This is a genomic window from Streptomyces sp. NPDC038213, from assembly GCF_055600495.1.
Genome location: NZ_JBVJYM010000022.1, coordinates 1 through 56827, shown reverse-complemented (window position 1 = coordinate 56827; position 56827 = coordinate 1). Strand labels below are relative to the sequence as shown.

At 74.6% G+C, this 56827-nt stretch carries 46 protein-coding genes, 1 pseudogene and 1 riboswitch (1 of these 48 cut by a window edge); of the genes and pseudogenes, 32 read left to right on the top strand and 15 right to left on the bottom strand.

Annotated features, from left to right (window positions below; genetic code table 11):
• Together ACZ7JZ_RS25760 and ACZ7JZ_RS25755 are read right to left on the bottom strand one after the other, a co-directional pair.
• Positions 1–135, bottom strand: partial view of a hypothetical protein gene (locus tag ACZ7JZ_RS25760; RefSeq protein ID WP_470943233.1) — the 5' end (the start) only. The gene continues 498 nt to the left of window position 1, outside the view; only the first 135 of its 633 coding nucleotides appear in the window; its start codon is at positions 133–135; the stop codon falls past the left edge of the window.
• Positions 136–490: 355 nt separating this feature from the next.
• The gene (locus tag ACZ7JZ_RS25755; RefSeq protein ID WP_470943232.1) at positions 491–2659 is read right to left on the bottom strand and encodes a RecQ family ATP-dependent DNA helicase; all 2169 of its coding nucleotides are present in this window, start codon (positions 2657–2659) and stop codon (positions 491–493) included.
• A 226-nt stretch (positions 2660–2885) separates the two neighbouring features.
• On the opposite strand from ACZ7JZ_RS25755, the gene ACZ7JZ_RS25750 reads away from it, so the two are divergent.
• From ACZ7JZ_RS25750 to ACZ7JZ_RS25720, 7 genes are all read left to right on the top strand, one after another.
• The gene (locus tag ACZ7JZ_RS25750) at positions 2886–4196 is read left to right on the top strand and encodes a DUF4192 domain-containing protein (protein ID WP_470943231.1); all 1311 of its coding nucleotides are present in this window, start codon (positions 2886–2888) and stop codon (positions 4194–4196) included.
• 328 nt (positions 4197–4524) lie between these two features.
• Positions 4525–6558 carry a glycogen debranching N-terminal domain-containing protein gene (locus ACZ7JZ_RS25745; protein ID WP_470943229.1) on the top strand — a complete coding sequence of 678 codons (2034 nt, stop codon included), beginning with the start codon at positions 4525–4527 and terminating at the stop codon, positions 6556–6558.
• Between the two features lie 119 nt (positions 6559–6677).
• Positions 6678–7439 (top strand): NUDIX hydrolase, encoded by a 762-nt coding sequence (locus ACZ7JZ_RS25740; protein ID WP_470943227.1) that lies wholly within the window; start codon positions 6678–6680, stop codon positions 7437–7439.
• A gap of 127 nt (positions 7440–7566) precedes the next feature.
• Positions 7567–9366 carry an ATP-binding cassette domain-containing protein gene (locus ACZ7JZ_RS25735; RefSeq protein ID WP_470943225.1) on the top strand — a complete coding sequence of 600 codons (1800 nt, stop codon included), beginning with the start codon at positions 7567–7569 and terminating at the stop codon, positions 9364–9366.
• Between the two features lie 170 nt (positions 9367–9536).
• Positions 9537–10424 carry a FadR/GntR family transcriptional regulator gene (locus tag ACZ7JZ_RS25730; protein WP_470943224.1) on the top strand — a complete coding sequence of 296 codons (888 nt, stop codon included), beginning with the start codon at positions 9537–9539 and terminating at the stop codon, positions 10422–10424.
• A 363-nt stretch (positions 10425–10787) separates the two neighbouring features.
• On the top strand, positions 10788–12386 hold the full coding sequence (locus ACZ7JZ_RS25725) for an RNA polymerase sigma factor (protein WP_470943223.1): 1599 nt from the start codon (positions 10788–10790) through the stop codon (positions 12384–12386).
• A gap of 143 nt (positions 12387–12529) precedes the next feature.
• Positions 12530–13354: a S1 family peptidase gene (locus ACZ7JZ_RS25720; protein ID WP_470943222.1), complete on the top strand. Its 825-nt coding sequence runs from the start codon at positions 12530–12532 to the stop codon at positions 13352–13354.
• 132 nt (positions 13355–13486) lie between these two features.
• On the opposite strand, the gene ACZ7JZ_RS25715 is transcribed toward ACZ7JZ_RS25720, so the two are convergent.
• Entirely contained in the window at positions 13487–13717 is a 231-nt protein-coding gene (locus ACZ7JZ_RS25715) for a DUF7455 domain-containing protein (RefSeq protein WP_470943221.1), read from the bottom strand.
• Between the two features lie 446 nt (positions 13718–14163).
• Between ACZ7JZ_RS25715 and ACZ7JZ_RS25710 the strand changes: the two genes are divergently transcribed.
• The 3 genes from ACZ7JZ_RS25710 (at position 14164) to ACZ7JZ_RS25700 (ending at position 18624) form a co-directional block, all read left to right on the top strand.
• Positions 14164–16284 (top strand): DNA gyrase/topoisomerase IV subunit B, encoded by a 2121-nt coding sequence (locus tag ACZ7JZ_RS25710; RefSeq protein WP_470943220.1) that lies wholly within the window; start codon positions 14164–14166, stop codon positions 16282–16284.
• 151 nt (positions 16285–16435) lie between these two features.
• Positions 16436–16984 (top strand): DUF485 domain-containing protein, encoded by a 549-nt coding sequence (locus ACZ7JZ_RS25705; RefSeq protein WP_470943219.1) that lies wholly within the window; start codon positions 16436–16438, stop codon positions 16982–16984.
• Between the two features lie 47 nt (positions 16985–17031).
• A complete protein-coding gene (locus ACZ7JZ_RS25700) occupies positions 17032–18624 on the top strand; it encodes a solute symporter family protein (protein WP_470943321.1) in 1593 nt (530 codons plus the stop codon).
• 88 nt (positions 18625–18712) lie between these two features.
• Here ACZ7JZ_RS25700 and ACZ7JZ_RS25695 read toward each other — a convergent pair whose 3' ends face one another.
• Entirely contained in the window at positions 18713–19576 is an 864-nt protein-coding gene (locus tag ACZ7JZ_RS25695; RefSeq protein WP_470943217.1) for a DMT family transporter, read from the bottom strand.
• A gap of 163 nt (positions 19577–19739) precedes the next feature.
• Between ACZ7JZ_RS25695 and ACZ7JZ_RS25690 the strand changes: the two genes are divergently transcribed.
• Positions 19740–20861, top strand: coding sequence for an AI-2E family transporter (locus tag ACZ7JZ_RS25690; RefSeq protein WP_470943215.1), 1122 nt, complete (start codon positions 19740–19742; stop codon positions 20859–20861).
• Between the two features lie 40 nt (positions 20862–20901).
• Here ACZ7JZ_RS25690 and ACZ7JZ_RS25685 read toward each other — a convergent pair whose 3' ends face one another.
• Both ACZ7JZ_RS25685 and ACZ7JZ_RS25680 read right to left on the bottom strand, forming a co-directional pair.
• Positions 20902–21588 (bottom strand): response regulator, encoded by a 687-nt coding sequence (locus tag ACZ7JZ_RS25685; protein ID WP_470943320.1) that lies wholly within the window; start codon positions 21586–21588, stop codon positions 20902–20904.
• A 41-nt stretch (positions 21589–21629) separates the two neighbouring features.
• Positions 21630–23282 (bottom strand): sensor histidine kinase, encoded by a 1653-nt coding sequence (locus tag ACZ7JZ_RS25680; protein ID WP_470943213.1) that lies wholly within the window; start codon positions 23280–23282, stop codon positions 21630–21632.
• 93 nt (positions 23283–23375) lie between these two features.
• Between ACZ7JZ_RS25680 and ACZ7JZ_RS25675 the strand changes: the two genes are divergently transcribed.
• Entirely contained in the window at positions 23376–24560 is a 1185-nt protein-coding gene (locus ACZ7JZ_RS25675) for a CobW family GTP-binding protein (RefSeq protein ID WP_470943211.1), read from the top strand.
• Here the strand turns inward: ACZ7JZ_RS25675 and ACZ7JZ_RS25670 are convergent.
• Together ACZ7JZ_RS25670 and ACZ7JZ_RS25665 are read right to left on the bottom strand one after the other, a co-directional pair.
• Positions 24539–26656 (bottom strand): restriction endonuclease, encoded by a 2118-nt coding sequence (locus tag ACZ7JZ_RS25670; protein ID WP_470943210.1) that lies wholly within the window; start codon positions 26654–26656, stop codon positions 24539–24541. The genes ACZ7JZ_RS25675 and ACZ7JZ_RS25670 overlap by 22 nt on opposite strands.
• A gap of 188 nt (positions 26657–26844) precedes the next feature.
• The gene (locus ACZ7JZ_RS25665) at positions 26845–29298 is read right to left on the bottom strand and encodes a DNA gyrase/topoisomerase IV subunit A (protein ID WP_470943209.1); all 2454 of its coding nucleotides are present in this window, start codon (positions 29296–29298) and stop codon (positions 26845–26847) included.
• 182 nt (positions 29299–29480) lie between these two features.
• On the opposite strand from ACZ7JZ_RS25665, the gene ACZ7JZ_RS25660 reads away from it, so the two are divergent.
• From ACZ7JZ_RS25660 to ACZ7JZ_RS25645, 4 genes are all read left to right on the top strand, one after another.
• The gene (locus ACZ7JZ_RS25660; protein WP_470943318.1) at positions 29481–30854 is read left to right on the top strand and encodes a M16 family metallopeptidase; all 1374 of its coding nucleotides are present in this window, start codon (positions 29481–29483) and stop codon (positions 30852–30854) included.
• Positions 30855–30871: 17 nt separating this feature from the next.
• The gene (locus ACZ7JZ_RS25655) at positions 30872–32239 is read left to right on the top strand and encodes a M16 family metallopeptidase (RefSeq protein ID WP_470943316.1); all 1368 of its coding nucleotides are present in this window, start codon (positions 30872–30874) and stop codon (positions 32237–32239) included.
• Positions 32240–32454: 215 nt separating this feature from the next.
• Positions 32455–32612, top strand: a riboswitch (cyclic di-AMP (ydaO/yuaA leader).
• A gap of 12 nt (positions 32613–32624) precedes the next feature.
• The gene (locus ACZ7JZ_RS25650) at positions 32625–33416 is read left to right on the top strand and encodes a M23 family metallopeptidase (RefSeq protein ID WP_470943208.1); all 792 of its coding nucleotides are present in this window, start codon (positions 32625–32627) and stop codon (positions 33414–33416) included.
• A 253-nt stretch (positions 33417–33669) separates the two neighbouring features.
• On the top strand, positions 33670–34353 hold the full coding sequence (locus ACZ7JZ_RS25645; protein WP_470943206.1) for a GntR family transcriptional regulator: 684 nt from the start codon (positions 33670–33672) through the stop codon (positions 34351–34353).
• 208 nt (positions 34354–34561) lie between these two features.
• Here ACZ7JZ_RS25645 and ACZ7JZ_RS25640 read toward each other — a convergent pair whose 3' ends face one another.
• Positions 34562–34843, bottom strand: coding sequence for an HPr family phosphocarrier protein (locus ACZ7JZ_RS25640; RefSeq protein WP_470789198.1), 282 nt, complete (start codon positions 34841–34843; stop codon positions 34562–34564).
• A gap of 172 nt (positions 34844–35015) precedes the next feature.
• On the opposite strand from ACZ7JZ_RS25640, the gene ACZ7JZ_RS25635 reads away from it, so the two are divergent.
• From ACZ7JZ_RS25635 to ACZ7JZ_RS25620, 4 genes are all read left to right on the top strand, one after another.
• Positions 35016–37898: a bifunctional acetate--CoA ligase family protein/GNAT family N-acetyltransferase gene (locus tag ACZ7JZ_RS25635; protein WP_470943204.1), complete on the top strand. Its 2883-nt coding sequence runs from the start codon at positions 35016–35018 to the stop codon at positions 37896–37898.
• 31 nt (positions 37899–37929) lie between these two features.
• Positions 37930–38562 carry a DUF5998 family protein gene (locus ACZ7JZ_RS25630; RefSeq protein WP_470943203.1) on the top strand — a complete coding sequence of 211 codons (633 nt, stop codon included), beginning with the start codon at positions 37930–37932 and terminating at the stop codon, positions 38560–38562.
• Entirely contained in the window at positions 38562–39755 is a 1194-nt protein-coding gene (locus ACZ7JZ_RS25625; protein ID WP_470943202.1) for an alkaline phosphatase family protein, read from the top strand. The genes ACZ7JZ_RS25630 and ACZ7JZ_RS25625 overlap by 1 nt, the downstream gene beginning before the upstream one ends.
• Positions 39756–39834: 79 nt before the next feature.
• Entirely contained in the window at positions 39835–40485 is a 651-nt protein-coding gene (locus tag ACZ7JZ_RS25620; RefSeq protein ID WP_470943200.1) for a thymidine kinase, read from the top strand.
• Positions 40486–40603: 118 nt separating this feature from the next.
• On the opposite strand, the gene ACZ7JZ_RS25615 is transcribed toward ACZ7JZ_RS25620, so the two are convergent.
• Positions 40604–41389, bottom strand: coding sequence for a VOC family protein (locus ACZ7JZ_RS25615; RefSeq protein ID WP_470943198.1), 786 nt, complete (start codon positions 41387–41389; stop codon positions 40604–40606).
• Between the two features lie 154 nt (positions 41390–41543).
• On the opposite strand from ACZ7JZ_RS25615, the gene ACZ7JZ_RS25610 reads away from it, so the two are divergent.
• A complete protein-coding gene (locus ACZ7JZ_RS25610; protein WP_470943197.1) occupies positions 41544–42434 on the top strand; it encodes a sulfurtransferase in 891 nt (296 codons plus the stop codon).
• Positions 42435–42506: 72 nt separating this feature from the next.
• Here the strand turns inward: ACZ7JZ_RS25610 and sepH are convergent, their stop codons facing one another.
• Complete coding sequence (gene sepH, locus ACZ7JZ_RS25605) at positions 42507–43568, bottom strand: septation protein SepH (RefSeq protein WP_470943196.1); 1062 nt, start codon at positions 43566–43568, stop codon at positions 42507–42509.
• A 496-nt stretch (positions 43569–44064) separates the two neighbouring features.
• Between sepH and ACZ7JZ_RS25600 the strand changes: the two genes are divergently transcribed.
• Entirely contained in the window at positions 44065–45105 is a 1041-nt protein-coding gene (locus tag ACZ7JZ_RS25600) for a hypothetical protein (protein WP_470943195.1), read from the top strand.
• A 24-nt stretch (positions 45106–45129) separates the two neighbouring features.
• Here ACZ7JZ_RS25600 and ACZ7JZ_RS25595 read toward each other — a convergent pair whose 3' ends face one another.
• Both ACZ7JZ_RS25595 and ACZ7JZ_RS25590 read right to left on the bottom strand, forming a co-directional pair.
• Positions 45130–46500, bottom strand: a complete 1371-nt coding sequence (locus ACZ7JZ_RS25595; RefSeq protein WP_470943194.1) for a D-arabinono-1,4-lactone oxidase — start codon at positions 46498–46500, stop codon at positions 45130–45132.
• Positions 46409–47701, bottom strand: a complete 1293-nt coding sequence (locus tag ACZ7JZ_RS25590; protein WP_470943193.1) for an MFS transporter — start codon at positions 47699–47701, stop codon at positions 46409–46411. The genes ACZ7JZ_RS25595 and ACZ7JZ_RS25590 overlap by 92 nt, the downstream gene beginning before the upstream one ends.
• A gap of 157 nt (positions 47702–47858) precedes the next feature.
• Between ACZ7JZ_RS25590 and ACZ7JZ_RS25585 the strand changes: the two genes are divergently transcribed.
• Both ACZ7JZ_RS25585 and ACZ7JZ_RS25580 read left to right on the top strand, forming a co-directional pair.
• Positions 47859–49013: a ferrochelatase gene (locus ACZ7JZ_RS25585; RefSeq protein WP_470943191.1), complete on the top strand. Its 1155-nt coding sequence runs from the start codon at positions 47859–47861 to the stop codon at positions 49011–49013.
• A gap of 115 nt (positions 49014–49128) precedes the next feature.
• Entirely contained in the window at positions 49129–49932 is an 804-nt protein-coding gene (locus tag ACZ7JZ_RS25580) for an inositol monophosphatase family protein (protein WP_470943190.1), read from the top strand.
• A 75-nt stretch (positions 49933–50007) separates the two neighbouring features.
• Here ACZ7JZ_RS25580 and ACZ7JZ_RS25575 read toward each other — a convergent pair whose 3' ends face one another.
• Complete coding sequence (locus tag ACZ7JZ_RS25575; protein ID WP_470943189.1) at positions 50008–50175, bottom strand: hypothetical protein; 168 nt, start codon at positions 50173–50175, stop codon at positions 50008–50010.
• A 248-nt stretch (positions 50176–50423) separates the two neighbouring features.
• Between ACZ7JZ_RS25575 and ACZ7JZ_RS25570 the strand changes: the two genes are divergently transcribed.
• The 4 genes from ACZ7JZ_RS25570 to ACZ7JZ_RS25555 all read left to right on the top strand — a co-directional run bounded on the left by ACZ7JZ_RS25570 (position 50424) and on the right by ACZ7JZ_RS25555 (position 53924).
• Positions 50424–51077 (top strand): response regulator transcription factor, encoded by a 654-nt coding sequence (locus ACZ7JZ_RS25570; RefSeq protein WP_470943188.1) that lies wholly within the window; start codon positions 50424–50426, stop codon positions 51075–51077.
• Between the two features lie 3 nt (positions 51078–51080).
• Entirely contained in the window at positions 51081–52331 is a 1251-nt protein-coding gene (locus ACZ7JZ_RS25565) for a sensor histidine kinase (protein ID WP_470943186.1), read from the top strand.
• Positions 52332–52725: 394 nt separating this feature from the next.
• Positions 52726–53022: a DUF4193 domain-containing protein gene (locus tag ACZ7JZ_RS25560; protein ID WP_470943185.1), complete on the top strand. Its 297-nt coding sequence runs from the start codon at positions 52726–52728 to the stop codon at positions 53020–53022.
• A gap of 8 nt (positions 53023–53030) precedes the next feature.
• Positions 53031–53924 carry a hypothetical protein gene (locus ACZ7JZ_RS25555; RefSeq protein WP_470943184.1) on the top strand — a complete coding sequence of 298 codons (894 nt, stop codon included), beginning with the start codon at positions 53031–53033 and terminating at the stop codon, positions 53922–53924.
• A gap of 154 nt (positions 53925–54078) precedes the next feature.
• On the opposite strand, the gene ACZ7JZ_RS25550 is transcribed toward ACZ7JZ_RS25555, so the two are convergent.
• Positions 54079–54549 carry a DUF3093 domain-containing protein gene (locus ACZ7JZ_RS25550; protein ID WP_470943182.1) on the bottom strand — a complete coding sequence of 157 codons (471 nt, stop codon included), beginning with the start codon at positions 54547–54549 and terminating at the stop codon, positions 54079–54081.
• Positions 54550–54607: 58 nt separating this feature from the next.
• On the opposite strand from ACZ7JZ_RS25550, the gene ACZ7JZ_RS25545 reads away from it, so the two are divergent.
• The 4 genes and pseudogenes from ACZ7JZ_RS25545 to ACZ7JZ_RS25530 form a co-directional block, all read left to right on the top strand.
• Positions 54608–55192, top strand: a complete 585-nt coding sequence (locus ACZ7JZ_RS25545; protein ID WP_470943180.1) for a PaaI family thioesterase — start codon at positions 54608–54610, stop codon at positions 55190–55192.
• The gene (gene dut / locus ACZ7JZ_RS25540) at positions 55192–55728 is read left to right on the top strand and encodes a dUTP diphosphatase (RefSeq protein WP_470943179.1); all 537 of its coding nucleotides are present in this window, start codon (positions 55192–55194) and stop codon (positions 55726–55728) included. Before ACZ7JZ_RS25545 ends, dut begins: the two co-directional genes overlap by 1 nt.
• Before the next feature lies 1 nt (position 55729).
• Entirely contained in the window at positions 55730–56512 is a 783-nt protein-coding gene (locus ACZ7JZ_RS25535; RefSeq protein ID WP_470943178.1) for a DUF3710 domain-containing protein, read from the top strand.
• 127 nt (positions 56513–56639) lie between these two features.
• Positions 56640–56827: pseudogene (locus tag ACZ7JZ_RS25530) on the top strand (sensor histidine kinase KdpD); the annotation flags it as partial.

The following is a 56827-nucleotide window of genomic DNA, read 5'->3' as shown; positions in this document are numbered from 1 at the left end:
GCGTGGATTGCGCAGCAGTGGGATGCCTGCCGCGGTCCACTCGGAGGGTTCCAGCAGGCGTCCGTGCCGGCTGGCTGCGGCCCCGGCGGTTCCGGGTGTCGAGGAGACGGCGGGCGGGGCGAATCCGAAGGTCACGGTCCTCCCTTCGGCTGCACGCCCGGCGACGGGCAGGGCTGGGTTACGGCGCGCCGCGGCGCGGCCCTGTGACAGTGCCGAGGAGCCGTGCGGGAGCTCTCCCAATTCTTGCGTGGCCCGTCAGGGCGCGGCAACGAGCAATTGGTCCGGCCGACCGGATTCGGACGGTATGCCGTTCATATCCTTGCCCAGCTGCAACGCTGCTGACGCATCCGGCTCTGCGGCAACCGTCGGGACCAGCGGAAACACCCCTGCGGCCGGGTGCCCGCGCCGGGCCGGGGAACCCCTCGGGGGCGGTGGCCACAACGGCCGGAATCCGCTGACGGCTCCTCACTGCGCCGCGGGGCCCGCCGGTTCAGCCCTGGACGGCGAGGACGAGCGGGAGCACCCCGGCCGCCCCCGCCTGCCGCAGCAGCCGCGCGGCCACCGCGAGGGTCCACCCGGTCTCCGTGAAATCGTCCACGAGCAGCACCGGCCCGTCCGCCTCCTTGACCGCCTGTGCCAGCTCCGGGGACACGAGGAGCGAGCCGCTGAGGGCGCGCAGGCGCTGGGCGCTGTTGGAGCGCGGCACGCGGGCCCCGTACTCCTCCGCGTACTCCACCGATCCGAGCAGCGGCAGCCGCCCGACCCGCGCCACGTGCTCGCCCAGCGAGCCGATCAGCCGGGGCCGGCTGCGGGAGGCGACCGTGACCACCCCGGCGGGCCGCGCCGGGGCGCCGGGTCCGCCCGAGGCCCAGCCGCCGGGCCCCTTCGCCCAGTCGGCGAGCACACCGACCACGGCGTCGGCCACATCGCCGGGCACCGGCTCGTCGGGCGCCTGCGCGGCGAACAGCGGGCGCAGCCGGTTGCCCCAGCCGATGTCCGACAGCCTGCCCAGCGCCCGACCCGTCAGGGCCTGCTCGTCCTCCGGGATGCGCCCCTTGAGGGAGACGCCGATCGCGGGCAGCCCCGTCGGCCACATCCGGCGGGGATCCACCTCCACGCCCGCACGGACCAGATCGCCGCGGGCCGCGTCCAGGGCGGCACCGGACACGTCGGCCGTGAAGCGGGCCCCGGAGCAGTTGTCGCAGCGGCCGCAGGGGGCCGCCTCCTCGTCGTCCAGCTGACGCCGCAGGAACTCCATCCGGCAGCCGGTCGAGGCGGCGTAGTCCCGCATCGCCTGCTGCTCGGCGGCCCGCTGCCGGGCCACCCAGGCGTACCGCTCGGTGTCGTAGGCCCAGGGCGCGCCCGTGGCCGTCCAGCCACCCTTGACGCGGTGCACCGCGCCGTCCACGTCGAGGACCTTGAGCATGGTCTCCAGCCGCGAGCGCCGCAGCTCCACGAGGGGCTCCAGCGCGGGCAGCGACATCGGCTTCTCCGCGCGCGCCAGCACCTCGAGGGTGCGGCGGACGAGCTCCTCCGGGGGGAAGGCCAGCGAGGCGAAGTACTCCCAGATCGCGGAGTCCTCCCGGCCCGGCAGGAGCAGCACCTCCGCGTGCTCCACCCCGCGGCCGGCGCGGCCGACCTGCTGGTAGTACGCGATGGGCGAGGCGGGCGAGCCGAGGTGGATCACGAAGCCGAGGTCGGGCTTGTCGAAGCCCATGCCGAGCGCCGAGGTGGCGACCAGGGCCTTGACCCTGTTGGCCAGCAGGTCCTCCTCCGCCTGCTGGCGCTCGGCGTTCTCCGTCTTGCCGGTGTACGAGGCGACGGTGTGCCCGCGCTGCCGCAGGAACGCCGTGACCTCCTCGGCCGCCGCGACCGTGAGCGTGTACACGATCCCGGAGCCGGGCAGCTCGTCGAGGTGGTCGGCGAGCCAGGCCAGGCGGCGGGCGGCGTCGGGCAGGTGCAGCACGCTCAGGCTCAGGCTCTCGCGGTCCAGCGGGCCGCGCAGCACCAGCGCGTCCGAGCCGCCGCCCGTACCCAGCTGCTCGGCTACGTCCGCCGTCACGCGGGCGTTGGCCGTGGCGGTGGTGGCGAGCACCGGGACCCCCGCCGGGAGCTCGGCGAGCATCGTGCGCAGGCGCCGGTAGTCCGGCCGGAAGTCGTGCCCCCAGTCGGAGATGCAGTGGGCCTCGTCGACCACCAGGAGACCGGTCGCGGCCGCGAGCGTGGGCAGGACGTTGTCCCTGAAGTCGGGGTTGTTGAGGCGCTCGGGGGACACCAGCAGCACGTCGACGGTCCCCTCGGCCATCTCGGCCCGGACGTCCTCCCACTCCTCCGTGTTGGACGAGTTGATCGTCCGGGCGCGGATTCCGGCCCGGGCCGCGGCGTCGACCTGGTTGCGCATCAGCGCCAGAAGCGGGCTGACGATCACGGTCGGGCCGCTGCCGCGCTCGCGCAGCAGGGCGGTCGCCACGAAGTACACGGCGGACTTGCCCCAGCCCGTGCGCTGCACCACCAGGGCGCGGCGCCGGTCGGCGACGAGCGCCTCGATGGCCAGCCACTGGTCCTCGCGCAGCCGGGCCCGGCCGGTCGCGTCCCCGACGAGGCGGGCGAGGACGGTGTCGGCGGCGGTGCGCAGCTCCGTGCTGTTCGTGTGCTCCATGGGCCCATCCAACAGGACGGGTCGGACATCCGCGGCCCCGAGCGCGCGTGAGCCGCCCGGGCCGGGCGGTGGCGGTGGTGCCCCGGGGAGGGGAGGAGGGGGAGGAGGGGGGAGCGTTCCGGCGGCGGGGCAGGATACGCCGTGCCGCGGAACGGTGCACCGGCCTGTGGACGGCCGCTGTCCACAGGGGTCGCGGGACCGGCGGGGTCCGCGGGACCGTCGTGGCATGACGAACCACAGCGAATCGGCGGGGTCCTGCTCCGTCGGCCAGATCACCCTGCGCAGCCCCGGCGAGCTCGCCGACGCCCTGCCCTACATGGTCGGCTTCCACCCGACCGACTCCCTCGTGATGATCGCGGTGCACGGCGAGGCCGGCCGTTTCGGCGGCCGCCTGCGCGTCGGGATCCCGCGCGCGCCCGCCGAATGGGACGAGCTGGCCGCGGAAGTGGCCCAGTGCCTGGTGTCGGGCAGCGAGCGCCGCTCGGGCCGCCCCGACGCCATCGTGGTCTTCCTGTGCCGCGATCCCGAGGAGGGCGAGAGCGCGCACCGCGTCAGCGAGCTGCTGCGGCCGCTGGCCCAGAAGCTCCGGCTGGCCTGCGGGGCGCTCGACGTCCCGGTCATGGAGGCGCTGTGCATCTCCGGCGGCCGGTACTGGTCCTACTGCTGCCCCGATCCGCGCTGCTGCCCTCCGGAGGGCACCGCCCTCGCCCTCCCCGGCACCTCGGTCGCCGCCGCGACCGCCGCGTACGCGGGCATCCGGGTGCGCGGGTCCCTGCGCGAACTGGAGGGCAGGCTGGCCCCGTTGCAGGGGGCCGCGGCCCGCGCCCAGGGCCGGGCCCTCGACGAGGCCGCCGCCGACCTCCTGCCCCGCATGCTCGACGGCGCCACCCGGGCCGAGGTCGGAGCCGACACCCTCGCCCTGGCGCGGGCGGTACGGCACCGGTTCGCCCAGGCGCCGCCCGCCGACACGGGCCCGGCCGCCGACGACTGGGACGACGCCCTGATCGGGGACGCCGAGGCGGCCTCCCTGCTCCTCGGGCTCCAGGACCGCGAGATCCGCGATATCGCGGCCGAGTGGATGGAGGGGGAGGAGGCGCCGCCCGCCCTGCGGCTGTGGCGGGCCCTCGCCCGCCGCTGCGTGGAGGGGTACGCCGAGCACGCCGCGCCCCCGCTGACCCTGGCCGGCTGGGTGGCCTGGTCCACGGGCGACGAGCCGTACGCCCGCATCGCGCTGTCCCTGGCCCTGCGCGCCGATCCCGAATACCGCTTCGCCGAACTCCTCCACCACGCCTGCAACGAGGAGCTGGACCCGGAGACCCTCCGCGCCTGCCTGCGCGAGGAGCGGCGGCGGCGCGAGCGGCCGGCCCGGCACCGGCGCGCCGCGCCGTCCCCCGTGCGCGGCGGCAGCCCGTCGGGGCGGGCGGCCCGCTCCGGCTCCCCGAAGTCGCGCCGGCCCGCACCTGCCGCGGCCCGCGGCCGGCGGGAGGGGTCCGCTGCAGGGCACCCGGCCGGGCCGGGCCCGGCGCCGGCGCCGTGAGCACGGACCCGGCCGCCCGCGCGGGCGGTCTCAGGAGGGCGCGGCGGGGCGGCGGAGCGCAGGGCGTGCCTGACCCGCCCCGGGTGGCGGCCTGCCTGGTCCGCACCCGGGCCGCCCTGGTCCGGTCCTGGGCGGGAGGTGCCGCGTCAGTGCCCCTGCGCGGCCGGAGGCTGCTGCGCGGGGCCGTCGGGGCGGTGCTCCGGGCGGTGGTGCGGGTGCGCGGGCGGCGGCCGGGCCGTGACCCGGTGCGGCATCGGCGCGTTCAGGTGGTTGGTGGAGGGGGCCCTCCCGCGCCGCCGCACCATCCGGCACGCAGACAAGGCGAGACATGCCCCACCCCGTTCCCCCCGCGCGCAGACCCGCCTCCGGAGCCGTTCCGGGCGGCCGCCCGGCCCCCGGCGCCGCCGCCGGGGCCGACCGCCGCACCGCCGAACTCCCGCCCGTCCACGGGGCCGTGGTCTGCGTCCTCGCCCCCTGCCTGGCCATCTCCCCGGAGCACGGCCAGCTCACCGGCCGGGGGCTCGACGGGGTCTACCGCTCCGGCCGCAGGCTCCTGTCCCGGTGCCTGCTCCGGATCGCCGGCCGGGACCCTGTGGCCCTCCGCAGCCGCAGGCTCGGCGCCGACCGGGCCGGGTTCACCTCCACCGTCCGCACCGGCGCCGGGCCGGGGCCCGACCCCGACGTCACCGTCGACCGCGTCCGCCATGCCGACGGCACCGAGCGGATCACCGTCCGCAGCCACGCCGCCCGCCCGCTGCGGCTGCCCGTCGAGCTCTCCCTCGGAACGGACCTCGCCGACCTCGGGGCCGTGGCCGCCGGCAGGCCCGGACCCGAGCTGCCCGCCGCGGTGCACGCGGCCGGACTGCGCTGGAGCCAGGACGGTGCGCAGAGCGTCACCACGGCCGACCCCCCGCCCGACGACGTGCTCGCCGCCCTCGGACTGCTGCGCTGGGAGCTCGCCCTGGCCCCGGGCGAGTCCCGGACCATCGAACTGCGCACGGGGCAGGAGCGGGCCCCCCGGATCCCCGCCGGGCTGCTGGCCGGAACCCTCGCCGAAGCCGCTGCGGAAGGAGACGACCCGCGCGCCGGGGCCCTGTTCCGCACCAGCCTCGAAGACCTGCGGGCCCTCCTCCTGCGCGATCCGGCAGAGCCCGCCGACTCGTTCGCCGCGGCCGGGGTCCCCTGGCGCTGCGGACTCGCCCCCGCCGAGGCCCTCTGGGCCGCCCGGATGGCCCTCCCGCTCGGCACCGCCCTGGCTGCTGCCACCCTGCGCATCCTGGCGCGCACGCAGACCGCCGGCCGGGGGCCCGGGGCCGGGCACATCCCGGGCCCCCGGCGCGGCGCGGGCCCCGGGCTGCCCCCCGGGTGCACGGGCACCGAGGCCACCCTCGGCTTCCCCGTCCTCCTCGCGGAGGCCCGGCGCTGGGGCCTGGCCGAGAAGGAGGTGGACGCCCTCCTCCCCGCCGCGGAGCGCTGCCTCGCATGGCTGCGGAGCAGCACCGCCGACGACCTGCTCCCCGAGCCCGCGGACGGGCCCCGGCGCTGCGAGACCCAGGCCCACGCGCACCGGGCCGCCCTCCTCGGCGCGGACCTCCTCGACGCCTGCAACCGCCCGGGGGCCGCGGAGCTGCGGGACCTGGCCGCCGCCCAGCGCGAGCGCTTCCGCGAGCGCTTCTGGACCGAGGGCCCCTCGGGGGGCTCCCCGGCCGCCGCCGTCTGGGCCGACGGCCGTCCGCTGCCCTACCTGCCGGGGGCCGCCGCGCACCTGCTCGACACCGGGCTGCTCGGCGGCGGGCGGCTCGCCCCGGGGCTCCTGGACCCCGTACGCGCCGAGCAGCTGGCGCGGCTGCTCGGAGCCCCGGCCATGGACTCGGGCTGGGGGCTGCGCAGCCTGGGGGCCAAGGAGCCGGGGCACAACCCCTTCGGGCACCGGTCGGGGGCGGTGCGCGTCCACGAGACGGCGGTCGCCGTGGCCGGGCTCGCCGCGGCCGGCTTCGAGAAGGAGGCCGGGACCCTGCTGCGCGGGTTCATGGACGCCGCCGAGTCCTTCGGCCACCGGCTGCCCGAGATGTACGCGGCCGAGCAGCGCACGGCGGGCAGCGCCCCGCTGCCGCACCCGGCGGCCTGCCGCCCGGCCGCGGTCGCGGCCGCCTCGGGGCTGCACGTGCTCGTCTCCCTCGCGGGCATCCGCCCGGACGCGCCCGCGGGCACGGTGGCCCTGGCCCCGCTGGCCGGTGCACCCCTGGGGGCCCTCCGGCTGTCGGGGCTCCGGGTGGCGGGGGAGCCGTTCGCGGTCCGGGTGAGCCGGCTCGGGCTGGCGATGGTCGAGGAGGCCGCCGAATCCCTCCAGCTCGGGGTCTGACGCGCAGGAACCGGCGGATCCCGGCCGGATCGGTCCGGATCCCGCCGGTTCCGGCCGGGGTCGTTGAAGGAGATCACGAAAGGACTGTTTATCGTCAGGAAGACGACTATGATCGCGGCATGCCCTACGACCCGTCGGCCTTTCCGCCCTTCGCCGTCACCGTCGACCTGGTCGTGCTCACCGTGCGGCGCCATGCGCTCTGCGCGCTGGTGGTCCGCCGGGGCGAGCAGCCGTACCAGGGCCGCTGGGCGCTCCCCGGCGGCTTCGTCCGGGGGGACGAGGACCTGAACGCCGCCGCCGCCCGGGAGCTCGCCGAGGAGACCGGCCTGTGCGCCCACGACCCCGCCGAGCCCGGCGCGGGCAACGGCGCCCACCTGGAACAGCTCGCGACCTACGGGGACCCCGGGCGCGACCCCCGCATGCGCGTGGTCAGCGTGGCCCACCTCGTCCTCGCCCCCGACCTGCCCGCCCCGCGGGCGGGCGGCGACGCCAACAGCGCCCGCTGGGCCCCCGTCGGCGAGGTCCTCGGCACCGACGGCGGGGCCGCGCGGGAGGGCGACGGGCCCGGCGCCCTCGCCTTCGACCACGCGCTGATCCTCGCCGACGGGATCGAGCGCGCCCGTTCGAAGATCGAGTACTCCTCGCTGGCCACCGCCTTCTGCCCGCCCGAGTTCACCGTGGGCGAGCTGCGCCGGGTGTACGAGGCGGTCTGGGGGGTCGCGCTGGACCCGCGCAACTTCCACCGGAAGGTGACGGGGACCCCCGGCTTCCTGGTGCCGGCGGGCGGGACGACGACCCGTCAGGGCGGCCGCCCCGCGCAGCTGTTCCGGGCCGGCGGCGCCACCCTGCTCAACCCGCCCATGCTCCGGCCGGAGGTCTGAGGGCGGCCGGAGGAGCACAGTTCCGGATGCGCCGGGCCGCGTTACGTTGTAAAGCGGACATATCGGGTTATCTTCCGGTGGTATTCGCCGCCCCGCAGAGCGGTCTTCACCACCCGCGAGAGAAGCGATGCTCCAGGCCATCGGACTGACCAGTGCCCCCCGCAGAGACCTCCCGCCCGCCGTGGACGACCTCACGTTCGAGGCCCGGCCCGGCCGGGTGACCGCCCTGCTCGGTGAACCGGGTGCGGGCAAGACGACCGCCCTCCGGCTGATGCTCGAGCTGGAACAGGGCCGCGGAGTCACGTACTTCCGCGGACGCCCCCTGCACCGCATCGCCCACCCCTCCCGCGAGGTGGGCGCCCTCCTCGGAGACGTGCCCGGCCACCCCGCCCGCACGGTCCGCGGCCAGCTGCGGATGCTCTGCGCCGCAGTCGGGGTGCAGGCCTCCCGCGCCGACGAGATGCTCGACGTCGTCGGCATGGCCGGGCTGCGCGACCAGCGCCTCGGCACCCTCTCGGCCGGGATGGACCGCCGGCTCGGGCTGGCCGCCGCCCTGCTGGCCGACCCCTGCACCCTGCTGCTCGACGAGCCCGCCGCGGACCTCTCCGCCCGCGAACAGGCCTGGCTCCACGGCCTGCTGCGCAGCCACGCCGAACTCGGCGGCGCCGTGCTCTTCACCACCGCCGACCCCAAGGAGGCCGCGCGCAGCGCCGACCGGGTCGTCAGCATCGACGGCGGACGCCTCGTGGCCGACCAGGAGGCGGCCGACTTCGCCCGCACCCGCCTGCGCCCCCGCGTCGCCGTCCGCACCCCGCACGCCCCCCGCCTCGCCGCCCTGCTCGGCCGCGAGGCCCGCGCCGCCAAGAAGTCCGTCGAGGTGGTCGAGGAGGGCGGCAACCGCCTCTCCGTCTACGGCAGCACCTGCGCCGAGATCGGCGAGACGGCCTTCCTCCACGGGGTCCTGGTCCACCAGCTCGCCGACGAGACCGGCGACTCCGGCCCCTCGGTGCCCCGTCCGGCCGCCGCTCCGGACGGCGCCGCAGCCACCGCGGCGGCCTCGGCGCCGCCCGCCGCGACCACCGCCGAGGCGGGCGGCGGCCCGGTGCAGCGCCCGTACGCGGAGAGCACCGCCCCCGTGTCCGCGGTGCGGCGCGTCGGCGGCCCGCTGCGGCCCTTCCGCTACGAACTGCGCCGCACCTTCGGCACCCGCACCGCCGCCGTTGTGGCCGCGGCCTCCGTCCTCGCCTCCGCCCTCCTGACCCTCTTCCTCGCCCGCTCCGGCGGGCTGCCGCAGCCCCGGCTGCTGGCGGCCTGGCCCGCGCTGCTGCCGCTGCCGCCTGCCGCCCTGGGCGCCGGCCTGCTGGGCGCCCTGGCCTTCGGCGAGGAGTACCGCTACCCCGCCCTCGCGGCCGACCGCGGCACCGTCCCGCGCCGCCTGGGCCTGCTGAGCGCCAAGCTCGCCGTCACCGCCGCGCTCGCCCTGCTGATCGGCGCCCTCGCCGTCGTGGCCGACGGGGCCGCGCTGCGGCTCGTCTTCGACACCGACCTGGTGCGCGTCCCCCGCGAGTGGCTCTCCCCGGCCGCCAGCTGGGCGGGACTGCTGGTCGGCTGCGCCTGGGCCGGCGTGCTCGCCTCGGGCGTGTTCCGCTCGGCCGCGGCGGGGCTGGCCGCCGTACTCGCCGTGCCGGTGCTGGTGGTGCCGCTCGTGCGGAAGGCGTTCGCGGGACCGTCGGCGTACGACATGTCGGGGATCGCCGAGCGGCTGCGCGGGACGGCGTGGGCCCAGTGGCCCCCGGAGGCGGACCGGTTGCTCCTCGGGGCCTTCCGGGTACTGGCCCAACCCGTGGGTGCGGCACTGGCGTTGTCGCTCGTGGTCCTGTTGTGCGCGTATGGGTTCACGGGGCTTCGGAGCCGGGTCCGTTGGTGACCGGTTCCGCATCCAAGGTGCCAAGATCCACCCCGACGGACCACAACTCCCCGTAAAAGGCCCGGTTCTTTACGATAAGTCGTCAATTGCGCAGGTGGCACCGATCACCCTTTCGTGTGCTTTTCACCAAAGACCTCAAGGGCCGCCGGACCGCGGCCGACAAAGGATGCGTGAGTACCCTTGCGCACACCATGATGACCGCCGCCCGCCACGCCGACTCCGGCCTCGCCGGCCCGGGCGAACTCGACCGCTACCCCTACGCGGAGGCCGCTGCGCCCGACCGCGTCGGTGCGCCCCGCTGGGACGGCCCCGACGTCGAGTTGAGCCGGGTCGGCCGCCGCGCCGCGGGCAGCCGCGGCCGCGGACTGCACGGCCAACTCGTCCAGCAGCTCGGCCAGATGATCGTCTCCGGCGACCTCGGCGCCGACCGCCCGCTCGTGCCCGAGGAGATCGGCCAGCGCTTCGAGGTCTCCCGCACCGTCGTCCGCGAGTCCCTGCGCGTCCTGGAAGCCAAGGGGCTCGTCAGCGCGCGCCCGAACGTCGGCACGCGGGTCCGCCCGGTCAGCGACTGGAACCTCCTCGACCCGGACATCATCGAGTGGCGCGCCTTCGGGCCGCAGCGCGACGACCAGCGCCGCGAGCTCAACGAGCTCCGCTGGACCATCGAGCCCCTCGCCGCCCGGCTCGCCGCGGGCCACGGCCGCCCCGACGTCCAGCAGCGCCTGTCGGACATGGTCGAGATCATGGGCCACGCCCTCGCCCAGGGGGACGCGATCACCTTCTCGCGGGCGGACAACGAGTTCCACGCCCTCCTGATCCAGGTCGCGGGCAACCGGATGCTGGAGCACCTCTCCGGCATCGTCTCCTCGGCCCTCCACGTCTCCGGCGGCCCCGTCACCTCCTGCGACCGCCCCAGCGAGTCCTCCGTGGCCCACCACGGGCGCATCGTCGAGGCCCTCGCCGCCGGCGACTCCCAGGGCGCCGAGAACGCCATGCGCCAGCTGCTGACCGTCCACCCTGAGGTGGAGCGCGTGGTCCCGGCACCGCGCGAGCACTGACGCATGGGCCGGGCCTCCCGCCCGGCGGGCGGAACGTGTGTCGCCGGACCCCGCGGGGTCCGGCGACACGGGTCCGGACGGCGCGCCGGGCCGCCGTTACCGCGCCTCGGTACGACCGTATGAGAGGTTTCCGCATGAAGAGGGTGTGACTCGGGCCACGAAGATTGGGCGTAACGCTCCGCGAGGTCTCGCGATGACCTAAGAGGTGATGGTCGACGGAGGGAACACAGCAGCCGTTGCGGGCGCTGTGCAGCTCCCCGGCCCCTGCCCGCGCCTCCGGCCCATCCCCGTCGGTGGTCGTCGGCTCCGGTCCAGCACCAGGCCGGGGTCGGAAGCCGTTCCCATCGTTCCGAGAGGTTGTTCGTGTCGGCCAGCACTTCCCGTACGCTCCCGCCGGAGATCGCCGAGTCCGAGTCTGTGATGGCGCTCATCGAGCGAGGCAAGGCCGAGGGTCAGATCGCCGGCGACGATGTGCGTCGGGCCTTCGAGGCTGACCAGATTCCGCCGACCCAGTGGAAGAATGTTCTGCGCAGCCTCAATCAGATCCTCGAGGAAGAGGGTGTGACGCTGATGGTCAGTGCCGCGGAATCCCCCAAGCGGGCCCGCAAGAGCGTCGCAGCCAAGGCCCCCGTCAAGCGGACGGCCACGAAGACCGTGACCGCGAAGGCGGCGGCCGACAGGCCCGCGGCGCCGGCGGCCGGTCCCGCGGACGCGCCCGCCGGGGCGGTGCAGGCCCAGGGTGCGGCGGACACCGGAGCGGAGAGCGCCGCGGACGGTGCGGACGAGACCGCGCCCGCCCCCAGGGCGGCGAAGAAGGCGGCCGCGAAGAAGGCCGCACCCGCCCGGAAGACCGCCGCGAAGAAGACGGCCGCGAAGAAGACCGCGGGCAAGAAGGACTCCGACGAGCCGGGCGAGGAGCAGGGCGAGGAGGGCCCCGGCGCGGGCAAGGGCGACGAGCCCGAGGAGGAGGGCGGCAGCGGCGAGGCCAAGGGGTTTGTGCTCTCCGACGACGACGAGGACGACGCCCCGGCCCAGCAGGTCGCCGTGGCCGGCGCCACCGCCGACCCCGTCAAGGACTACCTCAAGCAGATCGGCAAGGTGCCCCTCCTCAACGCCGAGCAGGAGGTCGAGCTCGCCAAGCGGATCGAGGCCGGCCTGTTCGCCGAGGACAAGCTCGCCAACGCCGACAAGCTCGCCCCCAAGCTCAAGCGCGAGCTGGAGATCATCGCCGAGGACGGCCGCCGGGCCAAGAACCACCTGCTGGAGGCCAACCTCCGCCTCGTGGTCTCGCTGGCCAAGCGCTACACCGGCCGCGGCATGCTCTTCCTGGACCTGATCCAGGAGGGCAACCTGGGCCTGATCCGCGCCGTCGAGAAGTTCGACTACACCAAGGGCTACAAGTTCTCCACGTACGCCACCTGGTGGATCCGCCAGGCGATCACGCGCGCGATGGCGGACCAGGCCCGCACGATCCGCATCCCCGTGCACATGGTCGAGGTCATCAACAAGCTCGCCCGCGTGCAGCGCCAGATGCTCCAGGACCTGGGCCGCGAGCCCACCCCGGAGGAGCTGGCCAAGGAACTCGACATGACCCCCGAGAAGGTCGTCGAAGTCCAGAAGTACGGCCGCGAGCCGATCTCCCTCCACACCCCGCTGGGCGAGGACGGCGACAGCGAGTTCGGCGACCTCATCGAGGACTCCGAGGCCGTGGTCCCGGCCGACGCCGTGTCCTTCACGCTCCTGCAGGAGCAGCTGCACTCGGTTCTGGACACCCTCAGCGAGCGCGAGGCGGGCGTGGTCTCCATGCGCTTCGGGCTCACGGACGGCCAGCCGAAGACCCTCGACGAGATCGGCAAGGTCTACGGCGTGACCCGCGAGCGGATCCGCCAGATCGAGTCGAAGACCATGTCGAAGCTGCGCCACCCGTCCCGCTCCCAGGTCCTGCGCGACTACCTCGACTGAGCCGCCGCGCCGCGCGGCAGGCCCGTCGCCGGAGGCCCGGCACCCCCTCGGGGGGTGCCGGGCCTCCGCCGTGCGCGGGTGCGCACGGCGCCGGGGCGTACCACTCTGGGTGGGGTCACGCACACACGGAGTCAGGAGGCCCTATGCGTCGTCCCTTTGCCCGCACCCTGGCGGGAGCGCTGACCCTGGTGGCGGGGGCGGCCGTGGTGCCGCTGGCCCCCGCCCCGCAGGCCGTCGCGGACAGCGTGGTGGTCGGCGGCAAGCCGGTGCGGGTCTCGGACAGCCCCTGGGTGGTGGCGCTGTCCAGCCGTGACCGGTTCGGGGGTACGCGGGCCGGTCAGTTCTGCGGGGGAGTCGTGGTCGCGCCCACGAAGGTGCTCACGGCCGCCCACTGCCTGGCGCGCCAGGTGCTCGGGGGCCCGCCCGAGGCCGTTCCGGACCTGCGGGTGATCGCCGGGCGCACGGAGCTGCGCTCCGGGGACGGGTACGAGATCCCGGTCGCGGGGGCCTGGGTCAACCCCGCCTACGACCGGCTGACCAATGCGGGAGACCTGGCCGTACTGACCCTCGCCGAAGCGCTCCCGGAACGCTACGTACTCCCGGTGGCCGGTCCGGGTGACGAGGCCTACGCGCCCGGTACGGACGCGGCGGTCTTCGGCTGGGGGGACACGAGCGGCTACGGCGACTACGCGACCGGGCTGCGCTCCACCCGGGTGACGGTCTTCGAGGACGCCGCCTGCGAGGAGGCCTATCCGGGGGGCCCGGACGGCCGCTACCTGCCCGAGGCGATGGTCTGCGCCGGAGACACCGGGGGAGGCCGGGACGCCTGCCAGGGGGACAGCGGCGGGCCCCTGGTGGCCCGCGGGCGGCTGATCGGACTGGTGTCCTGGGGACGGGGCTGCGGACGCGCCGACAGCCCCGGTGTCTACACCCGGATCGCCCCGCTCGCGGGGCTGGTCGCGGGCTGAGGAGCCCCTGCATCCGCTCCGGGCCCGGTCGGGGGCCCGGAGCGGATACGAGGACGGGCGGCCTCCCGGTTCACAGGGGGCCGCCCGTCGACCGGTCTGGACCGGTCCTGGCTCGTCGGGATGTGAGGCCTGTCAGCTTTCCTCGGTGTCGGCGCTGGCCGGAGCGGCCGTGAGCCGATCGGTCTCATCCTGTATTTCCGCGGCGATCTTCTTGAGTTCCGGCTCGAACTTGCGTCCGTGGTGGGCGCAGAAGAGCAGTTCACCGCCGCTCAGCAGGACGACGCGCAGATATGCCTGGGCGCCGCAACGGTCGCATCGGTCAGCGGCCGTCAGCGGGGTCGCGGGTGTCAGAACAGTAGTCACGTCGCCTCTTCTCTAGCTCGACGAGCTGTCGTACCAGGGTCAACATCCAACCAGGCCGAAAACGTTCCCGCTCGCGGCTTTTTACTCGAAACTTCCTTCCGAGCTGGCCGGCTGTTGCCGGTTGGCGGCGAAGGAGCCGTATTGCGTTGCTCTACGGTTTCGCGTTGCTGGCGTTGCATCGGTAAGCAGTCCTTGGGCATCCGGCGGGTTGCCGGTTGTTCATGAGGACGTGCCCGAACCCTAAATGGTTCATGCGCGGAAGGGAACGTGATGTTTGCTTCACCCCTTCGGAGGATCGAACGCCTGTGCGGTTCTGCACTAGGCTGAAGAAGCGGCGAGGGTGGCGTTGCACCGGCTCTACCAGGCCTCGGTACCCTCTGACCGGTAACCGAGCCACCCCTGAGCCCGACCGGGCCAGAAGAGAAATTCAGCGAGGAGCGAACTGCGTGACCGCCGACACGTCCGTGCCTTCCAGCGCGCTGCTGACCGGAGCAGACCGCGACGGCTCCAACTACACCGCGCGGCACCTCCTCGTCCTCGAAGGCCTCGAGGCGGTCCGCAAGCGTCCCGGCATGTACATCGGCTCCACGGACAGCCGTGGCCTGATGCACTGCCTCTGGGAGATCATCGACAACTCCGTCGACGAGGCCCTGGGCGGCTATTGCGACCACATCGAGGTCGTCCTCCACGAGGACGGCTCGGTCGAGGTCCGCGACAACGGCCGCGGCATCCCGGTCGACGTGGAGCCCAAGACCGGCCTGTCCGGCGTCGAGGTCGTCATGACCAAGCTGCACGCCGGCGGAAAGTTCGGCGGCGGCTCGTACGCGGCCTCCGGCGGCCTGCACGGCGTCGGCGCCTCCGTGGTCAACGCCCTCTCGGCCCGCCTCGACGTCGAGGTCGACCGCAGCGGGGCCACCCACGCCATCAGCTTCCGCCGCGGCGTCCCCGGGATCTTCACCGAGCAGGGCCCGGAGGCCCCCTTCGACCCGGCCAACGGCCTGGTCAAGGGCAAGCGGGTGCCCAAGACCCGCACCGGCACGCGCGTGCGCTACTGGGCCGACCGCCAGATCTTCCTCAAGGACGCCCGGCTCTCCCTGGAGACCCTCTACCAGCGCGCCCGCCAGACCGCCTTCCTCGTGCCCGGCCTCACCCTCGTCGTCCGCGACGAGCGGGGCATCGACGGCGCCGGCAAGACCGAGGAGGTCTTCCGCTTCGACGGCGGGATCAGCGAGTTCTGCGAGTACCTCACGCAGGACAAGGCCGTCTGCGACGTACTGCGCCTGACCGGCCAGGGGACCTTCAAGGAGACCGTCCCCGTGCTCGACGAGCGCGGCCACATGACCCCCACCGAGGTCACCCGCGAGCTCGGCGTGGACATCGCCCTGCGCTGGGGGACGGGGTACGAGACCACGGTCAAGTCCTTCGTCAACATCATCGCCACCCCCAAGGGCGGCACGCACGTCTCGGGCTTCGAGCGCTCCGTCGCCAAGACGGTCAACGAGGTCCTGCGCTCCGCCAAGCTGCTGCGGGTCGCCGAGGACGACGTGGTCAAGGACGACGCCATGGAGGGCATGACCGCGGTCGTGACCGTCCGGCTCGCCGAGCCGCAGTTCGAGGGCCAGACCAAGGAGGTGCTCGGCACCTCCGCCGCCACCCGGATCGTCGGCCAGGTCGTGGCCAGGGAGCTCAAGGCCTTCCTGACCTCCACCAAGCGCGACGACAAGCAGCAGGCCCGCGCCGTGATGGAGAAGATCGTCGCCGCGGCCCGCACCCGGATCGCGGCCCGCCAGCACAAGGAGGCGCAGCGCCGCAAGACCGCGCTGGAGTCCTCCTCGCTCCCCGCGAAGCTCGCCGACTGCCGCAGCGACGACGTGGAGCGCAGCGAGCTCTTCATCGTCGAGGGCGACTCGGCCCTGGGCACCGCCAAGCTCGCCCGGAACTCCGAGTTCCAGGCCCTCCTGCCGATCCGCGGCAAGATCCTGAACGTCCAGAAGTCCTCGGTCTCGGACATGCTCAAGAACGCCGAGTGCGGAGCGATCATCCAGGTCATAGGAGCCGGGTCGGGCCGTACCTTCGACATCGACCAGGCGCGCTACGGCAAGGTCATCATGATGACCGACGCCGATGTCGACGGCTCCCACATCCGCACCCTGCTGCTGACCCTCTTCCAGCGCTACATGCGCCCGATGGTCGAGGCGGGCCGGGTCTTCGCGGCCGTGCCGCCGCTGCACCGGATCGAGCTGGTCCAGCCGAAGAAGGGCCAGGACAAGTACGTCTACACGTACTCGGACAACGAGCTGCGCCAGACCCTGCTGGAGTACCAGCGCAAGGGGGTCCGGTACAAGGACTCCATCCAGCGGTACAAGGGCCTCGGGGAGATGGACGCCGACCAGCTCGCGGAGACCACCATGGACCCGCGGCACCGCACGCTGCGGCGGATCAACATCGGCGACCTGGAGGCCGCGGAGCAGGTGTTCGACCTGCTCATGGGCAACGAGGTCGCCCCCCGCAAGGAGTTCATCACGAGCTCGGCGGCGACGCTGGACCGCTCGCGCATCGACGCCTGACCCCGTTCCCCGGCGGGGCCGCGGACCCGCGGGAGCTCTTCACTCCTTCACCTGATGGAGTGAAGAGCTCCTAGACACCAGTCCGGAATGCGCCCCTTCCCCACATCCTTGTCCGCACGCGGCCAATGCGGCGGCGGGCAAGGAGAGTTCGGTGGACAAGCACGACGGCCGTGATGCCGGAACGATCCGGCTGGACGACCCCTGGTACGACGCGCTCGCGTCCGGATGGGGGGAGGGCGGCGAGGCGGGGGCCGTACCGGCGGCCGCCGCACCGGGCCCCGCCGACACCCGCGGCGGCCGCACCCCCGGCGGCTCCGGCCGAACCGGCCCCGGAGCCCCGCGCGCCTCCGCCACCGCCGAGATCTACCTCGAAGTGCACCGCAGCGAGGCCTTCCAGGAGGTCCGCAGCCGCTACCGCCGCTTCGTCGTCCCCGCCTCGCTCGCCTTCCTCGCCTGGTACCTCGCCTACGTCGTCACGGCCGTTGCCGCACCCGGTCTGATGGCCCGCCCGGTGGTCGGCGCGGTGAACGTGGCCCTGATCGCCGGCCTCGGCCAGTTCCTCACCACCTTCGTGCTCACCTGGGCCTACGCCCGGCACGCCCGGCTGCGCCGCGACCGGGCCGCCCTCGACCTGCGCTGGACGGTCTTCGAGCAGGCCCGCGGCGCGGAGCAGGCGCGGGGCGGGGAGGCCGGGCGGTGACCGCCGGGACGGCCTCCGCACTGCCGGCCGGCGGACTCGCCTCCGGCCTGTCCACGGGCCACCAGACCCTCGCGCTCGTCCTGTTCAGCACCTTCATCGCGGTCACGCTGGGCATCACCACCTGGGTGAGCCGCAACCGGCACGGCTCCCCGGAGGAGTTCTACGCCGGCGGCCGGCTGTTCTCCCCCATGGAGAACGGTTTCGCCATCGCGGGCGACTACATGTCCGCAGCCTCCTTCCTCGGCATCTCCGGGCTCATCGCGCTCTTCGGGTACGACGGGCTGCTCTACTCCGTCGGCTTCCTCGTGGCCTGGCTGGTCGTGCTCTTCCTGGTCGCCGAGCTGGTCCGCAACTGCGGCCGCTTCACCCTGGCCGACGTGGTGGCCGCGCGGATGAGCGAGCGCCCCGTCCGGATCGCCGCGGGCGCCTCCTCGGTCACCGTGTCCGTGCTCTACCTCGTGGCCCAGATGGTCGGCGCCGGCAGCCTGGTGGGCCTGCTGCTCGGCGGGAGCAGCCCGGCCGCCCGCGCCTGGACGGTGGTCGGAGTCGGCGCCCTGATGGTGGTCTACGTGTCCTTCGGGGGGATGCGCGCCACCACCTGGATCCAGATCGTCAAGGCCGTCCTGCTGATGGGCGGGGCCGTCACGCTGACCGTGCTGGTCCTGGTCCGCTTCAGCGGGGACTTCAACCAGCTGCTGAACAGCGCCGCCGAGCGCAGCGGCCACGGCGCCGACTTCCTCGCCCCCGGCCTGAAGTACGGCGGCGACTGGACCGCGCGCCTGGACTTCCTCAGCCTGGGCGTCGCCCTGGTCCTCGGCACCGCGGGGCTGCCGCACATCCTGTCCCGCTTCTACACCGTGCCCACCGCCCGGGCCGCCCGCCGGTCCGTCGTCTGGGCCATCGGGCTCATCGGCGGCTTCTACCTGATGACGATCGTGCTCGGCTTCGGCGCGGCCGCGCTCGTGGGACCGCAGGAGGTGCGCGAGTCGAACGCCGCGGGCAACACGGCCGTACCGCTGCTCGCCCTGTTCCTCGGCGGGGGCAGCGGGACCACAGGAGGAACGGTCCTCTTCGCCGTGGTCGCCGCCATCGCCTTCGCCACCATCCTCGCCGTCGTCGCCGGGATCACCCTCGCCTCGTCCGCCTCCGTCGCCCACGACCTGTACGCCTCCCTCAAACGGCGTCGGGCCCGCCAGCGCAGCGAGGTGTCCGTCGCCCGCGCGGCCGCGGTCGGCATCGGAGCCCTGGCCATCGGGCTGGGGCTGCTCGCCCAGGACCTCAACGTGGCCTTCCTGGTCGGCCTGGCCTTCGCCGTCGCCGCCTCCGCGAACCTGCCCGTCCTGCTGTACTCGCTGTTCTGGCGCGGTTTCACCACCCGCGGCGCCGTCTGGTCGGTGTACGGCGGGCTGGTGCCGGCGGTGCTGCTCGTCGTCTTCTCCCCGGTGGTCTCCGGCAGTCCCGACGCGCTGTTCCCCGGGGTCGACTTCCGGCTCTTCCCGCTCCAGAACCCGGGCATCGTCTCGATCCCGCTGGGCTTCCTCGCCGGCTGGCTGGGCACGGTCACCTCGCCCGAGGGCCCCGACGAGGCCCGGCACGCGGAGACCGAGGTGCGCTCGCTGACCGGCGCGGGCGCCGTCTGACGGACGCCGCGCCCGTCCCGGCGAACAGGACGGCGGGCCGGGCCGGGGCCGCTCCCCGGGGACACGGGGACACGGCCCCGGACTGCGGTCAGGGCTGCGCCGGGTCCGCGGGGGCCAGCCGGGCCAGGGCGAACACGCCCGTGACCACCAGGGCCACGCCCAGCAGCTGCGGGAGCACCCACCAGCCCCCGCGCACCTGCTCCTCGTACAGCAGGATGCCCAGCAGCATGCTGATGCCCGCGTCCCCGAGGGTCAGCGCGGGCTGCGAGGCGACCAGCGGCCCGCCCTGCATCGCGTGCCCGAGCAGCAGCAGCGCCGCGATGCCGCAGACCGCGAAGGCGTACGTCTGCCAGGCGGTCAGGAAGGCCCCCGGGCCCCGCTCGTCGAGGACGTGCACCGCGGACTTCATCAGGGCGGCGGTCAGCGCGTAGCAGACCGCCGTCGCCGCCCCCAGGCAGGCGGCCCGGGCCCGGCCCGGGGGCCGCCGCAGCCCCGCCGCGGCCAGCGCGAGCACTGCGGCGGCCCCCGCCGCGAGCGCCGGGAGCCAGCGGTCCAGCGGGACGTGCGTACGGTTCCCCGCGGGCGCGGCCGCCGCCAGCGCCACCCCGAGACCCGCCACCACGCAGGCCACGGCCAGCCACGGCCCGCGCGGCAGCCGCTGCCGGGTCAGCAGGGAGGCGATCAGCAGGGCCAGCGGCAGTTCGAGCACGAACAGCGGCTGGACGAGGGCCAGCGGGCCCGTCGCCAGCGCCACCGCCTGCCCGGCGCCCGCGGCGATCACCGCCGCGATCCCCGCCAGCCACAGCGGGTGCCGCAGCAGGTCGAGGACCAGGCCCGGCCGGAAGCCCTCGGCCTGCGGGAGGGTCAGTGCGGCCTTGCGCTGGAGCACGGTCGCCAGCGCGTTGCTGAACGCGGAGAACAGCGCGCAGAGGACCGGCAGTACGACGCCCATCCCCCGATCCTCACCGCCGCCGGCGCCCGCCGCGCCCCGCGCCCCGCGGCATTCGCCCGTCCGGCCCCCGGCCGGGCGGGCCGCCCGCACCGGCCGGACCCCGCTCGGGCGAACCTGCGGCCCGGGGCGTGGCCCGGCCGCCCCGCGGTGGTACGTCGAGGGAATGCAGCCCCCGGTGCCCCCGCCCCTCCGCACGGCCGCCGCCTACGCCTGGCGGCTGCTCGTCGTCGGCGCCGCGGTCTACGCGGTCTTCGCGCTCCTGGGGCGCTTCCACGAGATCGGCGTGGCCCTCTTCCTGGCGCTCGTCCTCACCGCCCTGTTGCGGCCGCCGGCCGATCTGGCGGCCCGGGGGCTGCCCCGGACCCTCGCCGTGGCCGCGACCGTGCTCGGTGGGATCGCGCTGGTGCTCGGCGGGCTCACGCTGGTCGGGGAGGCGGTGGCGGGGGAGAGCACCACGCTCGCACGGGAGTTCCGGGACGGCCTCGACCACATCGAGGAGTGGCTGGAGCGGCCGCCGTTCCGGCTGCCCCCGGAGGCGCTGACGGACGTGCAGGACCGGATCGGGGAGTTCCTCTCCAGCCACCGGTCGGCGCTGGTCAGCCAGGCGGTCAGCGGGGCCAGCCGGCTGGTGCACGTGCTGACCGCCCTCGCCCTCGGGCTGTTCGCCGCGGTGTTCTTCATCCACTCCGGGGACCGGCAGTGGGACTGGTTCTGCGGACAGCTCCCCGAGCGGGTGCGGGCCCGCTGGGACACGGCGGGCCGGGCGGCCTGGCGGACCTTCACCGGCTACACGCACGGGATCGTGCTCGTCGCCGCGACGAACGCCGTCCTGGTCGGCGTGGCGCTGTTCCTGCTCGGGGTCCCGCTGGCCGTCCCGCTCGCCCTGCTGGAGTTCTTCGCGGCGTTCGTGCCGCTGATCGGCTCGCCCGTGGCCCTGGCGGTGGCGGCCGTGGTCGCCCTGGCGGCGAAGGGACCGCTGACCGCCGCCGTCGTGGTGGCGCTGATCGTGGTCATCGGCCAGATCGAGGGGCACCTGCTGCACCCGGTGGTGATGAGCTGGGCGGTGCGGCTGCACCCGCTCGTGGTGGCGGTCTCGGTGCTGGCGGGGGCCACCGCGGCCGGGGTGGTGGGCGCGGTGGTCGCCGTACCGCTGGTGTCGGTGGCCTGGTCGGTCCACCTGGCGCTGCGCGCGGAGCGGGAGCGGGGGAGCGGGCGGGCGGGGCCGGATGCGGAGCCGGCGGGGGCGCCGCCGGGGCCGGCCGGCGGTGCGGGTCCGGGAACGTAGGACCGGGCGGGCTGCGGCCGCGGCCGGCCGGTACGGGCCGTCAGGGGCCGGTCGCGGGGACCCAGGCGTACCGGTGCTCGGGGCGGCCCGTCTCCCCGTAGCGCAGGCCCAGCCGGACCCGGCCGCTGCGCTCCAGCAGCTTCAGGTAGCGCTGGGCGGTCTGGCGGCTCACCCCGGCGCGCTCGGCGATCTCCTGGGCCGACAGGTCCCCGCCCGCGGCCAGCAGCACCTGGCGCACCAGCTCGGCGGTGCTGGGGGAGTGGCCCTTGGGCAGTTCCACGGGCGCGCTCGCGGCGGCGAGGGCACCGAAGATCCGGTCCACCTCGGCCTGCTCGGCCTCCCCGCCCGCGGCCAGGGTGCGGCGCAGGGCCGCGTACGCCTCCAGCTTGGCGCGCAGCCCGGCGAAGGCGAAGGGCTTGACCAGGTACTGGAGGGCGCCCAGCCGCATGGCGGACTGGACGGTCGCCAGGTCCCGGGCGGCCGTCACCATGATCACGTCGGTGTGCCGGCCCCGCTCCCGGAGCCCGCGCACGAGGTCGAGCCCGGTGCCGTCCGGCAGGTAGTGGTCCAGCAGGACGAGGTCCACCGGGTGCCGCTCGATGAACTCCGCGGCCTGCGCCGCGGTGTGGACCCGGGCCACGGCACGGAAACCGGGAACCTTCGCCACGTACGCCGCGTTGATCAGGGCAACGCCGGGGTCGTCGTCCACCACCAGCACGTTGATCAGGCTCCGGCCCCCGCCGCGGCCGCCCGCGGCGTCCGCCCCGCTCACCGCAGGGCCTCGGGGAGTACGACGGAGAACTCCGCCCCTCCGTCCGCTGCCTCCCCTGCCCGTGCGCTGCCGCCCTGCCGCTCCGCCAGGCGGCGGACCAGCGCGAGGCCGAGCCCCCGCTTGCCGTGCTGCTGCTGTGGGAGCTTGGTCGACCAGCCCTCGGTGAAGACCGCCTCCCGCTGCCCGGCGGGCACCCCGGGGCCGCTGTCGCGCACCCGCAGCGCGGCCGACTGCCCCTCGGCGGCCAGTTCCACCTCGACCCACGGGTCGCGGCTGCCGGTCGCTGCGGGGGCGGCCGCCGCGGCCGCCGCAGCGTCGATGGCGTTGTCCACCAGATTGCCCAGGATCGTCACGAGACCGCCCGGATCCACCAGGCGGTCGGGAAGGAGGGTCGCCGACGAGAGCCGCAGCCGCACCCCGCGCTCGGCGGCCACGGCCGCCTTGCCGACCAGCAGGGCCGCCAGCAGCGGGTCCCGCACCTTCTCCGCGACCTGCTCCGCCGTGGCCCGGTGCACTCCGGCGACCTCGGTGACGTACGCGGAGGCCTCCTCGTACAGGCCCAGCTCCAGCAGGCCGAGGAGGGTGTGCAGGCGGTTCGCGTGCTCGTGGTCCTGGGCGCGCAGCGCGTCGATCAGCCCGCGCGTCGAGTCCAGCTCGCGGCCCAGCCGCTCCAGCTCGGTGCGGTCGCGCAGGGTGGCGACCGCGCCGCCGTCCTGCGTCGGCATCCGGTTGGCGACGAGCACCCGCGGGCCCTGCACGGTCAGCAGGTCCTCGCCGGCGACCCGGCCGGCGAGCACGTCCGTGGTGCGCCCCGCCCCCAGCACCTCGTCCAGGGGGCGGCCCGCGGCCTCGGGCCCCAGGCCCAGCAGCCGCTGCGCCTCGTCGTTCAGCAGCCGGATCCGGCCCTGCCGGTCGAGTGCGACGAAGCCCTCGCGCAGGGAGTGCAGCATGGCCTCGCGCTCCGCCAGCAGCCCCGAGATATCGGAGAAGGCCAGGTCGCGGGTCTGCCGCTGGATCCTGCGCGCGATCAGGTACGCGGCCAGCGCGCCCACGGCCAGGGCCCCGCCCGCATAGGCGAGCAGCCCGGGGATCGCGCCGAGGAGCCGGTCGCGGACGCTGTCGTACGCGATGCCCACGGACACCGCGCCCACGATCCGGCCGGAGGCCTCGCGCAGCGGGACCTTGCCGCGGGCGGAGCGGCCCAGGGTGCCGTCGTCGATCTCCATGACCTCGCTGCCCGCGAGCGCCCGGGCGGGGTCCGTGGACACGGGCCGGCCGATCCGCTCGGGGCTCGGGTGGGAGCGCCGGATGCCCTGCCGGTCCAGCACGACCACGTACTCGGCGCCGGTGGACCGGCGGATCCGCTCGGCCGCGGTCTGCACGGGGCTGCCGGGGACGGCCCGGGTGGCGAGCAGGTCCTCGGCGAGCCGCGGGTCGGCGGCGGTGCTCTGCGCGATGGCGAGCGCGCGGCGCATGGCCTGGTCGTCGAGCTGGTCCCCCAGCGGGGCCAGGAACAGGCCGGTCGCCAGCACCGTGACCCCCGCGGCGATGGCGAGCTGGATCAGCAGGACCTGCGAGTAGACCCGCCGGGGCAGCCCGATCCGCCAGGCGTGCCCGGGGGCGCGGTCGGGTCCCGCTGCGGCGCTCATGGGGAGAAACGGTAAATCGGGCCACCGGGTTTCCGAAATCCCCCGCGGCCCGGCGCCCCGGCGGCCCCCGGTCGGCGGCTACGATCGGTCGGCGTGACCAGCAGGCAGCCCATCCCCGTCGTCGTCCTCGCCGGATTCCTCGGATCCGGGAAGACCACCGTCCTGAACCACCTGCTGAGGAACCGCGGCGGCACCCGGATCGGGGTGGTCGTCAACGACTTCGGCTCGATCGAGATCGACGCCATGAAGGTCGCCGGCCAGGTCGGTGACTCGATGGTCTCCCTCGGCGGCGGCTGCCTGTGCTGCGCTGTCGACGGCAGCGAACTCGACGCGTACCTGGAGCGGCTCTCCCGGCCCGAGCACGGCATCGACGTGATCGTCATCGAGGCGAGCGGGCTGGCCGAGCCCCAGGAGATGGTCCGGATGCTGGTCGCCGCCGAGAACCCGGCGGTCACGTACGGCGGGCTGGTGCTGGTCGTCGACGCGGCCGAGTTCGACGCCACCCGGGACCGGCACCCGGGGACCGACCGGCACCTGGCGGTGGCCGACCTGGTCGTCCTCAACAAGACCGACCGGGTCCCGGAGGCGGAGCGCGCCCGCATCGAGGGGGTCGTCGGCTCCCTCGCCCCGGGGGTCCCGGTGGTGGCCGCCGCGCACGGCGCGGTCGATCCGGAGCTGCTCTTCGACCGCAGGGAGTGGCGGGCGACGCGCGGGCAGCTGTCCTTCGAGGACCTGCTCGCGGAGGAGGAGGCCGAACAGGGCGCCGAAGAGGGGGCCGGGGTCCACGCGGGGCACGTCCACACGCTGTACGAGAGCGTGGAGTTCACCTCCGGGCTGCCTCTGAACCCGCGCCGCCTGATCGGGTTCCTCGACAGCCGCCCGCCGGGCCTCTACCGGATCAAGGGGTACGTGTACTTCGGCGTGCCCGGCCACCGCGAGAAGTACGAGCTCCACGCCGTGGGCCGGTTCCTGCGCTTCGACCCCCGGCCCTGGACCCGCGGTGAGGAGCGGCTGACCCGGCTGGTGCTGATCGGCTCCGGAACCGGCGGATCCGCCCTGCTGCCCGCCCTGGAGGCCTGCCGCGAACCGGCCGCGCAGGAGCTGCCGCCCGAGTCCATGTGGGGCGTCCTGCGCTACGTACCGCACCGGGACGCCGACGAGGGCGAGGCCGATGCGGCGGCGGACGCGCAGGCGGATGCCGACACGGGTACGGGTACGGATCGGCGTACCGGTTCGGGCGCAGGGGCGGGCGCGGCTCAGGCCGCCTCGATGCCGTAGTCCCGCAGCAGGTCGGCGAGGCCGCCGCGGTAGCCCCGGCCCCCGGCCACGAAGTCCCAGTCCCCGTTGGCCCGCCGCCGGAAGGAGCCCAGGACCAGGGCCGTCTCGCCGGGCCGCCCGTCCGAGACCTCCAGGGCGCCCAGCTCCCCGCCCGCCTCCGACAGCAGCCGGATCCGGGCGCCGGAGAAGCCGGAGAGGTCGGCCCCCGGATTCGCCTCCGGGTCCACGGCTGCGGCCAGCACCAGCCGGTCCGCGTGCGCCGGAAGCGCCTCGAAGGCCACGTCGAGGGCCGCTTTGTCGGGGGACCGGTGCGGCCGGGAGCGGACCGAACCGTCCGGGGTCCTGGGGTTGTTGAAGAACACGAAGTGGTCCTCGCCGAGCGCCCGGCCGCCCGAGCAGACGAGTGCGCAGACGTCGACCCCGACCGACCCCGACCAGGACATCCCCAGCACGCTGCGCTCGGGGCCGGGTGCGCTCTGCGGGGCCGGCGCTGCCGCCGCGCCCCCGGAGCGCTGCGCGGGGACCCCCGGCCCGCGCTCCCCGAGCCGCCCCCGCAGCCCGTGCCGGTGCAGCAGCGCGACCAGCTCGGGCCCGGAGACCAGCTCCAGCGGCTTGCCCTCGGCGAAGGCCCGGGAGCCCGGTCCGAAGGAGGAGGTGGTCACCAGCACGCCCTTGTTCGCCCCGGCGTCCTGGACCGTTCCGTACAGGTCGCGGACGGCCGTCGGCGGGACGGTGTTGCGGTACCGCTTGACCTGCACCACGATCCGGCCGCCGCGGATCGGAGCCGGGTCCACCGCCTCGACGTCCACCCCGCCGTCGTTGGACCGCTGCGTGGTCACCGCCTCCATGCCCATGGCCCGGAACAGCTCGGCCACCAGCCCCTCGAACGCGACCGGATCCATCTCGAAGAGGTCGGGACCGGCCCCGGCCGCCTCCGTCCCGGCGCCCGCCGCAACGGCCCCGCCCCGGCCCCCGGTATCGGCGGGCAGCTGGATCGGGCGGACCGCCGCGAGCTGGTCGGGCCGCGCCGACAGCAGCCCCCGCAGCGCCCCGGTGAGGCAGTCCACAGGGCTCACCTGCTCCAGGTGCAGCCCCGCGAACTCCGGATGAGCCGCCTGTACGGTGCCCAGGACGATCTCCGCCCGCCGCCCGGTCGCCGGGTCGTGCTCGTCGACGAAGCCGTTGACCACCACCGAGCCCAGGGCCCCGAACTCGTCGGCCGCGTACAGCTCGCGCAGCACCAGCAGCAGGCACTGGGCCACCAGCTCCCGGTACAGGGCGCGGCGCTGGGTGACCGGCCGGGCGGTCTCCCGGTCCTGGTCGGCCGCGTACACGTACCGCACGGACTTGACCGCCGGGACGGTGTCGGGGCCCGGCAGCTGCCAGTCGACCACCAGCCGCCGCGCCGCCGGGTCGTAGCCCGCCGCCACCCGGCGCGGCAGCTCCCGGGGCCAGGCCGGGGAGGCGTACAGGGCCGCGGAGAAGTACTCGGCCGCGGCCTCCGGGTCGCCGGAGCGCAGGGCCCCGGTCAGCTCGGCGAGCCCGGAGTTGTGGGCGCGCACCTCGGCGAGCTGCTGCGCGGCCCGCCGGTCGTACCGGCGGCGGTGCTCGTCCAGCTCCGCGCGGCGCCGGGCCTCGGCCGCGTGCGCCTCCTGCCAGGCGCGGGTGTACCGGGCGTGGGCCTCCTGCTCGGCCTGGGCCCGCCGTCCCGGGGACAGGGACCAGCCCGTCTGTACGGGGAACTGGTCGAGGCGCGGCATCGGCACGGGCCGGGCGAGGGCGTCGGGCGCCGCGTAGGGCTCCGGCTGCTCGGAGCGGACCAGCGACGCGGCACGGAAGGGAGGGGTCCGGCAGCCCGCCGCCAGCAGGCCCTGGAGGGCCGCGACCCGGGCCTCGATCTCCTCGGTCTGCTGCCTGGCCTGCGCCTCGCGGTACTGCCGGTAGGCGGCCTGCTGCTCGCGGCGGCCGCGGGCCGCCTCGCGCTCGTACTCCCGCTGCCGGCGCTCCGCCTCGCGCTGCTGGAGCAGCTGGGCCCGCTGGAGCTCGCGCTGGGCCTCGGCCCAGGTCCCGATCATTCCCCTCGACCGACGGCTCATCTGCTGTTGTCTCCCCCCACCCGCGCTTCGGGGCAACCCTAGCCACTCACGGTCGCGAAGCGGCGCCCTTTCATCCGCTTCGGTACGGATCCGCCTGCCGGCGCGGACCGGGCCCGGGCCGGGGCCGGTACGGCTGCGGACACGGCTCCGGCCGGCCCCGGGAGCGGGACCGGCCGGAGCGGGCGGTGCTACAGCGCGGGGCCCGCGACCACCGCGACCGGGCCCGGCAGCGCCGATCCCGAGCCGTCGCGGCGCGGGTCCGGGGCGGGCAGCTCCACCGGCGCCCCGCCGGCCGAGGCCGCCAGGGCCGGGGCGGGACCGGCCCAGGCCAGGGTGAGGACGTCCTCGCCCTTCAGGAACCGCTGGCAGCGGACGCCGCCCGTGGCCCGGCCCTTGCGCGGGTACTGGTCGAACGGCGTCAGCTTGCCGGAGGCCAGCGAGTCGTCCAGCGTGCCGTGCGAACCGGCGACGCTCAGGACGTACGCCTCCGCCGCCGGGTCCACCGCCGAGAAGTGGATGACCTTCGCGCCCTCGGACAGCTTGATCCCGGCCATGCCGCCCGCGGGCCGGCCCTGCGGCCGCACCTGCCCCGCCGGGTAGCGCAGCAGCTGGGCGTCGTCGGCGATGAAGACCAGGTCCTCCTCGCCCGTGCGCAGCTCGACCGCGCCGACGATCCGGTCGCCCTCCTTGAGGGTGATGACCTCCAGCTCGTCCTTGTTGGCCGGGTAGTCCGGCACCACGCGCTTGACCACACCCTGCTCGGTGCCCAGGGCCAGGCCCTGCGAGGTCTCGTCGAGCGTGGTCAGGCAGACCACCTTCTCGTCCGGGGCCAGGCCCGAGAGGAACTCGGTGACCGGGGCCCCGCCGGCCAGGTTCGGCGCCGCGTGCGTGTCCGGCAGCTGCGGCAGGTCGATCACCGACAGCCGCAGCAGCCGGCCCGACGAGGTCACCGCGCCGACCTCCGCCCGCGCGGTGGCGAGCACCGAGGACACGATCACGTCGTGCTTCGCGCGCTTGCCGTCGCCCTCGGACAGCGGCTCGCCGGTCAGGGTGCGCGCCAGCAGGCCCGTCGAGGACATCAGCACCCGGCAGGGGTCGTCCGCGACCTCCAGCGGCACCGCCGCCACCGGGGCGCCCGCGGACTCCAGCAGCACCGTGCGCCGCTCGGTGCCGAACTTCTTCGCCACCGCGGCCAGTTCCGCGGAGACCAGCTTGCGCAGCTCGCCGTCCGACTCCAGGATCCCGGTCAGCTCGTCGATCTCGCCGTTGAGCCGGTCGCGCTCCGACTCCAGCTCCAGCCGGTCGAACTTGGTGAGCCGGCGCAGCGGGGTGTCGAGGATGTACTGGGTCTGCACCTCGCTCAGCCCGAAGCGCTCGACCAGCCGCTCCTTGGCCTGCGCCGAGTTCTCGCTGGAGCGGATCAGGCGGATGACCTCGTCGATGTCCACCAGGGCCGTGAGCAGGCCCTCGACCAGGTGGAGCCGGTCGCGGCGCTTGGTGCGCCGGAACTCGCTGCGCCGCCGGACCACCTCGAAGCGGTGGTCGAGGTAGACCTCCAGCAGCTCCTTGAGGCCGAGGGTGAGCGGCTGCCCGTCCACGAGCGCGACGTTGTTGATGCCGAAGGACTCCTCCATCGGCGTCAACTTGTACAGCTGCTCGAGTACCGCCTCCGGGTGGAAGCCGTTCTTGATCTCGATGACGAGGCGCAGGCCGTGCGCCCGGTCCGTGAGGTCCTTGACGTCGGCGATGCCCTGGAGCTTCTTCGAGCCGACCAGGTCCTTGATCTTCGCGATGACCTTCTCGGGGCCGACCGTGAACGGCAGTTCCGTCACGACCAGGCCCTTGCGGCGGGCGGTCACGCTCTCGACGGCGACCGTGGCGCGGATCCGGAAGGTGCCGCGGCCGGTCTCGTACGCGTCCTTGATGCCGGACAGGCCCACGACGCGGCCGCCCGTCGGCAGGTCGGGACCGGGCACGAAGCGCATCAGCGCCTCCAGGTCCGCCTGCGGGTAGCGGATCAGGTGCCGCGCCGCGGCGATGACCTCGCCGAGGTTGTGCGGGGGCATGTTCGTCGCCATGCCGACCGCGATGCCCGAGGCCCCGTTGACGAGCAGGTTCGGGTACGCCGCCGGAAGGGCGACGGGCTCGCGCTCCTGGCCGTCGTAGTTCGGGGTGAAGTCGACCGTGTCCTCGTCGATGGACTCCGTCATCAGCGAGGTCGCCGGGGCCATCCGGCACTCGGTGTACCGCATCGCGGCGGGCGGGTCGTCATTGCCCAGGGAGCCGAAGTTGCCGTGCCCGTCCACGAGGGGGAGGCGCATGGAGAAGGGCTGCGCCATGCGCACGAGCGCGTCGTAGATCGACGCGTCGCCGTGCGGGTGGAGCTTGCCCATGACCTCGCCCACGACGCGGGCGCACTTGACGTACCCCCGGTCGGGGCGCAGGCCCATCTCGTTCATCTGGTAGACGATGCGGCGGTGCACCGGCTTCATGCCGTCCCGGGCGTCGGGCAGGGCGCGGGAGTAGATCACCGAGTACGCGTACTCGAGGAAGGAGCCCTGCATTTCGTCGACGACGTCGATATCGAGGATCCTCTCCTCGAAATCCTCCGGCGGCGGGGTCTTCGTGCTGCGGCGGGCCATCGCTGCTGCGGCTCCTAACAAGTACGGCGCTCTGACGGGGTCCATTGTGGACCGCTGCCCTGACAGCGCCGACCCCGACCCGGGACGGGGCCCGGGAACTTCTCCAGGTGTCGGCGCGCTTGCATACAGTGGCAGGGCTGAACGGAAAACCCTGCAACCGCGATCGAAGGGACCACATGCCCATGGGTCACACGGCCACAGCTCAGGACGCCACCGGCGGCCTGTCGGCTACCGAGCACCGCCTGGCCAACGGCCTGCGCGTGGTGCTCTCCGAGGACCACCTGACCCCGGTCGCCGCCGTCTGCCTGTGGTACGACGTCGGTTCGCGCCACGAGGTCAAGGGGCGTACGGGACTGGCTCACCTCTTCGAGCACCTGATGTTCCAGGGCTCGGCGAGCGTACCCGGCAACGGGCACTTCGAGCTCGTCCAGGGTGCGGGCGGCTCGCTGAACGGCACGACGAGCTTCGAGCGGACCAACTACTTCGAGACCATGCCGGCCCACGAGCTGGAGCTCGCCCTCTGGCTCGAGGCCGACCGCATGGGCTCCCTCCTGGTCGCCCTCGACGAGGAGTCGATGGAGAACCAGCGCGACGTGGTCAAGAACGAGCGCCGCCAGCGCTACGACAACGTCCCCTACGGCACGGCCTTCGAGCGGCTGACGGCCCTCGCCTACCCCGACGGCCACCCGTACCACCACACGCCGATCGGCTCGATGGCCGACCTGGACGCCGCCTCCCTGGAGGACGCGCGGAACTTCTTCCGCACGTACTACGCGCCCAACAACGCCGTCCTGTCCGTCGTCGGCGACATCGACCCCGAGCAGACGCTCGCCTGGGTCGAGAAGTACTTCGGCAGCATCCCGTCCCACGACGGCAAGCAGCCCCCGCGCGACGGCAGCCTCCCGGAGACCATGGGCGGCCAGCTGCGCGAGGAGTTCACCGAGGAGGTGCCGGCCCGCGCCCTGATGGCCGCGTACCGCCTGCCCCACGACGGGACCCGCGCCTGCGACGCGGCCGACCTGGCCCTGACCGTCCTCGGCGGCGGCGAGTCCTCCCGGCTGCACAACCGCCTGGTCCGCCGCGACCAGACGGCCGTCGCCGCCGGCTTCGGCCTGCTGCGCCTGGCCGGCGCCCCCTCGATGGGCTGGCTGGACGTCAAGTCCTCCGGCGGGGTCGAGATCCCCCGCATCGAGGCCGCCGTCGACGAGGAGCTCGCGCGCTTCGCCGCCGAGGGCCCGACGGCCGGGGAGATGGAGCGGGCCCAGGCCCAGCTGGAGCGCGAGTGGCTCGACCGGCTCGGCACGGTCGCCGGCCGCGCCGACGAACTGTGCCGGTTCGCCGTGCTCTTCGGCGACCCGCAGCTCGCCCTGACCGCCGTGGACCGCGTCCTCGACATCACGGCCGAGGAGGTCCAGGCGGTGGCCGCGGCCCGGCTGCGCCCGGACAACCGCGCGGTGCTCGTGTACGAGCCCCTGGCGGCCGCCGACGGCGGGGACGCCGACACGAACGAAGCGAACGAAGCGCACGAAGCGAGCGAAGAGGCGGCGGCCCAGTGAGCGACACGGGTTCCACGATGACCTTCCACCCCCGGCCGCAGGGCGGCGAGGCCCGCCCCTGGGCCTTCCCGGCCCCCGAGCGCGGCACGCTGGACAACGGCCTGACGGTCCTGCGCTGCCACCGCCCCGGCCAGCAGGTGGTGGCCGTCGAGATCGTCCTCGCCGCCCCGCTGGACGCCGAGCCGCAGGGCCTCGACGGCGTGGCGACCATCATGGCGCGCGCCCTGTCGGAGGGCACCGACAAGCACACCGCCGAGGAGTTCGCGGCCGAGCTGGAGCGCTGCGGCGCCACCCTCGACGCGCACGCCGACCACCCGGGCGTCCGCGTCTCGCTGGAGGTCCCGGTCTCGCGCCTGCACAAGGCCGTGGCCCTGCTCGCCGAGGCCCTGATCGCCCCCGCCTTCGCGGACGGCGAGGTGGACCGCCTGGTCCGCAACCGCCTCGACGAGATCCCCCACGAGCTGGCCAACCCCGGCCGCCGCGCCGCCAAGGAGCTCTCCCGCCAGCTCTTCCCGGCGGACCTGCGGATGTCCCGCCCCCGCCAGGGCACCGAGGAGACGGTCTCCCGGATCGACTCCGCGGCCGTACGCGCCTTCTACGAGGCCCACGTGCGCCCCGCCACGGCCACCGCCGTGGTCGTCGGCGACCTGAGCGGCACGGACCTGGACGCGGTCCTCGCGGACACCCTGGGCACCTGGACGGGCCAGACGGCCGCCGTGCCCGCCGTCCCGCCGATCAGCGCGGACGACACCGGCCGCGTGGTCATCGTGGACCGCCCCGGCGCGGTCCAGACCCAGCTGCTGATCGGCCGGGTCGGCCCGGACCGGCACGACCGCGTGTGGGCGGCCCAGGTGCTCGGCACGTACTGCCTCGGCGGCACGCTGACCTCGCGCCTGGACCGGGTGCTGCGCGAGGAGAAGGGCTACACGTACGGCGTGCGGGCCTTCGGCCAGGTGCTGCGCTCCTCGGCCGGCGGTACCGGCGCCTCCCTGCTCGCCATCAGCGGCTCGGTGGACACGGGGAACACCGGCCCGGCGCTGGAGGACCTGTGGAAGGTGCTCGCCACCCTCGCGGAGGGCGGCCTCACGGACGCCGAGCGGGACGTGGCGGTGCAGAACCTCGTCGGCGTCGCCCCGCTCAAGTACGAGACCGCGGCGGCCGTCGCCGGCACCCTGGCCGACCAGGTGGAGCAGGGCCTCGCGGACGACTACCAGGCCCAGTTGTACGCGCGGCTGGCCGAAACCGGCACCGTGGAGGCCACGTCGGCCGTGGTCAGCGCCTTCCCCGCGGGCCGTCTCGTGACGGTCCTCGTGGGCGACGCCTCGCAGATCGAGGCGCCCGTACGGGCGCTGGGGATCGGCGAAGTGACGGTGGTCGCCAACTGACCCGCGCCCTCCCGGGAACGGCGTGAACGCACGGGGCCCCGGCGGTTGATCCGCCGGGGCCCCGTTCTGCCCCATCTGTCCGATTGCGGCTGATGGTTGTACGTATGGGCAGTGGCGTACGCCACAAAAACGCGCGTCTGTTTGGTGATTGGATGAAGATCCGCCTAGCGTCGGTCCCGCTGTCCGTCAGCTGTAAGCGCCGCAACCGCGGCACCGGGCAGCGATCGCCGAGTCCCCGTCAGGCGCGAGCCTGGGGAGCCGGGGACCCGCATCAGTCCCTGGGGTGAATCGGTCTCCTCGAAAGAGGGGGTCGTAGGAGACCTTCCTGCTCCGAACCCGTCAGCTAACCCGGTAGGCGAGAGGGAAGGAAAGGACCAGCCTTTTCATGGCGTTCGGGAACCGCCCCACCGGCAAGCACCGTGGCTCCAGCCGTCTGAGCCGCAAGACCGCCGGCATAGCCGGGGTCACCGCCCTCGCCGCCACGGGCGTGGTCGGCTCCCTCGCGGCCCCGGCGTTCGCCGCCGACGCCGCCCCCGAGAAGTTCGAGGACACGGGCCTCAACACCGCGGTCGTCGCCGTGGACACCGCCGGGCAGATCGAGGCCCAGGCCACCGCCCAGGCGCAGGCCGCCGAGATCGCCGCCGCCGAGGCCGCCGCCGAGGCCGAGGCCAAGCAGCGCGCCGCCGAGGCCCGCGCCAAGGCCGAGGCGAAGGCGAAGGCCGAGCGCGAGGCCAAGGAGCGCGCCGAGCGCGAGGCCGAGCGCAAGCGCCTCCTGCAGTTCGTCTCCCCGGTCCAGGGCGGCGTGAGCACCCAGTACAAGGCCGGCGGCGCCATGTGGTCCTCCGGCAGCCACACCGGCATCGACTTCCACGCCGCCTCCGGCACCACCGTGGTCGCGGTCGGCATGGGCACCGTCGTCGAGGCCGGCTGGGGCGGCGCGTACGGCAACAACGTCGTCATCAAGCACAACGACGGCTCCTACACCCAGTACGGCCACCTGAACTCGCTGTCCGTGGTCGTCGGCCAGAAGGTCGCCCCGGGCCAGCAGATCGGCCTCTCCGGCTCCACCGGCAACTCCAGCGGCCCGCACCTGCACTTCGAGGCCCGCACCGGTGCGGACTACGGCTCGGACATCGACCCGATCGCGTACCTGCGCGCCCACGGCGTCACCATCTGAAGCGCCTGAACGCCTGCACCGCCTGAACCGCCTCCGAAGGCCCCGGCTCCCCGAGCCGGGGCCTCCGGCGTTCCCGGCCCCGCAGGGGCGGGCCGGATCCGCCCGCGTAAAAGATGGCCAAAAGAAGGGCGGGGAACCACCCGTATTTCCGGCAGCCCTCGGGAATTGCGTCATTCTGCAATAGAGTCGCGGCAGCGGGTCGGAGTGGGGCAGGTAACCCGGCGGGTATTCGTCGTCATCGGGAGGTCCGGTTTTGCGTATTCCTGCGCACGCGGTGTGCACCGCCATCCGCGAGGACATCGTCACCGGTGTCTTCGGGCCGGGCGCACGCCTCACCGAGGAACTGCTCGCCCGCCGGTACGGGGTCTCGCGCGTCCCGGTCCGCGAGGCCCTGCGCACCCTGGAGTCCGAGGGGTTCGTCACCACCCGCCGGCACGCGGGCGCCTGCGTCGCCGAGCCCACCGCGCAGGAGGCCGCCGACCTGCTGGAGGCCCGGCTGCTCCTGGAGCCCCTGGGGGCCGCCCGGGCCGCCCAGCGGCGCACCGAGGCGCACCTGAGGGTGCTGCGCGGGCTGGTGCGGCTGGGGCAGGAGCGGGCCCGCCGGGGCCAGGCGGACGACCTGCGCTCCCTGGGCGGCTGGTTCCACGAGACCCTCGCCCAGGCTTCCGGCAGCCCCGGGCTGGTCGCGATGCTCACCCAGCTCCGCCACAAGATCGCCTGGATGTACGAGGTGGAGGCCCCGGTACGGCCCGTGGACTCCTGGGCCGAGCACGGCGCGATCGTGGACGCCGTGGCCCGCGGGGACGCGGCCCGGGCCCGCACCCTGACCGCCCTGCACGCCGACCGGGCCGCCGCCGCGCACCGGCTGCGCCGCCCCGGCCCGCCGCGCGTGAGGAATCCGCAACCTTCCGTAAACACGGCGAGCGGCCGGAATTAACAGGGCCGGTATACAAAGAAGGGGCGGGTCCGCGGTCCGGGAATTGAGCTTCCCGGCCGAATTCCGGCCCGCTCCGGAATTCCCGGCCGAAGGCGTCCTGGGAATTTCCGTACCCGCGCCGCGGTGGCGTGCGCAGTTCTCGTACGGCAGAGGCCGCGGCCCCCTTCCTCAGGGGGCCGCGGCCTCTGCGCGCAGGGATCGGGTCGGCTCAGACCGTCTCGGGGAGCTCCTCGAGGCCCTCCGCGACGAGCTTGGCCAGACGGTCGAGCGCCGCCTCGGAGCCCTCGGCCTCGGAGGCCAGGACGATCTCCTCGCCGCCCTGGGCGCCGAGGCCCAGGACCGCCAGCATGGAACCGGCGTTGACCGGGTCGCCGCCGGCCTTCGCGATGGTCACCGGGACCCCGGAGGCCGTCGCCGCACGGACGAAGATCGAGGCGGGACGAGCGTGCAGGCCCTCGGCCCAGCCGACGTTGACGCGGCGCTCTGCCATGGTGATGCCCTTCAGGTTCAAGCGGTTGTCTAGACCAGTCTCTCACGGCGCTCCGCGTGCATCCGACCGACCTTCGGCCCGATCCGGCCCGCCGTTCGACCCACCCCAGCTTGCACCGGTCCGCCCCTGCTTGGCTTGCTCGCCGCGCCAGCAGGACCCGTACGCTTGCCCCATGACGACGGCGTCGGACCCCTCGTACCCGGCTCACTGGGAAGCCGACGTGCTGCTGCGCGACGGCGGCACGGCCCGGATCAGGCCCATCACCACGGAGGACGCCGGCCGGCTGGTCAGCTTCTACGAGCAGGTGTCGGACGAGTCGAAGTACTACCGCTTCTTCGCGCCCTACCCCCGCCTCTCCGACCGCGACGTGCACCGCTTCACCCACCACGACTACGTGGACCGGGTCGGCCTGGCCGCCACCGTCGGCGACGAGTTCATCGCCACCGTGCGCTACGACCGGATCGGCCCCGACGGGCGCCCCGCCTCCGCCCCCGCCGACGAGGCCGAGGTCGCCTTCCTCGTCCAGGACGCCCACCAGGGCCGCGGCGTGGCCTCCGCCCTGCTGGAGCACATCGGGGCCGTCGCCCGCGAGCGGGGCATCGGGCGCTTCGCCGCCGAGGTGCTCCCCGCCAACAGCAAGATGATCAAGGTCTTCACGGACGCGGGCTACGAGCAGAAGCGCAGCTTCGAGGACGGGGCCGTCCGCCTCACCCTCGACCTGGAGCCCACCGCCGAGTCCCTCGCCGTCCAGCGCGCCCGCGAGCAGCGCGCCGAGGCCCGCTCCGTCCAGCGCCTGCTCACCCCCCGCTCGGTGGCCGTCGTCGGGGTCAGCCGCTCCCCGGAGGGGGTCGGCCGGGCCGTCCTGGCCAACCTCGCCGCGGGCGGCTTCCCCGGCCCCGTCCACGCCGTCAACAGCGCCCTGGAGCCCGGCCGCACCGAACTGGGCGGCGTACCGGCCCACCGCTCGGTCGGGGAGATCGGCGGGGGAGTCGACCTGGCCGTGGTCGCCGTACCCGCCGAGCGGGTGCCGCAGGCCGTGGCCGACTGCGGGGAGCACGGGGTCCAGGGCCTGGTGGTCCTCTCCGCCGGGTACGGGGAGAGCGGGCCCGAGGGCCTGGAGCGCCAGCGCGAACTGGTCCGCCAGGCCCGCTCGTACGGCATGAGGATCATCGGGCCCAACGCCTTCGGGGTGATCGACACCGCCTCCCGCCTCAACGCCTCGCTGGCCCCCGGCTCCCCGGAGCCGGGCCGGATCGGGCTGTTCACCCAGTCCGGTGCCATCGGGATCGCGCTGCTCTCCGCCCTGGTGCGGCGCGGCGCGGGCCTGTCCTCCTTCATCTCGGCGGGCAACCGCGCCGACGTCTCCGGCAACGACTTCCTCCAGTACTGGTACGACGACCCGGCCACCGACGTGGCCCTGCTCTACCTCGAAACCCTCGGCAACCCGCGCAAGTTCACCCGGCTCGCCCGCCGCACCGCCGCCGTCAAGCCCGTGGTCGTGGCCAAGGGCGGCCGGCACAGCGGGGTCAGCCCGGCCGGGCACGCCGTCCCCGAGACCCGGCTGCCCGACGCCACCGTCTCCGCGCTGCTGCGCCAGGCCGGGGTGATCCGCGTCGACACCGTCACCGAGCTCGTCGACGCCGGCCTCCTGCTCGCCGACCAGCCGCTGCCCGCCGGGCCCCGGATCGCGATCCTCGGCAACTCCGAGTCCCTCGGTGTCCTGTCGTACGACGCCTGCCTGACCGAGGGCCTGCGGCCGCACCCCCCGCTCGACCTGACCACCGCGGCCACCCCCGCGGACTTCCGCACCGCCCTCGCCGCGGCCCTCGCCGACCCCGGCAGCGACGCCGTGGTCGTGACCGCCATCCCCTCGGTGGGGGAGTCCACCCTCGCGGAGGGGCTGGCGCAGGCCCTGTCCGAGGCGGCGGCGGCCGTGCCGGGCAAGCCGGTGGCCGTGGTGCACGTGGAGCTCGGCGAGCTGGCCGAGGCCCTCTCGGCGGCGGCCGTCACCATCCCGGCCCGTACGGCGCCGCCCGCTCCGGCCCCGGAGCCCGCCGCCCCGGCCGCCCCCGGCCGGCCCGCGGCGCCCGCGGAATCCGCCGCTCCCGCCGACGGGGCCGCCGCGCCCGCCGACGGCCCCGCCCCCGCCCGCCGCATCCCCGCCTACCCCGCCGCCGAGCGGGCCGTCCGGGCCCTCGCCGAGGCCGTCCGGTACGGGGAGTGGCGGCGCAAGAACGCCGAGGGCGGTGCGCACGTCCCCGAGTACGAGGACATCGACACCGCCGGGGCCGCCGCCCAGCTGGACCGGCTCCTGTCCGCCGCGGAGGCGGCCGCCGGAGCGGAGCCCGCCGCCGGGCCGGCCCCCGTCCCCGCCGCCCTGCCCGCCGCCGAGGCGCACGCCCTCCTCGCCCGCTACGGCATCCCGGTCCGCCCCGTCGTGCCCGCCCCCACCCCCGACGCAGCGGCCGCCGCAGCCCGCACGCTCGGCTACCCCGTCGCCCTGAAGACCACCGCCCCGCACCTGCGCCACCGGGCCGACCTGGGCGGCGTACGGCTCGACCTCGGCGGCGAGGAGGAGCTGCGGCGGGCGTACGAGGAGCTGACCGAGGCCCTCGGGAGCCCCGCCGAGCTCCAGCCCGTGGTCCAGGCGATGGTGCCGCGCGGCGTGGACACGGTCGTCCGCTCCGTGATCGACCCCGCCGTCGGCGCCGTCCTGTCCTTCGGGCTCGCCGGGGCGCCGTCCGAGCTGCTGGGGGACACCGCGCACCGGCTGGTCCCCGCCACCGACCGGGACGCCGCCGAGCTGATCCGCTCCATCCGCACCGCCCCCCTGCTGTTCGGCTGGCGCGGCAGCGACCCGGTGGACACCCCGGCCCTGGAGGAGCTGCTGCTGAGGGTCTCGCGGCTGGTCGACGAGCATCCGGAGGTGGTCGGAGTGTCCCTGGAGCCGGTGGTCGTGGCCCCCGAGGGGCTGTCCGTGCTCAGCGCCACCGTGCGCATCGCCCGGCCCCCCGCCCGCACCGACCTCGGGCCGCGCACACTGCCCAGCTACTGAGCAGGCCGAGGCGCCCCGTACGGGCCTTAGGATGGACCCCATGGCGAAATCCGGTACGACGACCCAGGGGCTCCGCGCGGCGATCGAGCGCAGCGGCTACTACCCGGCCCTCGTGGCCGAGGCGGTGGAGGCCGCCGTGGGCGGCGAGCCGATCTCGTCGTACCTGGTGCACCAGGAGACCACCTTCGACTCCAACGAGGTGCGCCGCCACGTCACGGTCCTGGTCCTGACGGGGAACCGGTTCATCGTCAGCCACACGGACGAGCAGGCGGCCGACTCCGGCTCCCCCTCCCCGTACGCGACCACCTCCACCGAGTCCGTCAAGCTCGGCAGCATCGCCTCCGTCGTCCTCAGCCGCGTGGTCGCGAACCCGGAGTCGTACACGCCCGGCACCCTGCCCCGCGAGGTCGTCCTCACCATCGGCTGGGGCGCGGTCTCCCGCATCGACCTGGAGCCCGCGGCCTGCGGCGACCCGAACTGCGACTCCGACCACGGCTACACCGGCAACTCCACGGCCGACGACCTCAGCCTGCGCGTCAGCGAGGCGGGGGACGGCCCGGAGGCGGTCCGCCAGACCCTGGTCTTCGCGCAGGCACTCTCCGAGGCCACAGCGGCCACGGCAGCGGCCCCGGCCAAGTCCTCCTCCGCCCCCGCCGCCCGCTGATGGTCCACTCGGCCTGGCAGGAGCCGGAGCTCCTCGACCTCGGCGGCGCGCCCGTCCCCGCCTACGGCTCCGGCTCGCTGGCCGACCTGCTGCCCACCCTCGTCGCCGGGATGGGCGTGCCCGGGTTCGAGCCGGCCGTCCCCGAGCTGGCCCCGGCCGACCGGAACTGCGTGTTCCTGATCGACGGGCTGGGCTGGGAGCAGATCAAGGCGCACCCGGACGAGGCCCCGTACCTCACCTCCCTGCTCGGCAGCTCGCGCGGCGGCACGGGCCGCCCGCTCACCGCCGGCTTCCCGGCCACCACCGCCACCTCGCTGGCCTCGGTCGGCACCGGCCTGCCCCCGGCCCGCCACGGCCTGCCCGGGTACGCGGTCCGCAACCCCGCCAGCGGCGAGCTGATGAACCAGCTGCGCTGGCGTCCCTGGACCGCCCCGCAGGCCTGGCAGCCGTACCCCACGGTCTTCCAGCGCGCGCACGAGGCCGGGGTGGCCACCGCCCAGGTGTCCTCGCCGGACTTCCAGTCCACCCCGCTCACCAAGATCGCGCTCAGCGGCGGCACCTTCCACGGCCGGATGACGGGCGAGGACCGCATGGACCTGGCCGCCGACCGGCTCGCCGCCGGCGACCGCTCGCTCGTCTACACGTACTACAGCGAGCTCGACGGGGCCGGCCACCGCTTCGGCGTGGACTCCGACGCCTGGCGCGGCCAGCTGATGTACGTGGACCGGCTGGTCCAGCGGCTGGCCGAGCAGCTCCCGCCGCGCGCGGCCCTGTACGTCACCGCCGACCACGGCATGGTCGACGTGCCCCCCGGCGAGGACGCGCGCATCGACTTCGACGAGGACTGGGAGCTGGGCGCGGGCGTCGCCCTGCTGGGCGGCGAGGGCCGGGCCCGGCACGTGTACGCCGTACCGGGCGCGGCAGCCGACGTGCTGACCGTGTGGCGCGAGGTGCTCGGGGACCGCTTCTGGGTGGCGAGCCGCGAAGAGGCCCTGGAACTGGGCTGGTTCGGGCCGCCCGGGGCATGCGACGAGCGGGTCCTGGGCAGGATCGGCGACGTGCTCGCCGCCGCGGCCGACGACTCCGCGATCGTCGCGACGGTCAAGGAGCCGAACGAGTCCGCGCTGGTGGGCATGCACGGCTCGATGACCCCGGCCGAACAGCTCGTCCCGCTGCTCGAAGTCCGCACCTGACCCGCCGCGGCCCCGCCGCCGCCCGCCCCCGCCACCCCGCTCGACCGCTGTCCACGACCCGAAAGGTCACCCGCGCTTCATGTCCGAATTGGCGTTCTTCTCCGGAACGATGGACTGTGGGAAGTCAACCCTGGCTCTCCAGATCGTCCACAACCGGTCGGCCCGCGGTCTGCAGAGCCTGATCTTCACCCGGGACGACCGGGCCGGCGAGGGCAAGCTGTCCTCGCGGCTCGGCCTGGTCACCGACGCGGTGGAGGCGGGGCCGGGCCTGGACCTCTACGCGTACGTCGTGGAGCGGATGTCGCGGGGCGGCAGGGTCGACTACGTGATCGTGGACGAGGCCCAGTTCCTCGCCCCCGACCAGATCGACCAGCTCGCCCGGATCGTCGACGACCTGGACCTCGACGTGTTCGCCTTCGGCATCACGACGGACTTCCGCACGAAGCTGTTCCCCGGCTCGCAGCGGCTGATCGAGCTGGCCGACCGCCTGGAGACCCTCCAGGTCGAGGCGATGTGCTGGTGCGGCGCCCGGGCCACCCACAACGCCCGCACGGTGGGCGGGGAGATGGTCGTCGAGGGCGAGCAGGTCGTGGTGGGCGACGTGGCCCGGTCGGCGGCCGAGGTGGGCTACGAGGTCCTGTGCCGGCGCCACCACCGCCGCCGCATGACGAGCGCCGCCTCCCAGTCCGGCTCCCTGTCCCCGGACGTCCTGCCGGTCGCCTCCGGCTGAGGCCCGCCCCCCAGCCCGGGAGCCGGGCCCGGACCTACGCGGCCTCGTCGATGAGGGCGGCCAGCTGCGCCACCGTCGCCGGCGCACGCGCCCCGGCGCGCGGGGCCGGGCGGCCGGTTCAGCGGGTGGAGCGGAGCAGGGTGAGGACCGCGCCCTCCGGGTCGGCGACCGTGGCGGCGCGGCCCGCCGGGGTGTCGTGCGGGGGGTGGACGATCCGGCCGCCCAGGCTCAGGACCAGGTCCGCCGCCGCGTCGGGGTCCGCCGTCTCGAAGTATGTCATCCAGTGCGCGCCCCGGTCGTGCGGGAGCTCGCGGCCCACGCCGTGGACGGAGGCCACCGGGCGGTCCGCCAGGTGCAGGACCAGGCGGTCCGGGTCGGGGCCGGCCGTGTCGGCGGCGGGCGCCGGAGCCGTGTGGTGGCCGAAGACCGAGGCGTAGAACTTGCCCACGGAGGCCTCGTGCGTGACGAGTTCGCTCCACACCGGGGTGCCGGGGACGCCCGTGAGCAGGGTGCCCGGGTGGGTGATCGGCTGCCAGATGCCGAAGACCGCGCCCGTCGGGTCGGAGCAGATCGCCACCCGCGCGGCGTCGCCCGCGTCGAGCGGGCCGACGGCCACGGTGCCGCCGCAGCTGCGGACCGCCTCGGCCGTGGCGTCGGCGTCCCCGGTGGCCAGGTAGGTGGTCCACGCGGTCGCCAGGTGGCGGTCGGGCGGCAGCTGTCCGATGCCGGCCACGTCCTCGCCGCCGAGCAGGGCGCGGACGTACGGGCCGAGCCGGGCGGGGCCCGGGACGTACTCCCAGCCGAACAGGGCGGCGTAGAACTCCTCGATCGCGCCGAGCCCGTGCACCATCAGGCTGGCCCAGCACGGCGCACCCGGCGCGTGGCGCGCCTCCGCCTCGGTCATGGCCGCAAGCCTCCTCGTCCGCGGGGGTCCGTCCCCGCCCTGGGGGAGATGCTTGCACTGACCCGGCCGTCCCGCTCCCCGGCCGCGCCGCTTTCGCCGCCCCCGGAACGGAGATGTCCGAATCGCTACGGGCCCCGGGGAGGAAGATGGCCCCATGAATGCCATCGGAACTCCCGCGGACCCGGCTCCGGACCCGTCCGCGCCCTCGCCCCTCGTCTCCGTCCCCGCGCTGTCCGCCGCCCTGGACGGCCCCCGGCCGCCGGTGCTCCTCGACGTGCGCTGGCAGTTGGGCGGCCCCGACCAGCGGCCCGCCTACGAGGCCGGGCACCTGCCCGGTGCCGTGTACGTCGACCTGGACCGGGAGCTGGCCGGGCCGGTGGGCTCGGGCTCGGCGGGCCGGCACCCGCTGCCCGACCCGGAGGCCTTCGGCGCGGTGATGCGCCGGGCCGGGGTCGGCGCGGACTGCGCGGTGGTGGTCTACGACGGGGGGCTGGGCTGGGCCGCGGCCCGCGCCTGGTGGCTGCTGCGCTGGGCGGGGCACCCGGCGGTCCGGGTGCTGGACGGCGGGCTGGCGGCGTGGACGGAGGCCGGGCAGCGCCTCGATACGGAGATCCCGACACCTGTCGAGGGTGATTTCAAGCCAAGTCCGGGTGCGCTGGGCCTGCTGGACGCGGACGGGGCGGCCGCCCTGGCCCGGTCGGGCCTCCTGCTGGACGCGCGGGCGGGGGAGCGGTACCGCGGAGAGGTCGAGCCGATCGACCGCATCGGCGGGCACATCCCCGGCGCCGTGTCGGCGCCGACCACGGAGAACGCGGGCCCGGACGGCCGGTTCCTCCCGGCCGCCGCGCTGCGGGCCCGCTTCGCCGCCCTGGGCGCGGACGACGGGACCGGCGTGGGGGTGTACTGCGGCTCGGGGGTCTCCGGCGCGCACCAGGTGCTCGCCCTGGAGGTGGCGGGCATCCCGGCGGCCCTGTACGCGGGCAGCTGGTCGGAGTGGTCCTCGGACCCGTCCCGCCCGGTGGCCACGGGCCCCGAAGCGGGCTGAACCGCGGGAGCACGGCAGGCGGGGGCCGCCGGGAATCCCCGGCGGCCCCCGCTGCTTCTCCTGCTGCTCCCGCTACTCCTGCTTCTTGCGCCGGGTGCCGAAGACGATCTCGTCCCAGCTCGGCACCGCCGCCCGGCGGCCCGGACGGACCCCGTCCGCCTCGGCCTGGCGGTCGGTGGTGCCCGTCAGGCGGTCCCGGTGCCCGGCGACCGTACGCGGCATCAGGACGTCCGCGTACGCCGAGCCGGCCGAGGCCGCGGAGGCGGCCGGCGGCTCCTCGGCCTCCGCCTCCTCCGAGGCCTCCAGTGCGGCGGCGGCCGGGCGCTCCGGCACCACCAGGTCGCCCCGGAAGCTCGGCACCGCTTCCAGCAGGCTGGTCAGCGAGTCCCGCTCCTCCTGGGGCTCCGGTGCGGGCGTGGCCGCGATGGCCGGCAGCTGGCGGTCCAGCGCGCGGTCGAGCGGCCGGTCCCGCGGCAGCCTGGCGATCCGGGGCACGAACGGGAAGCTCGGCTCCGGCGCCGCGGGCAGGTCGTCCGCCTCGCCGATGAGCGAGCGCGCCTCGTCGTCGACGGCCTGGACCAGGCGCCGCGGCGGGTCGTACGTCCAGCTCGCCGCGTGCGGTTCGCCCGCCACCCGGTAGACCAGCAGGACCTCCCAGGTGCCGTCGTCGCGGCGCCACGAGTCCCACTGCACGGAGTCCTTCTCGGCACCGCGCAGCAGCAGCCGCTCCTGCACGGCCTCGCCGAGCTGGGGTCCGGCGTTCTCCCCGGGACGGCGTACGGGGGTCTTGCGGGCCCGTTCGGCCATGAACGCGCGCTCTGCGAGCACGGGACCCTCGAAGCGTCGCACCCGGTCGACGGGGATGCCGGCCAGCTGGGCGACCTCCTCCGCGGTGGCACCGGCACGTATCCGCGCCTGGATGTCACGGGGGCGGAGGTGGCTCTCCACCTCGATCTCGATCTGCCCGAGCCGGGCACGGTCGTTGCGGACGGCCGCACGCAGGCGCTCGTCGATCGGAAGGGTGTACTCCGTGCTGTCCGCAGCCTTGAGCACCAGTCGAGTGCCGTCATTCGAGACGGCCACGACCCGCAGTTCGGGCATGGGGACCTCCCGGGTGGTGCCTGCCGACGTCACGTGCGTCGCTGCTTCCGCTAGTCGAGTGTGGCCTGCCCGGGTGCAGCCTGCCACAACCTTGCCGAGTTAAACCGGCGTGTCGGGCATGCGCCCTTGATCGCCGTCATGGCACGGTTACCTGTTGGCCACGGAAAGTGACCGCTCGGTCACTCTGTGCATCAGGAGCCCGTGCGGTACCGCGGCGCCGCCGGTATCGAGCGCCGATTCCCTGTCGCTCGGCCCCCATTTCCGGGTCCGGACATCCGAAAGGACGGACGGCCCCAGGGCTCGCCACAGTACTCCATTCGGGCCACCTGGGTAGACCGCCGCGCCGCCGAACTTGTCCTGCGGCAGGGGAGCATGGGCCCGCCCCTGCGGGGCCGCTCCGCGTCCCGTGTCCGATTTGGGGTGTCGTGCTTCACAGAATCGGGAGAAACGGAACTATCCGCTTCGCCCAGCTGTCGGTAACTGCTGTAAGCGACGTCGCAGGACACGGCAGAGACGGCAGAGGACGGGGATGGGCCGCACTACCCAGCACACGCCGCCGGAGCAGGCCGAGAAGGCCGAGAAGGCGGAGAAGCGCATCGACCTGAGCGTGGCTCAGGTCGCGGGCAGCTCCCTGGCCACGGTGGCCGCGGCCGTGCTCGCCTCGCAACTCGGCGTGTACGGGACCATCCTGGGCGCGGGCGTGGTCAGCGTGGTGGCGACCGCGGGCGGGCCGCTGATCCAGCACTTCTTCAAGCGGACCGGCGAGCAGCTGCGCGAGGCCGGGGAGACGGCGCGCCCGAAGGCCCGCCAGGTCCCGCTCCCGGAGACGGAACAGACGCGGCCTCAGGGGCGGTGCCGGGAGCGGCCCCCGGTGCCCGGCACCTTCACGGGCGGTGCGCAGGACGCGACCCGGCTGCTGCCGGCGGCGGACGCGACCCGCGCGCTCCCCGCGCACGACCCGGCGCATCCGGCTCACGGCGCCGACCGCACGATGATGCTGCGCGCCCCGTCCGCTCCGGCGGGCCGCAAGGATCCGGGCGCCCCCGGCGACGGGGAGTTCGGCGCGGCCTCCACGCACGGGACCCGCCTGCGCGGCTGGAAGCGCACGGCCCTGGCCGCCGCGGTCGTGTTCGGCGTCTCGATGGGCGGGATCACCGCGTACGAGGGCCTCTCCGGATCCAGCCTCAGCGGGGGCGACTCCCCGACCCTGCGCAGCGCCTTCACGGGCGGCTCCGGCTCCGGCAGCGGGAAGTCCCGGGAACCGGAGGGCGGGGAGCAGGACCCCGGCAGCCGTACGGACGGGGGCCGGGAGCGGCACGTACCGGACCCCGGGCCCTCGCGCTCCGGCGGCGCCCCGGCCCCGGACCCGACTGCGCCCCCCACCCCCACCCCCACCCCCACTCCGGAGCCCACTCCCACGCCGACCCCCGAGCCGACGCCGACCCCGACTCCGGAGCCCACCCCGAGCGGGGGCTCCGGCACCGGGGACGCCCGCACGCCGGAGACCGCGGGCGGCGGCGACACCGGCCGGGGGGCCGGGAACCTGCAGGACGGCCGGGAGGCCGGATAGGGCGGTACGGGCGGTGCGGGCGGGTCAGTCGCCGAGCACCCGCCGCAGGTAGTCGTTGCCGAAGACCCGGTCCGGGTCCAGCCGGTCGCGCAGCGCCGTGAACTCGCCGAAGCGCGGGTAGACCGAGGACAGGTACTCCGCGTCCCGGGTGTGGATCTTGCCCCAGTGCGGCCGCCCGCCGTGCGCCGTGAAGATCCGCTCGGCGGCCGTGAAGTACGCCTGGTAGGGCGTGCCCCGGTACATGTGCACGGCGATGTACGCGCTGTCGCGCCCCGAGGCCGTCGAGAGCACGATGTCGTCGGCGGGGGCGGTGCGCACCTCCACGGGGAAGCCGATCCGCAGGTCGGAGCGGTCCACCACGGCCTTCAGCTCGGTCAGGGCCTCGACCACCCGCTCGCGCGGCAGGGCGTACTCCATCTCCACGAACCGCACCCGGCGCGGACTCGTGAACACCTTGTACGGGATGTCGGTGTACGTGCGGGCGGACAGGGCGCGGCTGGCCAGCCGGGCGATCCCGGGGACGGCCGCGGGCACGGCCCGGCCCACCGAGCAGGCCGCCTGGAAGACCCCGTTGGACAGCAGCTCGTCGTCGATCCAGCCGCGGACCGGGCCGTTCGGCGCGGCCGGGCCGGCGCTGCGGTTGTTGCGCTTGGTGTTGCAGTTGCCGGTGTGCGGGAACCAGTAGAACTCGAAGTGCTCGTTCTCCGCGAAGTGCTGCTCGAACTCCGCCGCGACCCGCTCGAAGCGCATCGGCTCCTCGCGCGCCGTCAGCAGGAAGACCGGCTCCACGGCGAAGGTCAGCGAGGTGACGATCCCCAGGGCCCCGATGCCGATCCGGGCGGCCGCGAAGACCTCGGGGTTCTCCTTCTCCGAGCAGTTCAGCAGCGTGCCGTCGGCGGTGACCAGCTCCATGGCGCGGATCTGCGCGGAGATGGAGGCCGAGTCGCGGCCGGTGCCGTGGGTGCCGGTGCCGGTGGCCCCCGACACCGTCTGCTCCATGATGTCGCCCATGTTCGTGAGGGACAGCCCCTCGCGGGCCAGGGCGGTGTTCAGGTCCTTCAGCGAGGTGCCGGCGGCCACGGTGACCGTGCCCGCCGCCCGGTCGATCCCGAGGATCCCCGCCAGCCGCTGGGGCCGGACCTGCACCCCGTCGGTCGCCGCGGCCGCCGTGAAGGAGTGGCCCGTGCCGACCGCCTTCACGCGCAGCCCGTCGGCCGCCGCGCGGCGCACGGTCTCCTGGAGCTCGGCCACGGAGCCGGGCGCCGCCACCCGGGCGGGCGTGGCGGAGACGTTCCCGGCCCAGTTACGCCACGTGCTCGCCGTCGCGCTGCGCCCCGTCCCCCTGCCCGCCGGTCCCGTCTTCCCGGTCGATCCCGTCGATCCCGTCGTTCCCATCGGGTCCCTCCCCTTGCGCGGGCCTCGTCAGCCTGCGGTAACCCGCGAACGCCACCGCCGCCGCGGTCGCCCCGGCCGCGATCGAGACCACGTACCCGGTGCGCGCGCCGGCCGCGTCGATGACCCAGCCGGCGGCGGAGGCGCCGACGGCGACGCCTACCGCGAGTCCGGTGCCGGTCCAGGTCATGCCCTCGGTCAGCTTCGCGCGTGGTACGTGCGCCTCGATCAGGGCCATCGTGGTGACCATCGTGGGAGCGATGGCGAGGCCCGCGACAAAGAGCGCCACGGCCAGAAACGGAAGGTTCCCGGCCAGTAGGAGGGGGATCATACTCACGGCCATCGCACAGATGCCCAAGAGCCAGGTGCGTTCTTCCTTCCCCTCGAGGTGCAGCAGGCCGAAGGCCAGTCCGGCGAGGCAGGAGCCGAGCGCCCAGACGGCCAGCACCAGGCTCGCGGCGGCCTTGTGGCCCTGCTCCTCGGCGAAGGCCACGGTCACCACGTCGATCGAGCCGAAGATGGCGCCGGTGGCGGTGAAGGTGGCCACGAGCACCTGGAGCCCGGGGGAGCGCAGCGCCGAGCTCCGCTTCCCGCCGGGGACCCGCGGGTGCGGCTCCGGCTCGGTGGCGCGCTGGGCGGTCAGCCACCAGACGCCGACCAGCAGGAACACCGCGGAGATCAGCGGTCCGGCCTCGGGGAACCAGACGGTCGAGAGCCCGATCGAGGCGATCGGGCCGACGATGAAGCACACCTCGTCCATGACGGACTCGAAGGCGTACGCCGTGTGCAGCTCGCGCGGGGAGCCGCTGTAGAGGGTGGTCCAGCGGGCGCGGAGCATCGCGCCGACGCTGGGCGTGCAGCCCGCGCAGGCGGTGAAGACGAAGAGCAGCCAGTCCGGGGCGCCCTGCCGGGCGGACAGGAGCAGTCCCGAGACCGCCGCGACCGAGACCAGCGTCGCGGGGCGCAGCACCCGGCGCTGGCCGTACTGGTCGACCAGGCGGGAGACCTGGGGGCCCATGACGGCGGCGGAGAGGGCGAGGGTGGCGGTCAGCGCCCCGGCGAGCCCGTAGCGGCCCGTGATCTGGGAGATCATCGTGACGATGCCGATGCCGAGCATGGAGAGCGGCATGCGGCCCAGGAAGCCGGCGGCGGTGAAGGCCTTGGTTCCGGGGGCCTCGAAGATGACGCGGTAGGGACTGGGCAACGGGCCCTCCGTAAGGGATGTACTTGGCCCATACAGGTTACGGCCGCGGCGCTTCGGCCACACGCGAAAAAGCCCGATGGAACTTAGGGTGACCTTACCTGTCTCCCCCTGTGGGGCCGGTTACCGGGGTCCGGGCCCGGGTGGCAGGATTCGGGACATGCCAGACGAGCCCGCTCACTCCGCCGCCAGCCCCTACGACGCCCTCCTGCTGCTGTCCTTCGGCGGCCCCGAGGGCCCCGACGACGTGGTGCCGTTCCTGGAGAACGTGACCCGTGGCCGGGGCATCCCGCGCGAGCGCCTGAAGGAGGTCGGGCAGCACTACTTCGGCTTCGGCGGGGTCAGCCCGATCAACGGCCAGAACCGCGAGCTCCTGGCGGCCCTGCGCAAGGACTTCGCCGAGCACGGGCTGGACCTGCCGGTCTACTGGGGCAACCGCAACTGGGCCCCGTACCTGACCGACGTGATGCGCGAGATGGCCGCCGACGGCCGCCGCCGCATCGCCGTCCTCACGACCAGCGCCTACGCCTCCTACTCCGGCTGCCGCCAGTACCGCGAGAACCTCGCCGACGCCCTCGCCGCCCTGGAGGCCGAGGGCATCGCGGCCGGGGAGCTGCCGCGCGTCGACAAGCTGCGCCACTACTTCAACCACCCCGGCTTCGTGGAGCCCATGACCGAGGGCGTGCTCACCGCCCTCGACGGGCTCCCCGAGGAGGTCCGCGCCGGGGCCCACCTGGTCTTCACCACCCACTCCATCCCCACCGCCGCCGCCGACGCCTCCGGGCCCGCCGGGGAGCACACCGATGGCGGGGAGGGCGGGGCGTACGTCCGCCAGCACCTGGACGTCGCGCAGGTCATCGCCGCTGCCGTGGCCGCCCGGACCGGCACCGAGCGCCCCTGGGAGCTCGTGTACCAGTCGCGCAGCGGGGCCCCGCACATCCCGTGGCTGGAGCCGGACGTCTGCGACCACCTGGAGGCCCTGCACGGGGCGGGCGCCCCCGCCGCCGTGATGGTCCCGATCGGCTTCGTCTCGGACCACATGGAGGTCCTGTACGACCTCGACACCGAGGCCGCTGCCAAGGCGGCCGAACTGGGCCTGCCGGCCGCCCGCTCGGCCACCGTCGGCGCCGATCCGCGCTTCGCCGCCGCCGTCCGCGAACTCGTCCTGGAGCGGGCCGCCGCCGAGCGCGGCGAGCCGGCCCGGCGCTGCGCCCTGGGCGCGCTGGGGCCGAGCCACGACCTGTGCGCGGCGGACTGCTGCCCGGCCCGGGCCCCGCGCCCGGCGGCGGCCGGTGCGGACAGCCCGTACGCCTGACGGCCGTACGCCCGCCGCCCCGTTCGCAGGACGTCCCGCACACCTGTCCGCCCGTCCGTCTGCCCGTCCGTCCGCCCCCGACGACCCGCCCGCGCCGACCGAGGAGACCGCCCCCGTGACCGACCCGCTCACCGCCGAACTGCTCGCCCTGGCCCTGGAGGCCGCCAAGCAGGCGGGCCGGCTGCTGCGCGACGGCCGGCCCGCCGACCTCGGCGTGGCCGCGACCAAGTCCAGCCCGATCGACGTCGTGACCGAGATGGACATCGCCGCCGAGAAGCTGATCACGGACTTCCTGGCCGCCCACCGGCCCGACGACGGGATCCTCGGCGAGGAGGGCGCGAGCAGCCCCGGCACGAGCGGGGTGCGCTGGGTGGTCGACCCCCTCGACGGCACCGTGAACTACCTCTACGGGCTGCCCGCCTGGGCGGTCTCGATCGCCGCGGAGTACCACGGGGAGACCGTCGCCGGGGTGGTCGCCGCCCCGATGCGCGGGGAGACGTACCACGCGGTGCGCGGCGGCGGGGCCTGGCTGGCGGGCGGCGGACCGCTGCGCTGCCGGGCCGCGGCCCCGATGGACCAGGCGCTGGTGTCCACCGGCTTCAACTACGTCCACGCCGTCCGCAGCCACCAGGCCGGGGTGGCCCACCGGCTGATCCCGCAGGTGCGGGACATCCGCCGCAGCGGGTCGGCGGCCGTGGACCTGTGCGACGTGGCCGCGGGCCGGCTGGACGGGTACTACGAGCGCGGGCTGAACCCGTGGGACCTGGCCGCGGGCGTCCTCATCGCCGAGGAGGCCGGTGCGCTGACCGGCGGGCGGCCCGGCGAGCCCGCCTCGGGGGAGCTGGCCGTCGCGGCCACCCCCGCGGTCTTCGGCCCCCTCCAGGGGCTCCTGGAGGAGGCCGGGGCCTGGCACGACTGAGGGCCGGGAACGGACGAGGGCCCCAGGGCCGCCGTGGGGCGGGCCGGGGCCCTCGTCCGTCTTCGGGGGTCCGGATCAGGCGGCGCTGACCTGGACACCGTGTTCGGCGGCGAGTCGGTGCAGGTCGTCCAGCTCCGCCTGCTCGACCTCCACGAGGAAGTCGTCGCCCGTCTCGCGCGCCCGCGTGAGGTCGGTCTCCGTGGTCTTGATGCGCTGCAGAAGACCTGCGGTGAATGCGTCCATGGTGCGCCTCCTCTTCCTCGGCCGGGGCATGGCACGCCACTCTCACGGGGGTGATCGAGGGTGTGCATCCGTCCTCCCCGGCACCTGGGGCACAGAAACCTCGGCGGGCCGGGGAATCCGGGGCTCCGGCCCCGAACGGGCGTCTTACAGCCGGTTTACGGCCGAAAGGGGCAGGATGGATCCGCTCAGTGCTGTGTCCTGGGCACCTACGACACCCCGCCCGAAGGGCCCAGAGGAAGGAATTCGACGTGCGCGTACTCGTCGTCGAGGACGAGCAGCTGCTCGCCGATGCGGTGGCCACCGGACTGCGCCGGGAGGCCATGGCCGTCGACGTCGTGTACGACGGCGCGGCGGCCCTGGAGCGCGTCGGCGTGAACGACTACGACGTGGTCGTGCTGGACCGCGACCTCCCGCTCGTGCACGGGGACGACGTCTGCCGCCGGATCGTCGAGCTCGGCGTGCCCACGCGCGTGCTCATGCTGACGGCCTCCGGGGACGTCAGCGACCGCGTGGAGGGCCTGGAGCTCGGCGCGGACGACTACCTGCCCAAGCCGTTCGCCTTCAGCGAGCTGACCGCGCGCGTACGCGCCCTGGGGCGCCGTACGACCGTCGCCCTGCCGCCGGTGCTGGAGCGCGCCGGCATCAAGCTGGACCCGAACCGCCGCGAGGTGTTCCGGGACGGCAAGGAGGTGCAGCTCGCGCCCAAGGAGTTCGCGGTCCTGGAGGTCCTGATGCGCAGCGAGGGCACCGTCGTCTCGGCGGAGCAGCTGCTGGAGAAGGCCTGGGACGAGAACACCGACCCGTTCACGAACGTGGTCCGCGTGACGGTCATGACCCTGCGCCGCAAGCTCGGCGAGCCCCCGGTCATCGTGACCGTGCCCGGCTCCGGCTACCGGATCTGACGGGTGGCGAGCACCCCGGCGCCCCCGTCGGCACCTCCGAAACCCACCTGGGACCCCGTCCCCGGCCGGCCCGAGGGCCCGTTCCCGTGGCTCAGACCGACCATCCGCATACGGCTCACGCTGCTGTACGGCGGGATGTTCCTGATCGCCGGCATCCTGCTGCTGTCGATCATCTACCTGCTCGCGGCCCAGGCCCTGCGGGTGGGCAACCCGCAGCCGTTCAAGATCGTCAGCGGCCAGGACGTGACGGTCACCAGCGCGAGCTGCCCCGGCGTGAGCGGCGTGAAGAACGTCGAGGACTTCAACAACGCCATCGCCGCCTGCATGGACATCCAGCGCAAGCACACGCTGGACGACCTGCTCAGCCGCTCGCTGATGGCCCTGCTGGGCCTGAGCATCATCGCCTTCGCGTTCGGCTACGCGATGGCGGGCCGGGTGCTCTCCCCGCTGGGCAAGATCACCCGTACCGCCCGCCGGGTGGTCGGCTCCGACCTGACCCGGCGCATCGAGCTCGACGGCCCGGACGACGAGCTCAAGGAGCTCGCGGACACCTTCGACGAGATGCTCGACCGGCTGGAGCGGGCCTTCACGGCCCAGCAGCGGTTCGTCGGCAACGCCTCGCACGAGCTCAGAACCCCGCTCGCGATCAACCGCACGCTGCTGGAGGTGCACCTCTCCGACCCCGGGGCCCCGGTGGAGCTCCAGCAGCTCGGCAAGACGCTGCTGGCGACCAACGAGCGCAGCGAGCAGCTCGTGGAGGGCCTGCTGCTGCTCGCCCGCAGCGACAACCAGATCGTGGAGCGCAAACCCGTGGACCTGGCCGAGGTGGCCTCCCGGGCCATCGACCAGGCCCGCTCCGAGGCCGAGGCCAAGGGCGTGGAGATCCGCGGGGAGCGCGCGCTCGCCATCGTGCAGGGCAACGGCGTCCTGCTGGAGCGGATCGCCCTGAACCTCGTCCAGAACGCCGTGCGGTACAACGTGCCCGAGGGCGGCTGGGTGGAGGTCACCACCGAGGCGCAGCACGGCCAGGCGGTGCTGGTGGTCTCGAACACGGGTCCCGTGGTTCCCGCTTACGAGATCGACAATCTTTTCGAGCCGTTCCGGCGGCTGCGGACCGAGCGGACCGGCAGCGACAAGGGCGTCGGCCTGGGCCTGTCCATCGCGCGCTCGGTGGCACGGGCGCACGGCGGGCGGATCTCGGCGGTCCCGCGCGAGGGCGGAGGGCTCGTGATGCGCGTCACGCTGCCCCTGTGAGCCGCACCTGGAATCGCCCCGGGATATTCGCTTTAGGTGAAATCTGCCACACTTGCACAAAGTCGGTCGGTGTGTGATCCCTCACAGTGCAGAGTGCCGGGTCATGCACGGTCGGTGACCTGTGGGGGGTGGGAAAGCCCGGGAAAGTCCGGGTTTCCGGCCCCCTGGAAGGCGGGAAAAAGACCGAGTGGCGCTTGTGCGCCGCGACCGCGGGACCGTGTACGGTCCCGTTCGCCAACCCAGCCCATCGCTCCTTCAGGTGCGCGGCTGGGTGTCGATTGAGTAACAGACCTTGATGTGAGGCAAAATCTCCGCCTCAGGTCGGGCACAAGTCCGACCTCTCGCGCGTTACGTGCGCTGAGACACCGCTAACACCCAGAGGGGGAGAGCGAACATGGCAACGGACTACGACACCCCACGCAAGACCGATGACGACGTCGACAGTGACAGCCTCGAAGAGCTGAAGTCGCGGCGGAACGACAAGTCGGCTTCGGCCGTCGACGTCGACGACTTCGACGCCGCAGAAGGCATGGAGCTGCCCGGCGCGGACCTCTCCAACGAGGAGCTGGCGGTCCGGGTGCTGCCCAAGCAGGCTGACGAGTTCACCTGCATGAGCTGCTTCCTGGTCCACCACCGCAGCCAGCTGGCCCGCGAGAAGAACGGCCAGCCGATCTGCGTCGACTGCGACTGACAGCGGCCGTGGCAGGCTCGACACCGTTCCGGAAGCGACGTTTCCGGAAGGAGCTGGGTTCCGCGGAGGCGTACGAAGGCGGCACGGGCCCGGAAACGGGCCTGGAGCCCTCCTCCGTACCCTCCGCCACGCCGGGCACACCCCCGCCCGGCTCGCGTCTCCAGCGGGCTGCCAAGGCCGTGGACGCCGTGCGCAGCGGCGTCCGCAAGGGCGGTGAAGGAGCGCGCGCGGGACTCTCGTACCTCGCCGACCGCGTGATCGAGACCGCCCCGCGCATCCCCGTCCGCGACCTCGCCACGCTGCGCCGGCAGTTCCCGGGCCTCACTCCCGATCAGCTGGCCGACAAGCTGATCGCGGGCGCGGCCCACGGGAGCTCCACGGTGGGCGCCGGCGTCGGCGCGGCCGCGATGCTGCCCGTACCGCCGGCGATGCCGGCCGAGCTGGCCGCCGAGATCACCGGCGTGGCGGCCATCGAGCTCAAGCTCATCGCCGAGCTCCACGAGGTCTACGGACTGCGCCCGCCCGGCACGCTCCGCGAGCGCAGCCTCGGCTACCTCGCCGCCTGGACCGAGGAGCGCGGGATCGACGTCGCGAAGCCGACCTCGCTCAATTTCGCGCTCGGCAGCCAGATGAAGCGCGAACTGCGCCAGCAGATCATGAAGCGGATGGTCCGCAACCTCCCGAACCTCACGCCGTTCATGATCGGCGCGGCCGTCGGCGCCCTGATGAACCGGCGCGACACGAAGAAGCTCGCGTACAAGATCCGCGACGACCTGCGCAGCCGGGCCGTCCCCTGGGACGCCCTGCCGCAGCTCCCGGCCCTCGAACAGCCCGCCCACCCGGTGCTTCCGCCGGGACTCCCCGGCCCGGGCGCCCCGGAGGGCCCGCAGGGCCTCGCCTGAGCCCCTGGCGGCCGGAACCGGCCTGCCGGACCCCCGGGCTCCCGTCGGTCCCCCAGGGGCCGGTGGGGCCCCCGGGGCGGACGGGCACTTCTGAGGCAGACGGGCCGGCCGATGCGCGGGCCGGCGGCTCCGCAGGGCGGGTGGAGCGGGGGAGCTACGCGTCCCGTCCCGCGCCCGCCGCGCGCAGCGCCTGCGCCAGTGCCTGCGGCTCCCGCGAGGACAGGTACACGTACGGGGTCGGGTCCGCCGGGTCCGTCACCTCGACCCGCACCGCCTCCGGCACGTAGCTGCGCATCAGCATGAAGGCCCGGGTGTCCGCCTTGTACGTGCGCCAGGCCCGCGCCTCCTCGGCGTCCAGCACCTCGGGCTCGCCGAGCGCCGCCGCCGGGATCCGGGCCTGCCCCGCGACCAGCGCCCCGCCGACGACGCGTACGCGCGCGGACCCGTACGAGCTGACCAGCAGGCCCGCGAGCGCGGAGCCCCCGACCAGCCCCGCCAGCAGCGGCAGCGTGCCCAGGGGCAGCAGCATCAGGGCGCACGAGACGCCGATGAGGACGGCGATCACCCACCAGGAGCGGGGGGCGGTCAGGCGTTCGTCGTGGTGCGGGGCGGAGGGCTGCTGCATGGGGCCAAGCTTGGCACGGGGCGACCGGCGGGTAGCCGCGCGGGTAAGGTCTGCGCCTGTGAGTGGACGAAACACGGCCTTGACGCCCCCGGACGACGCCGTCGCGCCGGTCCGGCACCCCGACGCGCCCGCCCCCGGCGAACTCCTCGGTGCCCACTACGAGCACTGCTTCGGCTGCGGCGCGGGCCAGCCCCACGGGCTCCACCTGGAGGCGCGGGCGGGCGAGGGCGTGCGCATCACCGCCGAGTTCACCGTCAAGCCCGCCCACCAGGGCGCCCCGGGCCTGGCCCACGGCGGGGTCCTGGCCACGGCCCTCGACGAGACGCTCGGCTCGCTGAACTGGCTGCTGCGGGTGATCGCCGTGACCGGCCGGCTGGAGACCGACTTCGTGCGGCCCGTCCCCGTGGACACCGTGCTGCACCTGGAGGCCGAGGTCACCGCCGTCGCCGGCCGCAAGATCTACTGCACCGCGGTGGGCCGCCTAGGCGGACCGGACGGCCCCGTCGCCGTCCGCGCCGACGCCCTCTTCATCGAGGTCAAGGTCGACCACTTCATCGACAACGGAAGGCCCCAGGAGATCCAGGCGGCGATGGCCGACCCGGACCAGGTCAGGCGCGCCCGCGCCTTCGAGGTGAACCCCTGATGTCCCTGAACCACAACGCCCCGGTCGACGTGCTGATCCGCCGCCTCGACCCGGAGGTCCCCATTCCGGCGTACGGGCACCCCGGCGACGCGGGCTGCGACCTCGTCACCACGCAGGGTGCCGAGCTCGCCCCCGGGGAGCGGACCGTGCTCCCCACCGGGGTCTCGATCGCCCTCCCCGACGGGTACGCCGCCTTCGTGCACCCCCGCTCCGGGCTGGCCGCCCGCTGCGGGCTCGCGCTCGTGAATGCCCCGGGGACGGTGGATGCCGGGTACCGTGGAGAGATCAAGGTGATTGTGGTCAACCTCGATCCGCGCGAAAGCATCCGGTTCGAGCGCTTCGACCGCATTGCCCAACTGGTTGTCCAGAAGGTCGAGAAGGTGCGCTTCCACGAGGTGGAGGAGCTTCCCGGCTCGGCACGGGCCGAGGGGGGCTTCGGGTCGACCGGCGGGCATGCGGCCGTGGCCGGATCCGGCGCTGGGCAGCAGGGTGGGAATGGCTACGCTTCGGTCGTATCCGACCGGGAAGGACAGTGACGTGTTCGGACGTCGCAAGAAGAACAGCTCCGACAGCGGGAGCGACGGGGCCGAGCAGGTCGACGCGACCCTCAGCGGGGACTCCGCCGACGGGCAGGACGCCGACGGCCTCGGCGCCCCGCCGCGCAGGGTGAACCTGCCGCCGGCCCCGCGGCCGGACGGCCCGTGGGACATCTCCGAGGTCTCCGTACCCGGCGAGGGCCGGGTCGACCTCGGCGGCATCTTCGTGCCCGGGGTCGAGGGCATGGAACTGCGCGTGGAGGTCGCCGGTGACGCGATCGTCGCCGCGACCGTCGTGCTGCGCGACAGCGCGGTGCAGCTGCAGGCCTTCGCAGCGCCCAGGAAGGAAGGCATCTGGGGGGAGGTCCGCGAGGAGATCGCCTCCGGCATCACCCAGCAGGGCGGGATCATCGACGAGGTCGAGGGCCCCCTGGGCTGGGAGCTGCGCGCGCAGGTCCCCGTCCAGCTGCCCGACGGCACCGGCGGCGTGCAGCTCGTGCGCTTCGTCGGCGTCGACGGCCCCCGCTGGTTCCTCCGGGGCGTGATTTCCGGCCAGGGCGCGGTGCAGCCCGAGGCGGCCGGCCTGCTGGAGCAGATCTTCCGGGACACGGTCGTCGTCCGCGGCGACTCCCCGATGGCCCCGCGCGACCCGATCGTCCTGAAGCTGCCGAACGACGCCCAGATGGTGCCGGACGGCGTGCAGACGGAGGACCAGGAGGGTTCGCGCTTCTCCGGCGGCATGGGCCAGCTGGAGCGCGGCCCGGAGACCACCGAGGTCCGCTGACCGCCGGGGTCCGCCGACCCCGGACACTGCCGTGCGCACGGGCCGTACCCCCGAGGGGGTGCGGCCCGTCGGCGTACCGGCTCCCCGGTCCGGCCTGCCTGCATCCGCTTGACCGACAATGGGGCGCATGGGACGCGGAACACGGCGCGGCAGGCTGCGGATCTTCCTGGGTGCGGCGCCGGGGGTGGGGAAGACGTACGCGATGCTGTCGGAGGCGCGCCGGCGGGTGGAGCGGGGTACGGACTGTGTGGTGGGGTTCGTGGAGCACCACGGGCGGGCGCGTACGGAGGTGCTGCTGAGCGGGTTGGAGTGTGT

Bases quoted from the DNA above. Each gene is read 5' to 3' on its own strand.
- ACZ7JZ_RS25585 (WP_470943191.1), top strand. From the start codon at position 47,859: ATGCCAGACGAGCCCGCTCACTCCGCCGCCAGCCCCTACGACGCCCTC.
- ACZ7JZ_RS25665 (WP_470943209.1), bottom strand. From the start codon at position 29,298: ATGGCCCGCCGCAGCACGAAGACCCCGCCGCCGGAGGATTTCGAGGAG.
- ACZ7JZ_RS25750 (WP_470943231.1), top strand. From the start codon at position 2,886: ATGACGAACCACAGCGAATCGGCGGGGTCCTGCTCCGTCGGCCAGATC.
- ACZ7JZ_RS25575 (WP_470943189.1), bottom strand. From the start codon at position 50,175: ATGGACGCATTCACCGCAGGTCTTCTGCAGCGCATCAAGACCACGGAG.
- ACZ7JZ_RS25630 (WP_470943203.1), top strand. From the start codon at position 37,930: ATGGACCCCATGGCGAAATCCGGTACGACGACCCAGGGGCTCCGCGCG.
- ACZ7JZ_RS25650 (WP_470943208.1), top strand. From the start codon at position 32,625: ATGGCGTTCGGGAACCGCCCCACCGGCAAGCACCGTGGCTCCAGCCGT.
- ACZ7JZ_RS25635 (WP_470943204.1), top strand. From the start codon at position 35,016: ATGACGACGGCGTCGGACCCCTCGTACCCGGCTCACTGGGAAGCCGAC.
- ACZ7JZ_RS25745 (WP_470943229.1), top strand. From the start codon at position 4,525: ATGCCCCACCCCGTTCCCCCCGCGCGCAGACCCGCCTCCGGAGCCGTT.
- ACZ7JZ_RS25680 (WP_470943213.1), bottom strand. From the start codon at position 23,282: ATGAGCGCCGCAGCGGGACCCGACCGCGCCCCCGGGCACGCCTGGCGG.
- ACZ7JZ_RS25655 (WP_470943316.1), top strand. From the start codon at position 30,872: ATGACCTTCCACCCCCGGCCGCAGGGCGGCGAGGCCCGCCCCTGGGCC.
- ACZ7JZ_RS25720 (WP_470943222.1), top strand. From the start codon at position 12,530: ATGCGTCGTCCCTTTGCCCGCACCCTGGCGGGAGCGCTGACCCTGGTG.
- ACZ7JZ_RS25690 (WP_470943215.1), top strand. From the start codon at position 19,740: ATGCAGCCCCCGGTGCCCCCGCCCCTCCGCACGGCCGCCGCCTACGCC.
- dut (WP_470943179.1), top strand. From the start codon at position 55,192: ATGTCCCTGAACCACAACGCCCCGGTCGACGTGCTGATCCGCCGCCTC.
- ACZ7JZ_RS25550 (WP_470943182.1), bottom strand. From the start codon at position 54,549: ATGCAGCAGCCCTCCGCCCCGCACCACGACGAACGCCTGACCGCCCCC.
- ACZ7JZ_RS25625 (WP_470943202.1), top strand. From the start codon at position 38,562: ATGGTCCACTCGGCCTGGCAGGAGCCGGAGCTCCTCGACCTCGGCGGC.
- ACZ7JZ_RS25595 (WP_470943194.1), bottom strand. From the start codon at position 46,500: ATGGGAACGACGGGATCGACGGGATCGACCGGGAAGACGGGACCGGCG.
- ACZ7JZ_RS25660 (WP_470943318.1), top strand. From the start codon at position 29,481: ATGGGTCACACGGCCACAGCTCAGGACGCCACCGGCGGCCTGTCGGCT.
- ACZ7JZ_RS25620 (WP_470943200.1), top strand. From the start codon at position 39,835: ATGTCCGAATTGGCGTTCTTCTCCGGAACGATGGACTGTGGGAAGTCA.
- ACZ7JZ_RS25695 (WP_470943217.1), bottom strand. From the start codon at position 19,576: ATGGGCGTCGTACTGCCGGTCCTCTGCGCGCTGTTCTCCGCGTTCAGC.
- ACZ7JZ_RS25640 (WP_470789198.1), bottom strand. From the start codon at position 34,843: ATGGCAGAGCGCCGCGTCAACGTCGGCTGGGCCGAGGGCCTGCACGCT.
- ACZ7JZ_RS25740 (WP_470943227.1), top strand. From the start codon at position 6,678: ATGCCCTACGACCCGTCGGCCTTTCCGCCCTTCGCCGTCACCGTCGAC.
- ACZ7JZ_RS25610 (WP_470943197.1), top strand. From the start codon at position 41,544: ATGAATGCCATCGGAACTCCCGCGGACCCGGCTCCGGACCCGTCCGCG.
- ACZ7JZ_RS25670 (WP_470943210.1), bottom strand. From the start codon at position 26,656: ATGAGCCGTCGGTCGAGGGGAATGATCGGGACCTGGGCCGAGGCCCAG.
- ACZ7JZ_RS25755 (WP_470943232.1), bottom strand. From the start codon at position 2,659: ATGGAGCACACGAACAGCACGGAGCTGCGCACCGCCGCCGACACCGTC.
- ACZ7JZ_RS25560 (WP_470943185.1), top strand. From the start codon at position 52,726: ATGGCAACGGACTACGACACCCCACGCAAGACCGATGACGACGTCGAC.
- ACZ7JZ_RS25735 (WP_470943225.1), top strand. From the start codon at position 7,567: ATGCTCCAGGCCATCGGACTGACCAGTGCCCCCCGCAGAGACCTCCCG.
- ACZ7JZ_RS25615 (WP_470943198.1), bottom strand. From the start codon at position 41,389: ATGACCGAGGCGGAGGCGCGCCACGCGCCGGGTGCGCCGTGCTGGGCC.
- ACZ7JZ_RS25600 (WP_470943195.1), top strand. From the start codon at position 44,065: ATGGGCCGCACTACCCAGCACACGCCGCCGGAGCAGGCCGAGAAGGCC.